We start from the raw sequence: 57,671 nt of genomic DNA, 5'->3' as shown, positions 1-57,671 counted from the left end.
AACGTGACGCAACGCGGGCAGGCCGGGGCAGGACCGCGTCAAGGCCGGACGGCTGCAGTTTCGGGATGTGGCTCAGTCGCCGAGCCGTCGGTGAGCGACACATGGGGTCCTCCTTGAGGAACCGCGAATGATTGGGTGGCGCCCCGGGTGCGGGGAGGCAGTCCGGGGCGCATCACCGAAGCCATCCCCGCTTCCGCGCGTTCCGTGTGACCTCCTGACGGCACCTTGACGGTGATCGGTCGATTTCATGCACGTCGCTGGCGGCCGGCGGGCCGTGGCATCAGGAACCCGTCAGGGTTTCCGGTTCCGGCGTCAGAAGACCGTAAGCGAAGCCCGCCGATGCCCTGCCGCGGCCGTTCAATGGATGGCGCGAGGCATGGAGCGGGAGGGCAGGACGGTGCGAGGACGAGTCGTGGCGGGTACGTGCGGATCTCTCGGGAGCCTGACGGCATTGCACCGGGCACGCGCCGAGGCCCGGGTGCGGGACGCGGAGTTGTGGGTCGTGCTGGCCTGGCAGCCGCCTCTGGGCGACCCGGGCGGCCGACGCACCGGGGGTGGAACGCCGTTGCTCGCCGAATCCCGGGCCGCGGCGGTATCGCGGCTGCGTGAGGTGCTGGGCACCGCCTTCGGCGAGGGCAGGCCGGGCGTGACGCTGGCCGGTCTGGCCGTCCGGGGCACCCCGGGCTCCGCTCTGCTGGACACGGTCCGTGACGCCGATGACCTGCTTGTGGTCGGTACCGGTTCGCGCGGGGGGCTGCTCCGCGCGCTGCGGCCTTCGGTGGCCCGGTACTGTCTGGCGCACGCCCCCTGCCCGGTCCTGGCCGTGCCGCCGAGCCCGCTCCAGGCCGACCTGGACGCCGTACGCCGGCGCATTGCGTGGCGCAGGCCGCTGGACACCGCCGACCTGGTGAGGTGATTCCCGTGCCGGACGTCCGACACGGACCGCTGTTGATCGCAACGGTGCCCGGATCCGTGGGCGATGTCAGCCGGTCTTCGCGCGGATCCGGCACGGCTCGATGAGTCGCTCCCGGGCCGGTAGGGGCTTGCCGGTCTGCGCCGCCATGAGGGTGACGGCGACGAGGGCGTCGAGGGCGAGAACCGGCTCGGCGCCCTCCGAGTCCGGTGCCCTGAGTCCGCCGAAGGCGTTGACCTCGTCTGCGAGTACCTCCAGGCGCGGATCGTCCCGGCCCCGGCCGACGGCCTGATCGGTGGTCAGGTACAGGCGCTGGAAAGCTGGATCCTCGGATGGCCACTGCCGCAGCAGTTCCTCGCGACCGTTCCGGAGTTCAGCAGGTGCTGGACCGGGCCGTGGCCGACGGGGGAGTGCCGGGCATCCTGACCGAGATCCGCGACGGCCGTGAAACGTGGTTCGGCACGGCAGGAGTGGCCGACACAGCGACCGGGTGGCAGCGCCGGCCGCAGGACCGCTTCCGCGTCGGGAGCACGACGAAGACGTTCACGGCCACCGTGGTGCTGCAACTCGCGGCCGAACACCGGCTCAGCCTCGACGACTCGGTGGAGAAGTGGCTGCCCGACGTCGTCCGCGGCCCCGGGTACGAGCCGGAGAAGATCAGCATCAGGCAGCTGCTGAACCACACCAGCGGGATCTTCGACCACGTCAACGACGAGGCCATGTCCCTGGAGCAGGCGCGGACCTTCGCGCCCGAGGCCGCGCGGGGCGGACACGCCGGCTCTGCCCCGGCCGTGCAGAACGCCCAGGTCCTGCGTACCGGCGAGGCGGACCAGTACCCGGTCGTGTGATCAGGGCGTGGCAGGCTGCGGCCGGAGCCTGCGCATCGCACCATGGAGGTGTCGGCGGGAGAAGTGCCATGGCGCGCGGGCGGCTGCAGATCTACCTCGGGGCGGCCCCGGGGGTGGGGAAGACCTACACCATGCTGGAGGAGGGCCAGCGGCTGCGGGCCGCGGGCTCCGATGTGGTCGCCGGGTTCGTCGAGGCACACGGGCGACGCCCCACCGCCGCGATGGCGGAGGGGATCGAGACGGTGGAGCGGCGGGCCCTGACCCATCGGGGCGTGTCGTTCACGGAGATGGACCTTGACGCCGTGCTGGCCCGCCGGCCCCAGGTCGCCCTGGTCGACGAGCTGGCCCACACCAACGTCCCCGGCACCCGCAACGCCAAGCGCTGGCAGGACGTCGAGGAGCTCCTGGACGCCGGCATCGATGTGGTCACCACGGTCAACGTGCAGCACCTGGAGTCGCTGAACGACGTGGTCATGCAGATCACCGGGGTCCGGCAGCGCGAGACCCTCCCCGACGAAGTGGCCCGCCGCGCCGGCCAGATCGAGCTCGTCGACCTGCCTCCCGAGGCGCTGCGCCGACGCTTGGTCCACGGCGACATCTACGCGCCCGACCGCATCGAGGCGGCCCTCACCCACTACTTCCGGGTCGGCAACCTCATCGCACTGCGCGAACTGGCGCTGCTGTGGCTCGCCGACCGGGTCGAAGAGGGCTTGCAGCGCTACCGCGCCGAGCACGGAATCGCCGCCCCGTGGGAGACACGGGAACGGATCCTCGTCGCTCTCACCGGCGGACCGGAGGGCGAGACCCTGATCCGCCGGGCGGCCCGGATCACTGCCCGGACCCCCGGCAGCGAGCTGCTGGCCCTGCACGTGGTGCCGGCCGACGGGCTCGCCACGACCGATCCCGCCGCTCTGGACCGTCAGCGCAGACTCGTGGAGTCGCTCGGAGGCGGCTACCACCAGACCACGGGTGACGACGTGGTCGCCTCCTTGATGGACTTCGCCCGGGCGGAGAACGTCACCCAGATCGTTCTCGGCGCCAGCCGCCGCGGGCGGCTCGGCATGATGCTGGCGCCCGGGGTGGGGCACCGTACGGTGCGCGCCTCCGGCCCCGTCGACGTCCATGTGGTCACCCACGAGGAGGCGGCCGGCACCGGCCGCCCGGTACGGCTTCCGCGTCCGGGCGGCAGCCGCGGGACCGGACCGCGCCGGTTCTGGGCGGCGCTGACGGGAGCCGTGTTGCTCCTGCCTGTCCTGACCGTGGCCATGGCCGCGCTGCGCGACCGCCTCGACCTGTCCACCGTCCTCGTGGTGTAACTGCTCTCGGTGGTAGTGACCGCACTGGTGGGCGGGCTGCTGCCGGCTCTCGCCGCCTCGGTGGGAGCGGCCCTGCTCGCCGACTACTACTTCGTCCTGCCTCTGCACACGCCGGACATCGAACAAGGATCCGACATCGTGGCGCTGTCGGTGTTCGTCGTCACCGCCGCTCTGGTCGGTGGGGCTGCGGGGGCGGCGGCCAGGCGCTCCCGCCAGGCCGTCCGCGCCACGGCCGAGGCCCGTGCCATGACCCGCCTGGCCACCGCCGTCGCCCACGGAGAGGACCTGCCCAGCCTCGTCGAACAGGTCCGGGAGGAGTTCGGGCTGTCCGCCGTCAGCCTGCTGGAGCGCGATTCCGGGGACACCGCCGGCCCTCGCTGGTACGTCGTCGCCAGCGCCGGCGAGAGCCCTCCGGAGCGCCCGTACGAGGCCGACGCGGAATGTCCCGTCGCCGAGGGCCTGGTGCTGGCCGCACGCGGCTCCCTGAGCGGGGACGACCAGCAGGTCCTCGGTGCGTGCGCCGCCGAGCTGGGCATGGCGTACGAGCACGGCCGCCTCGCCCTGCGCGCCGCCGCGACCGACGATCTCGCCGAGGCGGAACGGACGCGCGCGGCGCTGATCCGGGTGGCGGGCGAAGACCTGCGGGAACGCCTGCGCACTGCCGAATCGGCGCTCGACGGGCCGGACCCGGATACCGTTACGGCGCTCGCGTCAGTACGCCGGGCCGACCAGATCGTCGCCGACCTCGACGATCTGAGTCGGCTGCACGGCGGCGCATTCGACCTCTACCTGCGGCCCGTCGACGTCAACGAGGTACTGACCGCGGTCCTGGACGACATCGGCCCCGGTGGCCGCACGCTCGAAGTCCGGCTGCCGGCGTCGCTGCCGGACGTGATTGCGGACGCCGCCCTGCTGACGAGGGTGCTCACCGCTCTCATCGCAGATGGCCTGCGCTCCGGCGCGACCGAGCACGCCACGGTCCTGCTGGCCGAGGCACTGCCGGGCCACGTCCGGATCCGCGTGAGCGGCGGCCGGACCGATCCGTCGAGGGAGGACAGTCTGGCCCTGCGTCTGTCCCGAGATCTCACGGAGGCGATGGGAGGCACCTTCGACACCGAGGAGAGCGAAGCCTTCGGGGTGACTCTCACCCTGCCCGACTCGGGACACCGCTGAGGATCAGCCCTGGGGCAGCGGCGGCCGGTCATGCAGGGACCGCCGCGGGAATCCCACGGGGGACCGGCCGACCAGTGACATGGTGGACGTACTCCCGGGCCAGCCGGAAACCTGCCGTCCAGGCGAGCAGCCGACTGGGCCTGTTGTCGCGCGAGCAGCACCAGCTCGCAGTGCGGCCGCGGGCGGCGATGTCCCGGGTGAGCGCGGTGACGCAGGCGAGGGCGAGGCGTTCGCGGCGCCGGTCGGGGTGGGTGAGGACGGCGATGTCCTCGTAGGCGCTGCCCTTGAACCGGGTGCAGGCCAGAGCCAGCACCCGGCCATCGGCGAACGCGGCCCAGCCGTAGCCGGAGGAGGCGAGATTGACCGTCCGGCCCCAGGTGGCATGGATCCAGGCGCTGTCGGAGCCCAGGGAATCGAGGGCGAGTGCGTCCTCGGCGGAGAGCCGGCGTACGGTCACTCCGCGCCGCACCGGTGGTATGGCGGTCGGCGCCTGATGGACGTAGACCATGCGTTCCCACGGCGTCACCCGGTCGAAGGCGGAGTACAGCGCGGGCCCGAAGCGGGCCGGGGCCTCGACGTAGCTCAACGCGAACGGCGTGAGCGCGCCGACGGCCAGGGCCTGGGGGTCGCCGCGCAGCAGTACCTGGTCTCCGCACGCGACAGCGAGGGCGCGCGGCCGGATGGCGCGGTCGACCCACCAGCGGCCCGTGCCGGTGGACAGCGCGTGCTCGACGAGGGCGCCGGGACCGGGCGTGCCGGAGGGGAACCAGCTGGTGAGGGAGGGAAGTTGGTGTGACGGGATTTCGAACACGGTGGAATACCCCCGGGGAATGACGGAAGCGGGGCCGAAGGGTCGCAGAGCCGTACCACGTGCCGGGTGCCTTCGGCCGGACTCACGCCCTCGGCCCCGTACAGGTGAAGCAGAGCGGTGTTACAGACGCCGGAGCGGACCGAGACGGCCATGACACGCGGATCTGCGGCGAAGACCGTCAAGGCCGGCTGCGACCGGGCATGCGCCGTCGGCCGGCCGTAGCGGCGGGTGCGGCCGGGAAGGGAGCCGGGGCGAGGGAGGAACGGCCGCAGTGGACGAACAGTCGGCGGCCGCAGGCGAGCCCGCTGCGTCAGCGCACCGGACGGCGCACGGTGCGCATGGCCGGCGGCACCGTATGAGGCGGCCGGTCGTCATGGCGCAGAGCGGTGTTCACGTGCTTCATCCAACCTGGCCCCGGGCTCCGGCTCAAGGCTTCCCCGCCTTCCTTGACGCTTCCCTTCCGGTGTCCGTCAAACAGCCGTCAAGATGGAGCACTACTCCCGTCAGGGCCCGGTTGCTTCAAGTGGCCTACCGCGGGAGGCGCCTCCTTGCCGTATGTCCGCTCAGTTGGTGACCTGCGCACGGAACGCGTCCATCGTGATGGTCTTCTCGGGCACCGGCATGGCGATCGTGGTGAACTTCTCGCCGAACGAGTCGTACGCGGTGCTGCTCGTGCGCCCGTCACGCCGCGACTCCAGCAGAAGCAGGCGCTGTGCGTCGGTCCCGATGAGGTAGACGTCCTCGGCGGCTCCCGCGCTCACCTGTACGGCCGACGCCTGCGTGCCGCCTGTCTTCCGGTCCTTGTCCGCCGCCCGGTGTCCCGTCTCCGCGATGGTGAAGTAGGAGGAGCAGCCCCGGTCCGTCCTGGTGGTCACGTAGGCCGACCGGAGCGCGGCGGGGACCGTGATCTGCTGGCCGCGCCGCCGCAGCGCCGCGGCCAACAGGTCGGCGCTCGTGTACGAGGTTCCGTCCTTGCAGAACACCGTGCCGGACGCGCCGCCCGTGACCTCCATGCGGAGTCCCAGAGCGGGGTCCCACCAGGTCTCCTGCTTGCCGCCGGCGAAAGCGGTCGTGGTCCCGGCGGCGTGGAACGACTCGTTCTCCATATGGGTGTTCGCAGCCCTCACGAGCGAGATCGCGGCCCCGTCCGGCTTCCCGCCTCCGTCACCGCAGCCGGTCAGCGCCGCGGTGAGCACGGCTCCGAGGGCAAGCGAACGGGTGACGGCGATCGTGCGGCGCATGGGCTGGTCATTTCCTCGTGGACGGGTGCCGGCGGTCATGGCGTGATCCTGGCACAGGACAGCTGTGCCCAGGGAACGTCAGCCATCTGCAGGGGCGGAAGCCTCTTGACGCGCCCTTGGCGGCTTGCCTACGCAGCCGTGACGCGGTGTTGACGGTCCGTCGGTCACTTGCAGGGCCGCCCCGGAAGTTCCAGGTCAGGACCGCGTCAAGGTCCTGAGGACGGACCGTGTCAGGGGCAGATCTCACCTGATGATGACCTCGATACGGCATGCCCGGCAGACGCGGGTGTCCGGGATGCGGAGGCGGGTTCGGTGGCGGTGACGGATGTGCGGTTCGGGAGGCTGAAGGTCTTTCTCGGTGCAGCGCCCGGGGTGGGCAAGACCTGCCGGATGCTCGACGAGGGGCGGCGCAGGGCGGAGCGCGGTACGGATGTGGTGGTGGCGTTCGTCGAGTGCCACGGCCGCCGCCGCACGGAGGAGAAGCTCGACGGCCTTGAGGTCGTGCCTCGCTCCCCGCGTACGTATCGGGGCAGTCCGTTCGAGGAGATGGACCTGGATGCGGTCCTTGCGCGGCGGCCGGAGGTGGCCCTGGTCGACGAGCTCCCGCACAGCAATGTGCCCGGTGGGCGCCATGCCAAGCGGTGGCAGGACATCGAGGAGCTGCTGGCCGCGGGGATCGACGTCGTCACCACGGTGAACATCCAGCACCTGGACTCCCTCAACGACGTGGTCGAGAAGATCACCAAGGTGCCGCAGCACGAGACGGTGCCCGACGACGTGGTCCGCCGTGCCGACGAGATCGAGTTGGTGGACATGCCCGCCGAGGGGCTGCGGCGCCGCATGGCCCACGGCGACATCTACGCGCCGGAGAAGGTGGACGCGGCGCTGGCGAACTACTTCCGCGTCGGGAATCTCACCGCCCTGCGTGAGCTGGCCTTGCTGTGGGTGGCGGGGCGGGTCGACGAGGCGTTGCAGAAGTACCGTTCGGAACACGGCATCGGCGGGGTGTGGGAGACCCGGGAGCGTGTCGTCGTCGCCCTCACCGGCGGCCCGGAGGGGGCGACGCTCATCCGCAGGGCCGCCCGGATCGCCGCCCGGTCCGCCGGCGGCGACCTGCTCGCCGTGCACATCGCCCGGAGTGACGGCCTGGCCGCCGGGGCCTCGTCCGCCTCGCTAGCCCGGCAACGGGCGCTCGTCGAGAGCCTCGGCGGCAGCTACCACTCCGTGGTCGGGGACGATGTCCCCACCGCCCTGCTGGAGTTCGCCCGTGCCGAGAACGCGACCCAGCTGGTGCTCGGCACCAGCAGGCGCAGCCGCGTGGAGCGCTTCCTCACCGGACGCGGCATCGGGGAGACGGTCGTGGGGCACTCCGAGGACATCGACGTCCACATGGTCACCCATGAACGGGCGGGCGGCGGGCGCCTGCTGCAGTCGCGGCGGCGCACGCTGCCGACGTCACGGCTGATCGCGGGGCCGGTCTCGGGGCTGGTGCTTCCCATCGCCCTCACCTTCCTGCTCGACCACACACGGGGGAGCCTGAACCTCACGAGCGAGGCCCTGCTCTTCCTGCTCACCGTCGTGGGTGTGGCCTGTGTGGGCGGGGTGGTCTCCGCCGTTGTCGCGTCGGTGACCGCCTCGCTGCTGCTCAACTACTGGTTCATACCGCCTACGGGGGCTTTCACGACGACACTCGACAGCCTGCTGGCCACTGTGGTGTTCGCCGTGGTCGCCGGCACGGTGGCCGCAGTGGTGGACCGGTCGCTTCGGCTGTCGCGTCGCTCGGCGAGGGCGACGGCCGAAGCCGAGACGCTCTCCTCGCTGGCCGGATCGATCGTCCGAGGAGACCAGACGGTTCCAGCACTCCTGGAGCGGGCGAGGGAGACCTTCGCCATGGACTCCGTCGAGTTGGTGAACGAACCCGATCCCATGAGCGACGGCGCCGGGCGAGTCCCCGTCGTTCGGGTGCCGATCGGGCAGGATGCGTACCTGGTCCTGCGTGGCCGTACGCTGCCGTCCTCCGAGCGGCGGGTCCTCACCGCCTTCGCCGCGCACGTCGCCGCTGCCGTCGAGCGGGCCCGGCTCGCCGAGGCGGCTGCCGAGATCGAGCCCGTCAAGGCCGCCGACCGGATGCGTACGGCGCTGCTCGCCGCCGTCAGCCACGACCTGCGCACCCCGCTCGCCGGAGGCTGGGCGGCCATCAGCTCCCTGCGCAGCAGCGACGTGGAGTTCAGCGAGGAGGACCGGGCCGAACTCCTGGCCACCGCCGACGAGTCGATGGCGCGCCTCAGCCGGCTGATCGAGAACCTCCTCGACATGAGCCGCCTCCAGGCCGGGGCGCTGACCCTGAGCCTGCGCCCCACCGTCCTGGAAGAGGTGCTGCCGGCGGCACTGGAGTCCCTGCCGCCCGACGCGCCCGTGATCGAAGTCCGGGGGCTGGACACGGTTCCCGCCGTGCTGGCCGACCCACCCCTGCTGGAGCGGGTGGTCGCCAACCTCCTCGGCAACGCGGCCCGCCACGCCCCCCGGGGTACGCCCGTCCTGCTGACGGCGAGCGCGCTCGCCGACCGTGTCGAGTTCCGGATCGTCGACCGGGGTCCGGGGCTGCCCGCCGCTGACCGGGAGAAGGCCTTCGTGCCGTTCCAGCGCCTGGGGGACACGGACAACACCACCGGCGTCGGGCTCGGCCTCGCGCTGTCGCGAGGCCTCACCGAAGCCATGGCCGGCAAACTCACGCCCGAAGACACTCCTGGAGGCGGGCTCACCATGGTCCTCGCCCTGCCTGCTGCCCAGCCGCTCACCGCAGCCACTGCCGAAGGCCGGGGCGCCCGTACTGACCTGCCCTGATACGGGAGCGCATGGATCCCGTCAAGAACACGTCAAACCTACGGCTCCGGCATCAGGGGCCCGTTAACAACTGGCCTGAATCGAACGACTGAGCCCCATGCTTTCTGCTGCACGGGATCGCACGAGCGGTCCGTGGTGTGAGGCTGGAGGGCGAGTGACGATCACCGCCGGTACCGAGCAGCATTCGGGAGCGGGGGTTCCGGAAACCACCGGAACGCACCACGCACCCCCCGCTCTTGAGGGGGAGATCCCGCGCCCGCCGGCCCGAGGGGGGCTGCGGACAGGACGGCCGAGGCGACGGGCTCCCATCCCCGTCGCCCGGCTCGTCCGGTACCTGGTCGACCGCTACGGGGAGTCCCTTCCCGGTCGGCTGCGCCTGGGCCGTGCCTCGTGCCTGCTGCTCGCCGCCGGCCTGCTCCTCCTGCTCGGTGTGGCCTCGCTCGGGATGTCCGGCGCCTGGGACGAGACCGTCCAGCGCAGTGCACCCCGTACGGTCGCCGCCACCCAGCTCAACCTGGCGCTCAACGACATGGACGCCCAAGCCGCCAACATCCTTCTGTCCAGCGGGGAATCGGGCATGGGCAAGGGGCGGCTCGACGAGTCGTACGCCAAGGCCACCGGGTTCTACACGGCGGCTCAGGAGACCATCAGCCGCTCCCTGCGCACGCTTTCCGCGGCCGCCGAGGGCGACAAGGCCACCGAGAACACCGTCATCACCATCACCGACGACTTCGCGCACTACCAGGAGCTGATCGGGCGGGCCCTGGAGAACGACGAGCACCCCGGCGGCAAGGACGCCGCCCGCGCGGACTACCGGACGGCGACCGACCTCCTCTCGGCGCGGCTGCTACCGGAGTCGCGTGAGCTGGTCGACGCCAACAACCGGGTCTACAACCGGATGTACGACGGAACCCGCGGCGACCTCGCAGTGCAGCGGGTCGCCGAAGCCGTCCTGGGCGTACTGCTGATTGCCGCGCTCGTCCTGTTCCAGGTGCGTCTCGCCCGTCGCTTCCAACGGGTCTTCAATCCGGCCCTGGCCGCCGCCACCCTGTGCGCCGTGGTCGCTGTGCTGTCCGGCGCGCAGCTCCTCTCGCTCAACGACGACCGGATGAAGGTCGCGCGTCGGGACTCCTTCGATTCGGTGGTCGCGTTGTCGCGGGCCAAGGCGATCGGCTACGACGCCAACGCGGACGAGAGCCGCTACCTCCTCGACCCGTCCCGCAGGGCGGGCTACGAGGAGTCCTTCCACGACAAGTCGCAGCAGCTGTACGGGATCGAGGGCGCGAGCCTGCCCACGTACGACGCGAAGCTCGCCGAGACCTGGGCCGCCTACCGGTCGGACCGGCACGACAAGCGCTTCTCCGGTGAATTCCGTCGCGAGCTCGACAACATCACCTTCGCCGGTGAGCGGGACGCCGCCGAGAAGGCCGTCGAGGCGTATGCCGTCTATGAGCACGACGACCGGACCTTACGGAAGCTGGTGGGGGAGGGGAAGCAGGCGGAAGCCATCGTCTTCTGCGTCGGCTGGGCGTCGGACACCTCCAACGCGCACTTCGGAGCGTGGATGAAGGCCCTCGACCAGGTTATCGCCATCAACCGGTCGCACTTCGACCGGGCGACGGCAGAAGGCCGTGACTCCCTCGTCACCTTGGCGCCCGCGGCCGGCGTCGCGCTGCTGCTCGCAGCCGGATTGATCGTATTCGGGCTGCGGCCGCGCCTCGCCGAATTCCGCTGAAGCCTTCCGGGAACCCGTATGAAGCCTCGGAGGGCCGCCCCGCGGGGAGGAGAGTGGCTTACCGGCCGGGCCTGCGGCCGTGGTTGGCGCCCTTCTTGCGGCGGGCCCTCTTCTTGCGTGCGCGCTTGGACACGGCGTGGGATCCCTTCAGGCGGTGTGGCCGACGAGCAGGTCGGCGAGCTTGTTGAGGCGCTTGACGGTGCGGTCCTCGGTGGCAGCCGGGGCCGGGGCGACACGCTCGGAGCGGTCGTAGTAGGCGCCGTTGACGATCTCGACGGCCGGGTCGCAGAGGCGTACGACATGTGCCGCACCCTCGGCAGCCGGTGCGCCCTCGTGTCCGTAGAGGGGGAGCAAGCCGGTCTCGCAGACACCCGGGTCGACGGAGACAGCCGTGACGCGCGGATCGGCGGCGAAGACGGTCAGCGCCAGCTGGGACTGCGCGTACGCGGCGAGGCGGGCGTAACGCCGGATGCGCTGGGGGTCGTTCCACTGGATGGCGCCGGTGCGGTGCAGGGAGGAGGAGACGTTGACGACGCGGCCGCCGGGGTCGCTGGTCAGGGCCGGCTCCAGCAGGTTGGTGAGGAGGTAGTGGGCCAGGAAGTTCACCTGGAAGGCGATCTCGTTGCCGTCGGCGGTGAGCGTGTGGCGCTCGGGGGCGGCCATCGCGGCGTTGTTGACCAGCGCGTGCAGCAGAGGGTGGTTCCGGACCACCGCGTGGGCCATGTTCTCGACCTCCTCCAGGCGGGAGAAGTCGGCGGAGAGCGGGTGCAGGAGCGCGCCGTCGATGCCCGCGGCGGCGATCAGCCGGTCGGTGGCGGCCTGGGCCTCCTCGGGGGTTCGGCCGTGGAGGAGGACGGTGGCGCCGCTCTCGGCGAGCATGCGGGCGGCTTCGAAGCCGATGCCGGTGGTGGCTCCGGTGACGAGCACGGTGCGGCCGGAAAAAAGGGTTGCAGACATGTCGGTTCCTGGATGCAGGCATGACGCGTACGCCCAGCACCCCGGCGCGGAGCGGCGGGCGTGGGCTCAGGTCATGCGGGGAAAGGTGAGAAACCCCTACGTCGCTGCTGTCACCGGCTTCGGCGAGCCGGTGGCAGGTACGTGGAGCGGACGACGCGCGGCCGGTTTCAGAAGGCCGGGCGGGCAGCGGGCGCTGCCGGCGGCACCTGCGCCACCATGGCACGGCTCCGCCATGACGGTGGCCGGTCTTCGTAGCGCGGACCGCTGTTCACGGACTCATCCCAGCGCATCGGAATGCTTCCCGGCAAGATCCCGGGCCCGGCTTTGACGGGCTTCTGACGTGCGGTGACCGGGAGCCGTCAACAAGGCGTCAAGGATGGCCGGCTCCGCGGCAGGGGCGCGTCAAGAAGTGCTCCTGAAGGCCTGGCGGTCGAGCAGAATGATCTCGCGACGGAAGCCCGAGACGGGTTCGTGGGCGACTGAAGGGCAGTGGACCTGACACCGCCGGGATGACGCGTGGCCGGACCGTGGGGGGCCGGAGCGACGTGACCGTGCTCCCACTCGTGGCCGTCGCATGACACAAGGGCCGCTCGGCTCGCAGCTCCAGGGGGTTGCTGCGGCCGGGCGGCCTACGTGTTCCCACGGATCCCGCGGCTGAAACGAGTGGGGCTGCACTGCCGCATCCGCTCCCCGATCACCGGGGGCCACAGTCGACGGCGGCAATGACAGCCGGTCCGCTGTCAGCCGGCGTGGACGTGGGGGCGGCGGCCGCGGTCGGGCTCTGCCTCGCGGATGACCTCGCGCGTGACGGGAGCGACTTCACCCTGTCCGAAGAGGAAGAAGCGGAGGAAGTTGGCCATCGGGTTGCCCTCGGTCCACTCGAAGTAGATGTGCGGCCGCTGCCCCGTGGTGTCGCGGACGTGCAGGAGCAGGGCCGCCAGGGCGTTGGGGACGGCGGAGCTCTCCAGGGTCAGCACCCGGTAGCGGTCGTGCAGTACCTCGCCCCGTACGCGCAGCCCGGATTCGAACTCGGACGGGTCCAGGACGGTGACCTCGACGAACAGGACGTCGTCGCCGGCCGGGATGTCGTTGTCGTCCCGAGTCTGCCGGACCTTGTCCCGGTACTCGGCTTTGTCGCGCCGGTCGGGTTCGTTGGCGATGAAGCGGATGGTGCGGTTGGCGGTGTCGCGGATGAACCGCTCGGCCATGTCGTCCAGTTCGACGTGGGTGACGCGCAGTTCGAAGACGCGGGCGAGGCGGGAGAGGAGGGAGAGGGCCATGATGCCGGCGATGAAGCAGGCGCCGATCTTCACGCCGTCGGGGCGTTCGACGACGTTCACCGCGGTCGTGTAGACCAGGACCGCAGAGATCACGGCGAAGCCGATGGTCCAGCCGCGTTCCCCGGCCCGGCGGGCGGCGATGGTCACCGCGACGGATGCCGAGGTGAACAGGACCAGGACACCGGTGGCGTAGGCGCCGCCCTGGGCGTCGACGTCGGCGTCGAAGAGCCAGGTCACCAGGAACGCGATGAGCGTGAACACGATGACCATCGGGCGTAGGGCGCGGGCCCAGTGGGGTGCCATGCCGTAGCGGGGCAGGTAGCGCGGCATCAGGTTCAGCAGGCCGGCCATGGCCGAGGAGCCGGCGAACCAGAGGATCAGGATGGTCGAGATGTCGTAGACCGTGCCGAAGGCCGATCCGAGGTGTTCGTGGGCCAGGTAGGCCAAGGCGCGGCCGTTGGCCTCGCCGCCCGCCTTGAACTCGTCGGCCGGGATCAGCAGGGTCGTGACGAAGCTGCTGGTGATGAGGAAGACGCTCATGATCACGGCAGCCGTGGTCAGCAGCTTCTTGGTGTCCCGGATGCGGCCGGCGGGCTTCGCGTCGGTGTCGTCCGGGTCGCCCTGGACGTGCGGCATGACGGCCACGCCGGTCTCGAACCCGGACATGCCGAGCGCCAGCTTGGGGAACACCAGGAGCGCGATGGCGATCATCATGAACACGTTGCCGTGCTGAGTGGTCAGTGCGTCCGACCAGTCGGCTATGACGTGCGGCTCGGTGATCACCTGCCACAGTCCGACCGCGATGACGACGACGTTCAGCGCGAGGTAGGAGATCACCAGGACCACGGCCACGCCGATGGCTTCGCTGAACCCCTTGAGGAACACGGCCCCGAGCAGGGCGACCATGATCAGGGTGATGACCATCTGATGGCCGCCCAGCATGCTGGTGAAGTGCGGGTTCTCCACCAGGTGCGCGGTGGCGTCGGCCGCGGAGAGGGTGATGGTGATCAGGAAGTCGGTCGCCGCGAACCCGAGCAGGGTCAGGACGAACAGCTTGCCCTTCCAGAACGACAGCAGCCGCTCCAGCATCGCGATCGAGCCCTCGCCGTGCGGGCTCTCCTCAGCCACCCGCCGGTAGACCGGAAGTGCTCCGAAGAGCGTGAGTATCACCAGCACGATCGTGGCCACCGGCGACAGCAGTCCGGCGGCCAGTGCCGCGATACCGGGCTGGTAGCCCAGCGTCGAGAAGTAGTCGAGGCCCGTCAGGCACATCACCCGCCACCACGGCCGCCCGTGAACCGCGGTCCCGGACTTTGCCGTCTTGCCGGACTCACCGGGCGCGCTGGATTTCTCGGGCTGAGGGCCTGACCGGTGTTTCATCTGCTCGGTCAGGCCCTCAAGCAGCCACGCTCGCAGGCGGCTGGTGGGGACGACGGGCGCGGCCATCGCTGGTACTCCTTCGTACGGCTTGCATTCGGCCATCGATGCGACGGCTGGGCAAGCGTACGGAAGGCGGTTATCCGCGCACGGGCAGGGTCCGATCCTGACGCGTTCTTAACGCCGACGCGCACCGGGCCGTGAGCGGCACGCGTGTCGGCCGCTGGGCCTATTGCAGGCCGGAGACCTTGAAGACGAGATGCGCGGTGTCACGGTCGATCTGCCGGGACAGCTGCCGCCAATCCGTTTCTCCGAAAGTCAGGACCCCGCGTTCACGGGAGGCATGGGCGCCTCGCTCCAGCAGCTGCCAGATGCGGGGATTGGCCGTGAGCACCTTCGTGTCCAGCTCAAGACGTACGCCGTGGATGTCCCGGAGCACCAGGCGCTGCGAGTCCCCGCCCGACCAGCGCACGGACACCAGCCGGTCCGTCCGCACCCGCTTCTCCCGCAGGAGCCCACGGCAGGCCAGCCAGCACGGGCCGGCCGTGACACGGTCCGGCAGCAGAACGACGAACAGCAGCGCCGCAAGCCCGCCCCACAGCGCGGCTCGGGGTGCCGTGAGTGCTCCGCCGACCATGTCGACCAGCAGCAGGAGGGCCAGGAGGAGCGCGGCGCACACGCCCGCGGTACACAGCGCGCCGGCCCAGTCCTTGTCGTGCGCCACGGCCTCGGCCGCGGGTGACTGCATGTATCCGTCGATGCGGCGTCCCATGGGCAGAGGCTAGAAGCACAACGGGCTGATTCAGCGGATCTTGACGGGTTGCTGATGAGACGTTGCCGGCATCGAAACGGCGCCGCAGCCCCGGTCCTGCGCACATGCGTGGCAGGCCGCTCTCACGCCGATGGCGGAACGCCCATCCACTGCTGTGTCATCCCGGCACATGGGAGGCTGACCTGCGGAAACCGGGATCCGGGACCCCGCGGTGCTGCGCCGCGGAGGCCATGGGCAGTCGAGAGGACGAGCAGGTCGGCTTACGCTCACGCTGTGCTCAACGTGCCCGAGGTCCTCAAACGCCTGGTGATCGGCCGGGCCAAGCGGAGCGAGGAGCTGGGCGAGACGCTGCTGCCCAAACGGCTCGCCCTGCCGATCTTCGCTTCCGACCCGCTGTCCTCGGTCGCGTACGCCACGCAGGAGATCCTGCTGGTCCTGACCCTCGGCGGTCTGGCCTATCTGCATTTCACTCCGTGGATCGCGGCCGCGGTCATCGCACTGATGACGGTGGTCGTGCTCTCGTACCGCCAGGTGGTCAACGCCTACCCGAGCGGCGGTGGCTCGTACGAGGTGGCTTCGACGAACCTCGGGCCCTCGGCCGGCCTGGTGGTCGCCGCGTCGCTGCTGGTCGACTACGTGATGACCGTGGCGGTCTCGGTCGCCTCCGGCGTGGACAACATCATCTCGGCGCTGCCCTCGCTGGCCGAATACCGGGTGCTGATGGCCGTGGGCTTCGTGGCCCTGCTGACCGCAATGAACCTGCGCGGAGTGAGGGAGTCCGGCCAGCTGTTCGCCGCCCCCACCTACCTCTTCATCGGCGGCGTGCTGATCATGGCCGGCACCGGCCTGTTCCGCTACCTCATAGGCGACGCCCCGGTCGCCGAGAGCGCGGCCTACGGCATCGAGCCGGCAGAGGGGGACGCGAACCTGGCGGGCCTGGCGCTGCTGATGCTGGTCCTGCGTGCCTTCTCCAGCGGCTGTACGGCGCTGACCGGCGTGGAGGCGATCTCCAACGGCGTACCCGCGTTCCGCAAGCCCAAGTCGAAGAACGCGGCGGCCACGATGGCCGCGATGGGCATCATCGCCGTCACCATGTTCGCCGGGGTCACGGCCCTCGCGATCATCTCCAAGGTGCACATCACCGAAGACTCCTGCCGGCTCATCGGCCTTGCCGGCTGCGAGGGCTACACCCAGCGCACCGTCATCGCCCAGCTGGCGTCAGCCGTCTTCGGCGGCAACAACAGTTTCGGCTTCTACTACATCCAAGCCGCCACCGCCCTGATCCTGATCCTGGCCGCGAACACCGCCTTCAACGGCTTCCCGCTGCTTGCCTCGATCCTCGCCCAGCACCGCTATCTGCCGCGCCAGCTGCACAACCGGGGCGACCGGCTCGCCTTCTCCAACGGCATCCTGGCCCTGGCCCTCGTCGCCGGACTGCTCCTGTGGGGCTACAAGGCGAACGTCACCAGCCTCATCCACCTGTACATCCTCGGCGTCTTCACCTCTTTCACGCTCTCCCAGACCGGCATGGTCCGGCACTGGAACAGCGCACTGCGCACCGAGACCGACCCGGCCCTGCGCCGCCGCCACCGGCTGGCCCGCGTCATCAACGCCACGGGCGCGGTCGTCACCGGTCTGGTCCTGGTCATCGTGCTCGCGACGAAGTTCACCCAGGGCGCCTGGCTGGCGGTGCTCGCCGCCGTCCTGCTGTGGCTGATGATGCGCGGCATCCGCCGCCACTACGACCAAACGGCCGCCGAACTCGCCGTCATCGACCCCCGCACCGAACGGCAGATGCCCTCGCGCGTACTGGCCATCGTCCTGGTCTCCACCGTGCACAAACCGACCATGCGGGCCCTTGCCTACGCCCGCGCCTCCCGGCCCGCGCACCTTGAGGCCCTCACGGTCGCCGTCGACAAGGAAGGACTCGCCCACCTCCAGAAGCAGTGGGAGGACTTCGAGATCGACGTACCGCTGAAGGTCCTCGACTCTCCCTATCGCGAGATCACCAGGCCCGTCGTGGAGTACGTACGCTCCATCCGCCGTGCGGGACCGCGCGACGTCGTCGCCGTTTTCATCCCCGAGTACGTCGTCGGCCACTGGTGGGAGAACCTCCTGCACAACCAGTCCGCGCTGTGGCTCAAGAGCCGTCTGCTGTTCACCCCCGGTGTGATGGTGACGAGCGTCCCCTGGCAGCTGACCTCGGCCGCCGTCGCCGACCACCCCGCGGCCCGCGCCCCCGGCGCGGTCCGCCGCGGCGAGCCCACCACCCCCCGCGAACACGCCGCCGCCCGTGCCACTCCCGGGAACGGTGCGCGGGACTGACCGGCTTCGCGCGGCCTCGGCGGAACTCATCCGAGGCCGGGGACGGTGGACACCACGAGGTCGATGAGCTTGATGCCGACGAAGGGCAGGACCAGGCCGCCGAGTCCGTAGAGGGCGAGGTTGCGGCGGAGCAGGTCGTGGGCGGAGGCCGGGGTGTAGCGGACGCCGCGCAGGGCGAGGGGGATCAGCGCCACGATGATGAGGGCGTTGAAGATGATGGCCGAGGTGATGGCCGAGGTCGGGTTGTGCAGGCCCATGACGTTGAGCGCGCCGAGTCCCGGGTACGCAGACGTGAACATGGCGGGGATGATCGCGAAGTACTTCGCCACGTCATTGGTGATGGAGAAGGTGGTCAGTGCACCGCGAGTGATGAGGAGCTGCTTGCCGATCCGCACGATCTCGATGAGCTTGGTGGGGTTGGAGTCCAGGTCCACCATGTTCCCGGCCTCCTTGGCGGCCGAGGTGCCCGTGTTCATGGCGACGCCGACATCCGCCTGCGCGAGCGCGGGTGCGTCGTTCGTACCGTCACCGGTCATCGCGACGAGCCTGCCGCCGGCCTGCTCCCGCTTGATGAGGGCCATCTTGTCCTCGGGGGTGGCCTCGGCGAGGTACTCGTCGACCCCGGCCTCGGCGGCGATCGCCGCGGCGGTCAACGGGTTGTCGCCGGTCACCATGACCGTACGGATGCCCATGCTCCGGAGTTCCGCGAAGCGTTCCCGGATGCCCTCCTTGACGACGTCCTTGAGGTGGATGATCCCGAGGACCCGCGGACCTTCCCAGTCGTGGGCGGCGACGAGCAGGGGCGTGCCGCCCGACCGGGACACCTGAGCGGACCAATCGGCGGCCTCGGGCGGCACGCTCCCGCCCCGCATCGTGACCCAGTCGCAGACCTCCTGCACGGCGCCCTTGCGGATGGCGCAGCCGACGCCGTTGTCCCATCTCAGGTTGAGCCCGCTCATCCGGGTCTTGGCGCTGAACTCCACGAAGCGCGGGTTGCTCAGTTCGTGCTCCGCCGGGGCCGTCAGGCCGTACCGCTCGGCGAGGGCGACGACGGAACGGCCCTCGGGGGTGTAGTCCGCGAGCGACGACAGCTGGGCGGCGTCCGCCAGCTTCCCGTGGTCGACTCCGGGCAGCGGGATGAAGCGCTCGGCCTCCCGGTTGCCGGTGGTGATGGTGCCGGTCTTGTCGAGGAGCAGGGTGTTCACATCGCCCGCAGCCTCAACGGCCCGGCCGCTCATCGCCAGGACATTGCGCTGGACGAGCCGGTCCATGCCGGCGATGCCGATCGCCGAGAGCAGCGCGCCGATGGTGGTGGGGATGAGCGTCACGAGAAGGGCCACCAGTACGGCCGTGGACTGGGCGGCACGCGCATGGGCGGCCATCGGCTGAACGGTGACCACGACCAGGACGAAGATCACCGTCATGGCGGCCAGCAGGATGTTCAGCGCGATCTCGTTCGGGGTCTTCTGCCGGCTGGCGCCCTCGACCAGGGCGATCATCCGGTCGATGAAGCTGTGTCCGGGGCGCGAGCTGACCCGTATGACGATGGAGTCGGACAGGACGGTCGTACCGCCCGTGACGCCGGACCGGTCGCCGCCCGACTCGCGGAGCACGGGCGCCGATTCGCCGGTGACGGCGGACTCGTCGATCATGGCGGCGCCGTCCACGACGTCGCCGTCGGCCGGGACCATCTCGCCCGCCTCGACGAGGACGAAGTCGAAGGGCTGGAGTTCGGCCGGGGTGACGGCCTCGGTCTCGGCGCGGCGCAGGTTGGTCCCGTAGGTCCAGTGCTTCAGCCGCAGGGCCACCGTGTCCGTACGGGCCTTGCGCAGCGACTCGGCCTGGGCGCGGCCCCGCCCTTCGGCGACGGCCTCGGCGAGGTTCGCGAAGAGCAGGGTCAGCCAGAGCCAGACGCTGATCACCCAGCTGAAGACCGACGGGTGCAACAGTGCGGACAGGGTGGTCAGCACGGAGCCGACCGCAACGACGAACAGCACTGGCTTGCGAACCAGTTCACGCGGATGGAGCTTGCGCACCGCCTCACGGGCCGAGGCTGCGAGCTGCTCCGGCTCCAGCATGTTCGCGTGGCCGGGACGCTTGCGGGGCGGCCGGGTCACAGGCGACCGCGGCGGAGTCCCGAGACCCGGAGGAGTGTGCTGCGCGGCAGCGGAAGACATGAAGTGGCCTTCTGGTGGAAGATCGGCAGAGTCGCCCCAGGCCGCATGCGGGGCGGGCCCATCGGGCCCGAAGAACGGAGAGCGGCAGAGGGGCCCGCCTCCGGGGACCTGTCGGCATGGCCCCCTCAGGCCGTCGTCATGCGGATGGGTCCGGTCCCCGGTGGCGGGACGGGCAGGAATCTACCGGCGGCTCTGAGTAATTCCGCGGATACCCGGGGGAATTGGTGGATCCTTGACGTCCGTGTACGGAAGGCCGTCAAGGCCTCGTCAACGAGGTGTCAACACGTGTCGTCGCTGATGCGGAAACGCAGTCGGCAGATCACCGCGTCGGTGTCCCTGCGCACGGCGTGCGCGACGACCGACCCGCGCTGGTTCTGGAGCAGCCGCTGCCACAGGCGCGCCGGCTCGGTCTCCGGGATCAGCACGGTGACCTGCGCGCCCGGACGGGCCTCGGCGAGCTCGCGTACGTACCCGGAGACGGGGCGGCCGAGCGCGCGGGTCATCGAGGTGACCTCGACGAGTTCGACCCCCGGGTTCCAGAGCTCCCAGTCGCGGCGCAGGGCCTCGGCGGCCTGCCGGTCCTCGGGGGCGGGGTGGGTGACGGTGACCGCGAGGACCTCGTCGCCCAGCGAGCGGGCGGCGGTCAGGGCCTTGCTCGTCAGCTTCGACAGTCCGGAGACGGGTACGACGACCAGCGAGCGCGCCCGTGTCGGGGGCTGCGGGATCCGCCCGAGCTCCAGGCGCTCCCCGATCCGTGCGTACGTGCGATGGATCTTCTCGAAGCCGAGGACCAGCAGCGGCAGGGCGATGACGATCAGCCAGGCGCCCTCGGTGAACTTGGTGGCGGTGACGACGACTGCCGAGACACCGGTGAGGAGCGCGCCGAAGCCGTTGAGGGCGGCCTTGGCCTGCCAGCGCGCGGGGTGCTCGCTGAGCCAGTGGCGGACCATGCCGACCTGGCAGATGGTGAAGCCGACGAACACGCCGATCGCGAAGAGCGGGACGAGGGTGTTGGTGTCACCACCGGAGGCGATGAGCAGGACGGCGGACACGGCGGCGAGCGCGAGGACCCCGTGCCGGTGCACCTGACGGTCGGCCTTGAGCGCGAAGAGGTGCGGCAGATGGTTGTCGCGGGCGAGCAGGCTCATCAGCACGGGCAGTCCGCCGAAGGAGGTGTTCGCAGCCAGCGCCAGCAGCACCATCGTGGCGAACTGGACGACGTAGAAGGCGGTGTTGTGCCCGAACGAGGCGTCCGCGAGCTGGGCGAGGACGGTCACACCCTCGACCGGCTGGAGATGGAAACGGCCGATCAGGACCGACAGACCGATCAGCATCACGCCGAGCAGGCCGCCGAGCGCGACCTCGGTGCGCTGCGCCCGCCGTGCGGCCGGGGCCCGGAAGGACGGGACGGCGTTCGCGACGGCCTCGACACCGGTCAGCGCGGAACAGCCGGCCGCGAAGGCCTTCAGCAGGAGCAGCGCGCCGACCGTGGTCGCGCCCTCGCCGAGCGCGGAGGCGTGACCTGCCGCGGAGGCCGTGCTCACCGGCCCGTCCCGAAACAGCCCGACCGCGATCATGGCGAGGATCGATCCCACGAACAGAGCGGTCGGCAGCAGAAACAGCTTCGCCGAATCGGCCACGCCGCGCAGGTTCACGACGGTGACCAGCACCAGGATGCCCGGGCAGATCCACACCCGCTCGCCGTACAGCTGCGGAAAGGCCGAGGTCAGAGCCGCGACGCCGGCGGTGACGGAGACCGCGACGTTCAGGACGTAGTCGAGGATCAGTGAGGCCGCGGCGACCAGGCTGGTGCGCCGCCCGAGGTGACGCTTGGCGACGGCGTACGAGCCGCCGCCGTCCGGGAACGCGGCGATGACCTGCCGGTACGAGGCCACGAGCACCGCCAGCAGCGCAGCGATCGCGACGGTGACCGGAAGGGTGAACCCGAGCCCGTACACCCCCGCGCCGGCCAGCACCAGCACGATGGCCTCGGGCCCGTACGCGACCGACGCCATGGCGTCCAGCGACAGCGCGGCCAGCCCCTGGAGCGCAGTGAGTTTGTGACAGGCGTCGGCCCCGGTGTCGGGGGGCTCCTCCGCGCCGGGGCCCCGTGCCGCCACTGTGTCCGGTTTACCTGCGTGCATGGCCATGAAGCCGGTCCCTCCGATCGAGCAAAGACAGGGACAGCGTCGAGGCCGAAAAGCAGACCACCCAGCGCCCTTGGCGGGATCCATACGCCCGGGACCCCACTCCTCACGCGCTCCATACGGCCGGGCCGGGAGTCCTTACAGCCGACCTGACGCACCGTGACCAATTCACTGCGCTGCGTTGCCGTAAGGGCGGCGTCAAGATTCCGGTGCGCCCGTATGAAGTCCGTCAAAAGGTCTTAACGTCCGGCTGAGCTCGCGGTTTGCTCTTCATCGGCCGTCTGGCCGAAATCCATTTCATCACTTCATCCAGGAGCTCACGGTGGCCGATCTGGCCTTCGTCGTGACCACGATCGCGGTCTTCGCGCTGGTGGCTCTCATCGCCCGAGGGGTGGCCAAGCTGTGACAGTCGAGAACATCGTCGGCCTCGCGGTGGCCGTCTCCCTGCTGGGTTATCTCGTCCTCGCCCTTGTGTACCCGGAGAGGTTCTGAGCACTGATATGAGCCCCGAAATCGCTGGTGTGCTCCAGCTGCTCGCGCTGATCGCTGCGCTCGCACTTGCATACCGTCCGCTCGGCGACTACATGGCCCGGGTCTACTCCTCCGGGAAGCACTACAAGCCGGAGAAGTGGATCTACAAGGCCATCGGCGCCAACCCCGCGGCCGAGATGCGCTGGCCCGCCTATCTGCGCGGCGTCCTGGCCTTCTCCGCAGTGAGCGTCCTCTTCCTGTACCTGCTCCAGCGCGTGCAGGGCAGCCTGCCCGGATCGCTCGGCTTCGTGTCGATCGACCCCGACCAGGCCTTCAACACCGCCGCCTCCTTCGTGTCGAACACGAACTGGCAGTCGTACTACGGCGAGCAGGCCATGGGCCACGTCGTACAGACCGGCGGCCTGGCCGTGCAGAACTTCGTCTCCGCCGCGGTCGGCATGGCCGTGGCCGTGGCCCTGGTGCGGGGCTTCGCGCGCTCCCGTACCGGTGAACTCGGCAACTTCTGGGCCGACCTGGTGCGCGGTACCGTCCGGATCCTGCTGCCCATCGCGGTGATCGGCGCCCTGATCCTGGTCGCGTGCGGCGTCATCCAGAACTTCTCCGGCATCCACGAGGTCGGCCAGTTCTCGGGCGGCACGCAGCAGTGGAACGGCGGCGCGGTCGCCTCGCAGGAGGCCATCAAGGAGCTGGGCACGAACGGCGGCGGTTACTTCAACGCCAACTCGGCCCACCCCTTCGAGAACCCCACCCCGTTCACGAACCTCTTCGAGATCTTCCTGATCCTGGTCATCCCGTTCTCGCTGACGCGGACGTTCGGCCGGATGGTCGGCTCGATCCGCCAGGGCTACGCGATCCTCGCGACGATGGGCATCATCTGGCTCGTCTTCACCGGCCTGATGATGTGGACCGAGTTCGCGCACCACGGCCCGGCGCTCCAGGCGGCGGGCGGTGCGATGGAGGGCAAGGAGACCCGGTTCGGCATCGGTGCCTCCTCGATCTTCTCGGTCTCCACGACGCTGACGTCGACGGGCGCGGTGGACTCCTTCCACTCCTCGTTCACCGGCCTGGGCGGCGGTATCCAGCTCCTGGGCATGCAGCTCGGCGAGATCGCACCCGGCGGTACCGGTTCCGGCCTCTACGGCATGCTGATCATGGCGATCATCGCGGTGTTCATCGCCGGTCTGATGGTCGGCCGCACCCCGGAGTACCTGGGCAAGAAGATCGGCACCCGCGAGATCAAGTTCGCGGCCTGCTACATCCTCATCACCCCGGCGCTGGTGCTCTGCTTCACCGCCGCGGCGATGGCCCTTCCCACCCCGGCCCACTCGATGGCCAACGGCGGCGCGCACGGCTTCTCGGAGATCCTTTACGCCTACACGTCGGGCGCGAACAACAACGGCTCGGCCTTCGCGGGCCTGAACGCCGACACGCAGTGGTTCAACAGCACCATCGGTATCGCGATGCTGCTGGGCCGCTTCCTGCCGATCGTGTTCGTCCTGGCGCTGGCCGGCTCGCTCGCCGAGCAGACCCCGGTCCCCGAGACGGCGGGCACCCTGCGCACCGACAAGCCGCTCTACACGGGCCTGCTCGTCGGCACGATCGTCATCATCACCGGTCTGACCTACTTCCCGGCGCTGGCGCTGGGTCCGCTTGCCGAAGGGCTCGCCTCATGAGCACCATCACCCCGACCCGTGCTCCGCACGACGACCTGCCCACCGGGCACAAGCCCCCGGCGGGGCGCGTCGGTGGGGGCCTGTTCGACCCCAAGGCGCTGCTCAAGTCCTTCCCCGACGCGGTGAGGAAACTCGACCCGCGCGTCATGGTCAAGTCGCCCGTCATGTTCGTGGTCCTCGTCGGGTCGGTGGTCACCACCGTCCTGGCGATCAAGGACCCGACGGACTGGTTCGGCTGGGCGATCACCGCCTGGCTGTGGCTGACCACGATCTTCGCCAACCTGGCCGAGGCGGTGGCCGAGGGCCGCGGCAAGGCCCAGGCCGACACGCTCCGCAAGGCGAAGACGGATACGGTCGCCCGCCGCCTGACGGACTCCGGCGAGGAGCAGGTACCGGGCACGGACCTCCGCATCGGTGATCTGGTCGTGTGCGAGGCCGGCGACATCATCCCCGGCGACGGTGACGTCGTCGAAGGCGTCGCCTCGGTCGACGAGTCCGCGATCACCGGCGAATCCGCGCCCGTCATCCGGGAGTCCGGTGGCGACCGCTCGGCCGTCACCGGCGGTACGAAGGTCCTCTCGGACCGGATCGTCGTCAAGATCACGACGAAGCCGGGCGAGACCTTCATCGACCGGATGATCGGCCTCGTCGAGGGTGCGGCCCGGCAGAAGACGCCGAACGAGATCGCGCTCAACATCCTGCTCGCGTCCCTCACCATCGTCTTCCTGCTGGCCGTCGTGACTCTGCAGCCGTTCGCGATCTACGCGGACGCCAAGCAGTCGATGATCGTGCTGACCGCTCTCCTGGTCTGCCTCATCCCGACCACGATCGGCGCCCTGCTCTCGGCCATCGGCATTGCCGGCATGGACCGGCTCGTCCAGCGCAACGTCCTGGCCATGTCGGGCCGCGCGGTCGAGGCCGCCGGTGACGTGTCGACGCTGCTCCTCGACAAGACGGGCACGATCACCCTCGGCAACCGCCAGGCTTCCGAGTTCGTCCCGGTCAAGGGCGCGACGGAGGCAGAACTGGCCGACGCCGCCCAGCTGTCGTCCCTCGCGGACGAGACGCCCGAGGGCCGCTCCATCGTGGTCCTCGCGAAGGAGAAGTACGGGCTGCGCGAGCGCCACCAGGGCGAGCTGTCGCACGCCGAATGGATCGCGTTCACCGCGCAGACCCGCATGTCGGGTGTGGACGTGGACGGCAGGAAGACCCGTAAGGGCGCTGCCGGTTCGGTCATCACCTGGGTCAGGGAACAGGGCGGCCGGGTCGCGGACGATGCAGACCTGCTCGCCAACCGGATCTCCGAGGCCGGCGGCACGCCGCTCCTCGTCGCGGTCGAGGACGAGAAGGGTGCCCGGATCCTCGGTGTCATCCACCTCAAGGACGTCGTCAAGGAGGGCATGCGCGAGCGGTTCGACGAGCTGCGCCGCATGGGCATCAAGACGATCATGATCACCGGTGACAACCCGCTGACCGCCAAGGCCATCGCGGAGGAGGCGGGCGTCGACGACTTCCTCGCCGAGGCCACCCCCGAGGACAAGATGGCCCTCATCAAGCGGGAGCAGGCCGGCGGCAAGCTCGTCGCGATGACCGGTGACGGTACGAACGACGCGCCCGCGCTCGCGCAGGCGGATGTCGGCGTCGCCATGAACACGGGCACCTCGGCCGCCAAGGAGGCCGGGAACATGGTGGACCTGGACTCCAACCCCACCAAGCTCATCGAGATCGTCGAGATCGGCAAGCAACTGCTGATCACCCGTGGTGCGTTGACGACGTTCTCCATCGCCAACGACGTCGCGAAATACTTCGCGATCATCCCGGCCATGTTCGCCGTGGTGTACCCGGGGCTCGACAAGCTCAACATCATGGGCCTGCACTCGCCGAACTCGGCGATCCTCTCCGCGGTCGTCTTCAACGCGCTGATCATCATCGCGCTGGTGCCGCTCGCCCTGAAGGGCGTGCAGTACAAGCCGACCAGCGCCGACAAGATGCTCCGCCGGAACCTGGGGATCTACGGACTCGGCGGCCTGATCGCCCCGTTCATCGGCATCAAGATCATCGACATGCTCATCACCCTCATCCCGGGAATCGGCTGATTCGTCATGAACAACTCTGTCGGCAATACCGCACGGCTGATCGGCGCGGGCCTGCGGGCACTCCTGGTCCTGACGGTCCTGTGCGGAGTCGTCTATCCGCTCGCCGTGACCGGTCTCGCCCAGGTCGCGTTCAGCGACAAGGCCAACGGTTCCGAGATCAAGGACGAGAGCGGCCAGGTCGTCGGCTCCGAGCTCATCGGCCAGACCTACAACCTGGACAAGAAGGACCCGAACGATGCGGAGGAGGCGGCCAAGCCGGACCTGAAGTGGTTCCAGCCGCGCCCTTCCAACGGCCTCGGCACCAACACCGTCAACCAGCAGTACTCCCTCATCCTCTCCGGCGCCACGAACAAGGCCGCCGACAGCGGTGCGGTCGACGGCAAGTGCACCGAGGAGGAGGGCACCCTTTGCGCCCAGGTCCTCGCGGCCAAGGCCGCCGTCGTCGCGGACAACTCGACGGCCTCGTACAAGGTGAAGCCCGAAGACGTGCCGGCCGACGCCGTCACCTCCTCCGGTTCCGGACTCGACCCGAACATCTCCCCTGAGTACGCCAAGCTCCAGATCCACCGCGTCGCCGAGCAGAACAAGCTCGACGTCAAGCAGGTCGAGAAGCTGGTGGAGAAGAACACCGAAGGCCGCACGCTCGGCTTCATGGGCGAGCCGCGCGTCAACGTCCTCAAGCTCAACATCGCGATCAAGGCCCTGGCCGCGAGCTGATGATCGCCACAGCGCGGATCCGGAGCCGGCGGGGCGCGGAGTTCCCCCGGCAACCGCTGGGAGCGAGCGTCAGCGTCCCGTCGGCTCCGGCTTCTCACACCTTACGAAAGGAAGGCTCCACACGATGACACGCGTGCTCGTGGTGGAGGACGATCCGCAGCTCGTACGCGCGCTGAAGATCAATCTCCAGGCGCGGAAGTTCGAAGTGGAAGAGGCCGGCGACGGTGCCATGGCGCTCCGCCTCGCCGCCGACCGCAAACCGGACGCCATACTCCTGGACCTCGGACTGCCCGACATGGACGGCGTGGACGTGATCAGGGGCGTGCGCGGCTGGAGCCGGGTTCCGATCCTGGTCCTCTCCGCCCGGCACACCTCCGAGGAGAAGATCCGGGCCTTGGACGCCGGTGCGGACGACTACGTGACGAAACCGTTCAGCATGGACGAGCTGCTGGCCCGCCTCCGAGCCGCGACCCGGCGGCAGGAGGAGCCCGCGTCCCCCGCCGGGGTCTCGGGGATCACGACCGACGAGTTCAGCGTGGACCTGGCGGCCAGGAAGGTGGTGCGCGGCGAGCGCACGGTCCGTCTGACCCCGACCGAGTGGCATCTGCTGGAGCTGCTGATCGCCCATCCCGGTCACCTCGTGTCCCAGCGCAAGCTGCTGCTGGAGGTCTGGGGGCCGACGTACGCGGAGCACACCAACTACCTTCGGGTCTACATGGCCCAGCTGCGGCGCAAACTGGAAGCGGACCCCTCCCACCCCCGGTATCTGATCACGGAACCGGGGATGGGCTACCGCTTCGAACCCTGACAGACACGGCACATCGAACAGAACGAGAATCCGACATCACATGAGACGCGGAAAGCTCCGGATCTACCTCGGCTCGGCACCGGGCGTCGGCAAGACGTACGCCATGCTCTCCGAGGCGCACCGCAGGACCGAGCGCGGCACCGACTGCGTCGTCGGCTTCGTCGAGCACCACCACCGGCCGCGTACGGAGGTGATGCTGCACGGCCTCGAAACGATCCCGCGGCGCGAGATCGAGTACCGGGACACCATCTTCACGGAGATGGACGTGGACGCCGCACTCGCGCGCCGGCCCGCCGTCGTGCTCGTGGACGAGCTCGCACACACCAACATCCCGGGCTCGCGCAACGCCAAGCGCTGGCAGGACGTGGAAGAACTCCTCCAGGCCGGCATCGACGTCGTCACCACCGTCAACATCCAGCACCTGGAGTCGCTCGGCGACGTCGTGGAGACGATCACGGGCGTCCGCCAGCGGGAAACCGTGCCGGACGAGGTGGTGCGTCGGGCCGACCAGATCGAGCTCGTCGACATGTCCCCACAGGCCCTGCGCCGCCGGATGGCGCACGGCAACATCTACAAGCCCGACAAGGTCGACGCCGCACTCTCCAACTACTTCCGCCCCGGCAACCTCACCGCCCTGCGCGAGCTGGCCCTTCTCTGGGTCGCCGACCGGGTCGACGAGTACCTCCAGGAATACCGGGGCGAGCACAACATCCGCTCCACCTGGCAGGCCCGCGAGCGCATCGTGGTGGGCCTCACCGGCGGGCCCGAGGGCCGTACGCTCATCAGGCGCGCGGCCCGCCTCGCCGAGAAGGGCGCGGGCGGCGAGGTCCTCGCCGTCTACATCGCGGCCAGCGACGGCCTTTCCTCGGCCTCGACCAAGGAACTCGCCGTCCAGCGCGCGCTGGTCGAGGATCTCGGCGGCACGTTCCACCACGTCATAGGCGACGACGTCCCGCACGCCCTGCTGGAGTTCGCCCGGGGCGTCAACGCCACCCAGATCGTCCTCGGCGTCAGCCGCCGCAAGCCCTGGCAGTACGTCTTCGGCCGGGGTGTGAGCGCCACGGTGGCCGTCGAGTCCGGACCGGACCTCGACGTCCACATGGTCACCCACGATGCGGCCGCCAAGGGCCGCGGCCTGCCGGTCGCGCGCGGCGCCCGCCTGGGCCGCTCCCGCATCATCTGGGGCTGGCTGACCGGAATCGTCGGCCCCGCCCTCCTCACCCTGCTGCTCAGCCAGGTCCTTCCCGAGCTCGGCCTCGCGAACGACATGCTGCTCTTCCTCACCTTCACCGTGGCCGCCGCCATGCTCGGCGGCCTGCTCCCCGCCCTCGCGTCGGCCGCGGTCGGCTCTCTGCTCCTCAACTACTTCTTCACCCCACCGCTCTACCAGCTCACCATCTCCGACCCGCGCAACATCGTCGCCATCTCGATCTTCGTCGGCGTGGCCGTGTCCGTGGCCTCCGTCGTGGACCTGGCCGCCCGCCGCACCCACCAGGCGGCCCGGCTGCGCGCCGAATCCGAGATCCTCTCCTTCCTCGCCGGCAGCATCCTGCGCGGCGAGAACTCCCTCGACGCCCTGCTGGACCGGCTGCGGGAGACCTTCTCGATGCAGTCCGTGGCCTTGCTGGAGCGCACCAGCGAGGTCGAACCCTGGACCACGGCCGCCTCCGTCGGCACCCATCCCGTGGGCCGCCCCGAGGACGCCGACGTGGACATGCCGATCGGCGAGAACATGGCCCTGGCCCTCTCGGGGCGGGTCCTGCCGGCCGAGGACCGGCGCGTGCTCGGTGCCTTCGCCGCCCAGGCAGCCGTCGTACTCGACCGCCAGCGCCTGGTCGACGAAGCGGGCAAGGCCCGTGAACTCGCCGAGGGCAACCGGATCCGTACGGCTCTGCTGGCCGCCGTCAGCCACGATCTGCGCACCCCGCTCGCCGGCATCAAGGCATCCGTCTCCTCCCTCCGCTCGGACGACGTGGAGTGGTCCGAGGAGGACAAGGCCGAGCTCCTGGAAGGCATCGAGGAAGGCGCCGACCGGCTCGCCGCGCTCATCGGCAACCTCCTGGACATGTCCCGCCTGAACACGGGTGTGGTCGTTCCCCTGATCCGGGAGACGGACCTCGACGAGGTCGTCCCGATGGCCCTGGGCGGCGTACCGGACGGCAGTGTCGACCTCGACATCCCGGAAACCCTGCCGATGGTGGCCGTCGACCGTGGCCTACTGGAGCGGGTCGTGGCCAACGTGGTCGAGAACGCGGTCAAGTACAGCCCGGACGGCCAGCCCGTCAACGTGTCCGCCAGTTACCTGCTCGACCGCGTCGAACTGCGGGTCGTCGACCGCGGGCCCGGGGTCCCCGACGAGGCCAAGGACCGCATCTTCGAACCCTTCCAGCGGCACGGCGACGCCCCGCGCGGCGCGGGAGTCGGCCTCGGGCTCGCGGTCGCCCGCGGCTTCACCGAGGCCATCGGCGGCACACTCACCGCCGAGGACACCCCGGGCGGCGGGCTCACCATGGTGCTCACCCTGCCGACCGCCGGAGACACCCCGCAGATCAGCGGGGAGTTGCCGGCCTCGGCCGTCACCTGAGGGCGACCGGGAGCCGGTACACGCCGTGCGTACGCGCTCACGCGCTACAGCCACGCACAGCCCGGGAACCGGGCGCCGTACCGGCCGTGCAGTGCGGGCGATGCCGCCGGCGACGCGCACCCCGGCCGGCTACCCAGGGAGTACAGGTACGTCCGCTCGGGTCCGAAGACGGCTTCAAGGGGCAGGGCGATCGAGGGCGTCAGTGGAACACGATTGCGTGACCGGTGGCGATGCTCGTGCGGCACACCTCGTACAGCCGGCGCCAGGCGGACCTCTCCATGTGGAAGTGGTTGTCGGACGCGGTGTCCAGGTGGGCGCTCTCCTCGTCGCAGAGGTGCCGGTCCCGGTCGAGCCGGACTCCGATGGCGGGAGCGATGCCGCACAGTTCGGCGAGCAGCTGCTGACTGGAACCGACCATCCCGCCGCCCTCCACCTGCTTGTCCGTCGGCAGGAAGAGCGGATCGTCGAAGTCGACCGGCACGTAGAAGCCCGCGCTGTCGGAGTGGCACAACAGGTGCGAGCTCATCATCGTCGACTCGTCGAAGACCTTGTCCTCGTCGCGTTCGTACTGCTCGGCGCTGGTGGCCGATGCGGGCGTGACGGACTCGCCCCGGGCCGCCAGCACGAAGACGCGGCGCAGGTGGTGCAAATGGGCGGCGGGGAAACCCGTGAAACGCAGATGCGACGGCTCGCCCAACGCCGGCTCCTGCCAGACGATTCCCTCATCGGCCAAGGCCCGGCTGAGAAGGCCGAATCTCTCCTGCCAGCGCGCGAGCGCCTCGTGCTCCTCGATGCCGGCCATGTTCTGGAGCATGCCGACCGATATGTGAAGTCCCATGTCCGGAAGGCTAGACCGTGGCTCTGACAGTCACGTCGGCAACCGCCGTGCGGCGGCGTGGGCGCCGTCACTGCGCACCGGGTTGGCGACGAGCGCGGAACGGGCCGCCACGTGCGGCCGGAGGGTGTGCCCTTGCGGGCTGCGCGGCGGAACGTGGTCAGGGCGTCGGCATCGCCGCGGCCTCCTGCGACGCGGCCTGATGGCGAACACCGCCTTCGCCGACCCCGACGGCGCGGTGTTTCGGCGCGTCCTTCGCGCATCCCGGTTGCGAGCGGTGCGTCCCCGATCGATGGTGGCCTGGGAACTCGCGTCCCGGCAGCCGGTTCGGGGAAGGATCCGGGTGGCGAGAGGTTTTCGAGTGCTTCCGCGGAGGGCCGATGCGCCAGGACGGACGGGTCGCGAACGCGCTGCTCTCGTTGCTGAGCCGTGACTGGCTGGGGCTGCCGGTCGCGCTGCTGGTGGTGGGGGTCGGCGTCGGTCTCATGGCTCTGGGCGGGGCGTGGGTCGTGACGCTCGGTGGTGTGGTGGTGGCTGTCGGTGCGGCGCTCCTGGCGGGAGCGGTGCGACACCTGGTGCTGGTGGCCCGCGAGGCGGGCGCGCATGCGCCGCCCGGGCGGCTGGTCGACGTGGGCGGCCATCGGATGCACGTGCTGGCCGCAGGGGAGTCCGCGGGCGGTCCGACGGTCGTGTGGATGCCCGGGGGACACGCCCCCGGTGACGAGTTCCGGCAGTTGCACACGCTGCTGGGGGCGCGGACCCGCTCCGTCCTGGTCGACCGGCCCGGGTCGGGCTGGAGCGATGCCGGGCCGTTCCCGCGGACGACGGCGGTCGAGGCCGAGGAGCTGCTGGCCGCGCTGGAGGGCGCCGGGGAGCGCGGCCCGTTCCTGCTGGTCGGTCACTCCTTCGGCGGTCTGTTGGTCGCGAACGCGGCGCGTCGGCGGCCCGATCTGGTGGCCGGACTCGTGCTGCTGGACCCGACGCCGCTGGAGGTCATCGCCTTCGCGCCGCGCAACGCGCTGGTTGCGGGGACGCGCCGGAGGCAACTGCTGACGGCGGTGCGACACCTGTTCGGAGCACACCGCGGCAGCGGCGGCCGGACCCGCGCGGACTGCGCCGCCGCATCGATCTTCGCCGAGCTCTCCCCGGCCGGCCTGGCGCGGGTGGGGTGGGAGACCGTGGTCTACGACGGGGACCTCGGAGACCTGCCGCTGCTCCTGGTCACGCCCCGGGACCTCACGGGCGGCGAGACGGTCCTGGACGCCGCCCGGGACGCGGCCGAGGCCGAGCGGATACGACGCTTCTACCTCCGCGCCAGGACCCGTTACCTGGCAGCGTCGACGGCGGCCCGGTTGATCCACACACCGGAGGGCACCGGCCACGACTTCCCGCGGGAAGTACCGGAGTTCGTGGTCGGTGCGGTATGGGACCTGGCGCGGGAGCTCGGTGCGGTGGTGCGCCGCTGACCGGCGGCCCGCGGTCGTCAGCCCATGACCGTGCCGGAGCCCCCGCCGGCCGGGCGCAGGCGGGAGAAGGCGCCGAGGTCGACGGCGTTGCCGGTGAGTTCGCAGCGGTACCGCAGCGGTTCGCGGTCGTGGTCGTGGCCGGCCTCGACCCGGTCGACCAGAGCCGCGAGGAAGCGGCCCACCAGCGGGGCGTTCTTGAACTGGTTGCCACTCGTGCCCATGGCGACGTAGTAGCCGTCGAGCGCGGTGCGGTCGTAGATCGGGGTCCAGTCGTCGGCGACGTCGTACACGCCCGCGATGCCGGTGGGTCGGTTGGGGACGGTGAGCCCGGGGAAGCGGTGAGCCGCCCTGGTCACCTGGGTGCGGAAGCCGTGGACGGTCGCATGGGGGCTGGCCTTGTCCGGATCGTCGGTCCAGTCCGGCGGGTCGCAGGCCGGCTGGGTGCCGCCGATGAGGAGGTGGCCGCCGGGGGCCGGCCGGAGGTAGGTGCCGAGGTCGGGGTCGGCGACCACCGGCCCGGGGTCCGCGGCGGTGCCGTAACCATCGGGCGCGGCGACCTGGTGGACCTCCTGCCGGAGCGGTCGTACGCCGATGGTGAACTCGCCTCCGACGCCCGCCAGCCGGTTGAGGCCCCCTGACCAGGGGCCGGCGGCGTTGACGACGACCGGGGTGGTGAGCCTCGTGCCGTCGGCGAGCCGGATGCCCGCCACCCGGCCGACGCGCTGGCCGACGCCGACAACGGTGCTGTGGAACCGGAAGCGTGTGCCCAGCCCGGCCGCCGCGTCCGCCAGGTTCTGCGCGGCGAGCTGCGGGTCGTCGACGTACCCGGCGTCGGGGGTGAACAGCGCGCCGAGCTGGCCGGCGGGGCCGGTGAAGAACGCCTCGTCGTCCACCGGCTTCGGCGGCCCGTAGCGCCCGGGGTCGATCCCGGGGAGGTGCCTGCGGAGTGTCGCGGCGTCCCACCGCTCGTACGGGACGCCGGCGCGGTCGAAGAGGGCGGCGGCGTCCCCCGGCGAGCCGCCGGGGGCGTCGAGCAGCACGGCTCCGGTGTGCCGGAACGCCGCGAGCGGGCGGTTTCCACCGAGCCGCAGGTGGTCCGGCCAGGATGCCCACAGGTGGCGGGCCTCCCATGCGGTGGCGACGCCGTCGAAGGTGGAGTAGTTGAACCGGATGATCGCGCTGGACGCACTGGTGGAGCCGTGGCCGGCGGCGCCGGCCTTGTCCACGACGACGACCTGCCGGCCGGTGCGTGCGAGTTCGAGGGCTACGGCGGCGCCGATCACACCGGCGCCGACCACCACCGCGTCCGGTCGTCCTGCGGTCATGAGGGCCTCTCAGAGGGCTGTGCGGTACCGGGCGGCTGCGGCCGCAGAGTGGGCACGGAGGCGAGCAGCGTGCGGGTGTAGGGGTGCTGTGGGTCGCGCAGCAGGGTCTCGGTCGGGGCCGTCTCGACGATCCGGCCGTGGCGCATCACGGCCACCGTGTCGCAGACGTGGCAGACCGCGGGCAGGTTGTGTCCGATGAACAGCATGGACAGGCCCAACCGGCGCTGCAGCCGGCGGATCGTGTTGAGGACGGACGCCTGAACGGAGACGTCGAGGGCCGAGGTGATCTCGTCGGCGATCAGGAGACCGGGCTCGACGGCCAGGGCGCGCGCGATGGCCACGCGCTGGCGCTGCCCGCCCGACAGCTGCCGGGGCAGGCGGTCGGCGAGCCGCTGGTCCAGCTCGACGAGGTCGAGCAGTTCGGCGACGCGCTGCGCGCCGGTGCGCCGGTCGAGGCGCCGGAAGGCGGTGGCCGCTTCGGCGAGCGTCTGGCGGACGGTCATGCGGGGGTCGAGGGCGGTGTCCGGGTCCTGGAAGACGACCTGGACCAGGCGGCCCAGCCTGCGCCGGGCGCGTACGGTGCGGCCGTCGTACTCCTGGCCGTCGAGCAGGACACGGCCCCCGTGCAGCGGTACGAGCCCGACGATCGCGCGCGCCAGACTCGACTTCCCCGAGCCGGACTCGCCCACCAGCCCGACCGTGGTGCCGGGAAGGACCTCCAGCGAGACCTGGTCCACCGCCGTGACCGGGCCGCGCGGTCCGTCGTGGCGGACGGTGATCCCGCAGAGCCGCAGGCCGGTCATGACGGGACCGCCGGCAGCGGCAGAGGGTGCCAGCAGGCGACCCGGTGGCCGGCGTCGAGTCCGGTCAGCGGCGGGGACTCGGCGGCGCAGCGGTCCTGCCGGAGTGCGCAGCGCGGCTCGAACGGGCAGCCGGGCGCAGGCGCGAGCGGGTCGGGCGAGGCTCCCGGCACGGTCCGCAGCGGGCGGTCGCGGTCTCCGGCGAGGTCCGGCACCGACTCGACCAGCGCCCGGGTGTACGGGTGGCGGGAGGCAGTGGCCAGCCGGTCCGCGGGGAGGCTCTCGACGACCGTTCCCGCGTACATCACCAGGACGCGCTCGCACAGTCCGGACACCAGGGCGACGTCGTGGCTGATGAACAGGACCGCGGCACGGGTGTCCTGGCGGACATCGGCGAGCAGCTCGGTGATCTGCCGCTGCACCGTGACGTCGAGCGCGGTGGTGGGCTCGTCGGCGATCACGAGGGCCGGACGGACCATCAGACCGGACGCGATCATCACGCGCTGCCGCTGGCCGCCGGACAGCTGGTGGGGGCGGGACCGCAGGACCGCCGGTGGCAGGGCGACCCGGCGCAGGGTGGCCGCGGCCTGCTCGGCCGCCTCCGCGCGCCGTGTGCCCCGGTGCGCCCGGACGGCTTCGGTGAGCTGGGTGCCGACCCGGAGCGAGGGGTTGAGCGCGGACGCCGGGTTCTGGAAGACCATGGCGAGCCCGGTGGCGAGGTGGCGGCGGCGGTCTTTCGGCGTCATGGCGGCGAGGTCGGCGCCGAGCAGGTGCAGCGTTCGTCGGCTCACCCGGGCGTGCTCCGGCAGGAGGTCGGCGACGGCGAGCGCGGTGAGGGACTTGCCCGACCCGGACTCGCCGACGAGTCCGACGATCTCGCCGGCCCGGAGGGAGAGGCTGACGCCGCGGACGGGCCGGAGCACGCCGTGCGGCGTGGGGAGTTCGACGGTCAGGTCCTCGACCTGGAGTACCAGTTCGTCGTCGGCGGGCCCGCTCGGCGCCGCCGGTCGTCCGGCCGGTCGCGCCGGGAGGCCCCGCCGGGCGAGGCCTCCGGCCAGGACCTCGCCGAGGAGCTGGAAGGCCAGGGCCGCGTAGAGGATGGCCAGGCCCGGGGCGAGGGCGGGCAGCGGCTGCGCGTAGATGCGGTCCAGCCCCTGGTTGAGCAGCGTTCCCCAGTCGTAGGCGGGGGGCTGCACGCCGAGCCCGAGGAAGCTTAAGGCTGCGAGGGCGACCAGCGCGGTGCCCAACGCGGTGGTGGCGCTCAGCATCAGCGGCTCGGCGATGTTGGGCAGGACGTGCCGCCAGAGCAGGCGGTGCCTGCGTAGACCGAGGACGCGGGCCGCAGCCAGGTGGTCGGTTCCCGCGACCCCGGCGGCGAGTGTCTGGGCGAGCCGGGCGAAGCCGGGGATGCTCGCGACGGCGAGGGCGAGCAGTGCCCCGACGGCGCCCGCGCCGAACACGACCGCGAGGAAGAGCGCGACCAGCAGGGCGGGGAAGGCGAGCAGAAGGTTGATCAGCGCGGCGAGTCCGCGGCGTGTGCGGGTGCCGACGACGGCGGTGGACGCCCCGACGAGGACGCCGGCGGTCGTGCCGAGCAGCGTCGCGGCGAGCGCGAGCAGGAGGGACGGGCGGGCGCCGGCCAGGACCCGGGCGAGCAGGTCCCGTCCGAGGCCGTCGGTGCCGAACGGGTGTGCGGTGGACGGGCCCTGGAGGACCGCCGAAGGGTCGGGGCGGTCCGCGGCCGCACCCCAGACGAGCGGGCCGGCGACGGCGAGCAGGACCAGAGCGGCCAGCATCGTCGCCGCGACCCAGGCCATGGGGGAACGGAGCCGACCGGTGGGAAGGGGCATCGGTTGCTCACATCTCCCGGATCGCCGAGCGAGGATCGAGCAGCGCGAGCAGCAGGTCGACGAGGAGGCCTACGAGCAGCACCGCGCTGCCCATGACCAGCACCGTCGCCTGCACCACCGGGTAGTCCTGCGCGACCACGGACTGTGCCATCACGGACCCGATGCCGGGCCAGGCGAAAACCTTCTCGACCAGCACCGTGCCGGCGATCATGGCAGGCAGCAGGCTCCCGGCGACGGTGAGCGAGGCGGTCGCCATGTTCGGCGCCGCGTGCCGGAGGTAGAGCCGCGCGGGGGACAGCCGCTTGCCGCGGGCGGTGCGCATGTAGTCCTCGGACAGCACCTTCAGCGCCTCGACGCGGACGATGCGGAGCAGGACGGCCGTGGGGGCGAGGGCCAGCGCGACGACCGGCAGGACGAAGGACCCGGCGCCTGCCGTGCCCGCCACCGGGAGCAGCGGCAGCGCGACGGCCAGGAGCGCGGTCAGCCCCGCGGCCGCGACGAAGTCCGGCACGCCGGCCACGCCGGCGGTCAGCGCCGTGAACGCCAGCTCGGCGCGCGGACGCCGCCCGTCACGGGTGTGGACGGCGGCGAGGAGCCCACCGGGCAGGGCGACGGCAAGGGTGAGCAGGAAGGCGAGGAGCGCGATCTCCAGGGTGGCCGGGAGCTTGGTGCGGACCAGTTCGGCGACCGGTGCCCCGGTGACCAGCGAGATCCCCAGGTCGCCGTGCAGGAGGCCGTCCAGGTAGTTCCGGAACTGGGTCGGGAAAGGCTGGTCGAGGCCGAGCTGGTGCCGGCGGGCGGCCACCAGGGCGGGCGCGGCGTCGACGCCGAGTGCGGCGCGCACCGGGTCGCCCGGGACCAGTCGGATCATCGCGAAGGAGGCGGTCAGCACGACCCCGAGGGAGATGACCAGTCGGACCGCGCGGCGGCCCCAGAACGTCGCCGACGGACGGCGGCGCAGCCACTGCGGGACGGACAACTTGCTGCCCCCTTCACTGGTGCAGGCGGATGCTGGTGGGGATGATCCCGCCGCCGAAGCCGGTGGCGAAGGTGGTGCGAAAGCCGTAGACGGTGCTGTGTCCGTCCGCGATCGGCAGGGCGTCGGCTTCGCGGAACAGGGCGGCGGCGGCACGGTTCCAGGTGTCGCAGCCGGCGGTGTCGGTCTCCCGGAGCGCCTGGGCGACGAGGGCGTCGTACTCGGGGTTCGCCACGCCCGCGAAGTTCAGGCCCCCGGCGGCGGGCGGTCCGGAGAAGAACGGGATGAAACCGACCGGGAGCGCGAACCCAGGCGTGCTGCCGATCACGACGTCGAAGTCCCCCGTCTGGTACATCGCGTTCACGAGGGCGGGCAGGCTCTCGCTGACGAGCCGGACGTCCGCGCCGAGCGCAGTCCAGGTTCTTGCCATCAGCTCGGCCACGGAGGGCAGGGTCGGGCCGAGCTCAGGGCTGGTGATCAGACGCAGCCGCAGCGGCCGGCCGTCCTTGGCCAGCCGGCCGGCGGCGGTCCTCGTCCACCCGCCCGCGCGCAGCGCATCGGCGGCGTCCTGGGCGGGCAGGTTGGCGGCTGCGAGGTCGGCATGGCAGACGGCGCCCACCGCGCCGAAGTCGCCGGCCGGCCGGCCGGTGCCGCCGACGGCGACGTTGGCGAGCCCCTGGCGGTCCAGCGCTGCCACCAGGGCCCGGCGCACCGCCGGGTCGCGGAGCGGGCGGCCGGGGCGCTGGTTGAAGAAGGTGAGTCCGACCACGGTCGCCGCGTCGGAGGCGGTGAGCCCGTGGCCAGTGAGCCGGGCGCGGTCCGGTCCGTGCACCGTCGCGATGTTGACGCCCCCGGTGAGCAGCAGGTTCGCGGCGGTGGAGTCCTGCGGCACCACGGAGACGACGATCCGGGCGGGCAGGCCGGGCGTCGCGGTCGTCGCCCCGTCGGGGCCCCACGCATAGCCCTCGCGCACCGTGAACTCGTACGGTCCGCCGACGGCGTAGCCGGTCAGGACGTACGGGCCGGTTCCGGCGGTGGTCCGGTCCAGCGATCGCGGCCGGTCCAGGCCGGCCGGGCAGACGACGGGCAGCAGGCCGAGCGTGCGGGTGAGGAACGGGTAGGGGGCGGTCGTGGTCGCCGAGACCGTGCCGGCGGCGTCGTCGGCGGTCGCGGTGAACGGGACACCGGGCAGGATCGTGCGGGCCCCGGCGAGCTGGTTGGCCGGGTCGCCCGCGTAGGTCAGCGCGCGGGCCACCGCCGAGGCGGTCAGGGCCGTGCCGTCGGAACACGTCACCCCGCGGCGGAGGGTGAACGTGGCCGAGGTGGTGGTGGCCTGCCAGGACGTTGCCAGGCCGGAGACCAGTGCGCCGCCGGATCCGGCGTTGACGAGCGAGTCGTAGGCGTACCGGGCCGGTCCGGCGCCGAAGGCCGAGTACGGGTTGAAGCTCGGCGTCTCGCTGGGCACCGCGATCCTGACGGTCCCGTGCTCCACGACGGGTGCGGCCGTCGAGGAGCGGGCGGCGCCGCCGCATCCGGCCAGGGCGACGACCGCGGCGGTGAGGGCGGCCGCAGGCGGGACGCGGCGGCGGGGCATGGCCACATGCTGCCACCGCGTGCGCCGGCCGGGCGTCAACGTCCCCGGAGACGGACGGTTCCGGCCGCAGGGCAGAGAACCCCGGGGGGCCGTCGCCACCCTGGCCCTCCACCCGTCGGACCGGGGCGGAGGAAGCGGTCGCGGTTCACTCCTCCGGGGGACACCGCCGGTGGGGCCGTGCTCCGCCCGGACCTCCGGCGGCGCCGGGTGCCCACACTGGTCCGTATGAGGACAGATGGACCGGGCCAAGAGGTCGGCCGCCTGGCGGCCCGCTACTGGGAGTTCCTGCTGGAGCGGGACCCGATGCTGCGACTGCGGCAGGGGTTGCCGGTCGAGAGCCTGCCGGGAGCGTCGGAGGCCGAGGCCGAGGAGCGGGCACGGTGCGCGGCGGGTGTGCTGGAGCGTCTGCGGGCACTCGACGGCGCGGAGCCGGCCGACGCCGACACCGCGGCGTTCGTCGAGGCGCTGGCCGAGCAGGAGGTGCGGGCCCGCCGCTGCCACTGGCTGACGCCCGCCGCCACGCCGTACCGGCTGTTCCCGCTGTCGCTGTACGGCGACGCGGTCCTCGGAGCCTTTCGGTTCACCGAACGAGGCGACGGCGAGCGGTACGTGGGCCTGGTGCGCGAACTCGCCCGGGTGGTCGCCACGATCGGGGACAAGGTGGTCGGGCAGGCGGCGCGCGGCGTCCGCATCCAGGCGCCGGCCCTGGCCGGGGCGCGCACCACGATCGCCGGCCTGCGGGAGTCCCTGGCACGACGGGTGGAGGTGGACGACGCCAGGCTCGACGGGCTCGGGCCGGTGGTGCGCGGGCGGGTGAAGGAGGGCGTCGGCCGGTTGGTCGAGCGCGAGTTGGCCCCGGCCTTCGACCGCCTTCTCGCCGTGCTCGACGATCCCTCGTATGTGCGCGCCGCCCCCGAGGACGTCGGCTGGGTCCGGTACGAGGGCGGAGAGGAGGCGTACCGGGAGTTCGTCCGGATCCACACCGCGGACGACGTCGCGCCCGAGCGACTGCACGAGCTCGGCCTCGCCCACTGCCGCGAGTTGGCCGAGCGGATGCGCGACGTCCGGGCGGTCCTCGGATTCCGGGGCACCGAGCGCGAGGTCCACGACCGTCTGAGGGCCGAGCCCCGTCTGCACGCCAGGACACCCGAGGAGGTGGAGGCCCGCTACCGCCACCACCTCGACCGCCTGGACCCGCTGCTCCCGAGGTGGTTCGCGGCGCTCCCGGCCGCCCCGTTCGGCCTGGCGCGCCTGGACCCGGCGCTGGAGGCCGGGATGACCTTCGGGTACTACGAGCAGCCCACCGCGACCGACCCCGTGGGGCGCTACCGGTACAACGGCTCGGACCTCGCGCAGCGGTCGCTGCTCGGTTCCGCCTCGCTGATCTACCACGAGCTGGCGCCCGGACACCACTTCCACCTTGCCAGGCAGGCGGAGAACGAGGCGCTGCCGAAGCTGCGGCGGGAGGTCTCGCCGTTCGACGCGTTCAACGAGGGCTGGGCCGAGTACGCGGCCGGGCTCGGCTGGGAGATGGGGCTCTACGAAGACCCGTGGGACGCGTACGGCCGGCTGGCCCAGGAGCGATTCACCGCGCAGCGCCTCGTCGTCGACACGGGGCTCAACCTCGGCACGATGACACTGGTCCAGGCGCGGGCCTTCATGCGGGCCCACTCGACGGAATCGGACGGGCAGATCGACTCCGATCTGCTGCGCTACTCGACCGACCTGCCCGGGCAGGCACTGACCTACCGGGCGGGCTACCGGGAGTTCCACGAGCTGCGCGCCATGACTGCGGCGCGGCAGGGCAGCGGTTTCGACGTCCGCGCGTTCCACGACGTGGTGCTGGGCGGTGGCGGGTTGCCGTTCCCGGCCCTGCGACGGCGGGTGGCGCGTGAGCTTTTTTAGGGAATAGGAAAACAAGATGAATTCGGGAGCGCACACGGGTGAACCCGGCAGTTTAATTGGCCTCGGCAGCCATTCCTGGTTTAGCGTGATCGCGAGCGGGCGGTGGGTCTCTCGACTTCAGGGAGTTTTGGGCAGGTCGAGCCGTCCGCCGAATGGTTCAGGAGAAGAATTCCCGGTCGGAGACCTGGTCAGTTCGCTCGGGGAAGTTCCCGAGCGCCTGTCATATGTTCCTCAGAGAGGATGGAGAACCATGCCGCCCGTCGTTCCGCCCTTCCTAATCGGCCTCATCGCCGCCCCCGTGGCCAAGATCCTTCTCAAGCCGCTGGTGCGAGGCGTTGTCAAGACGTCCGTGGGGCTGGCCCTTGAGGTGAAGAAAGCGGCCCATGAGGCCGGAGAGAACATTCACGACCTCGCGGCCGAGGTTGCCGCCGAGATGGTGGCCGCTCAGATCGCCTCCGGAGACACTGCCGTCCGAACCGAGGGGACGAGGGGCGCCGCCGGCGGTCCCTCGCACAGCGCCAAGAGCGAAGCCCCCGGCCGGTCCGAGGACGAGAACCGGGCCTCCAAGATCCGCGCTACCGCAGGCGCAGGCGTCAAGGCGCACTGAGCCGGGCGGGTCCGCAGTCTGTTCCGCGCGGGCACATGGTTCCCCATGTGCCCGCGCGGCAGCGGCGCCCGGAATATCGCCACCCGACATCTTCAGGTTCAGAATTTCGGATCCGTCGCAGCATTCCGCCGCGCCCACGGGCGCGATATTGCGACCTCACGTAACAGGTGATCGTACACATGCCAGCTCTGTTGGGTGCCGAAGCCGGGTACGGTTCCATGGATATGGACGTGCGTCCACGCTCGGTCATTCCGGGCCGGCAGCGCTGGGACGTCAGACTGGTCCGCGGACGGCCGCAAGCCGCCGAAGTGCTCGCGGCGGCCCTCCGGCGGATTCCCGGCATCACGGAGGCGCAGGCGAACCCGGTCACCGGTGGGGTGCTCATCCGTCACGACGCGGGCGTCCGCGCAGGCGACATCTGCGGTCTGCTGCGCCGGGCCGTCGCCGTGCTCGCGCCCAGCGGCGCGAGCGGGGGGACCCGTGTGCTCGCCGGAACCGGTCGGCCGGCGTCGGCGACCACGTCCGAGACGACCGCGCCGCGTGCGGACCGCCTCGGCGTCGGCCCCGCGCTCGCCATCGCCGGCGGTGCGGTGGCCGGACTGGCGCTCGTCCGTCGCCCGGGGTTCAACAAGAGCCTGATGGCCCTGGGGGCCGTGGCGACGGCGACCACGGTGGTCGTCCGGCGGGCCTGGCGCAGCACGGTCGGCGAAGCCCGGGAGCCGGCCGGGCCGGAGGCCGCCCGCCACCCCCTGGTGGAGATCGTCGGCCCGCACCGCCGACGGCTCTACCGCGCATCAGCGCTGTCGGTCGTCTGCCAGGTCTCGGAGATGGCGCTCGCCACGCTCCTCGGCTGGAGCGCGCTGGTGCTCATCAAGGGCCGGGCCGCGCCGCTGGCCCGGCTCGGGCTGACCACCGCGTCCGCCCAACTCTGGGGCTTGGCAGGGCTGGTGGCCGCGGCCTGTGCCGCCACTGCCGGCCTCTCGTACACCTCGAACCTCCAGTGGCGCAGACTCGGCCAGGACATCCAGCACGACTGGCGCAATCGGACGTACGCGCACGTGCAGCACCTGGAACTGCGGTACCTGGAGGGCGAGCGCACGACCAGGGTCGCCGGCGCGCTGACGGAGGACGTCGGCCAGCTGGGCGCCTTCTTCACCACCTCCGCGAACGACCTGCTGCAACTGGGCACCAGCCTGCTCGTCCTGGTGCCGGCGTTCCTGCTGCTGGCGCCGCAGATCGCCTGGATCGCGTTCCTGCCCATCCCGGTCATCGCCTGGCTGTCGTTCCGCTACCAGGACAAGGCCTCGGCCGACTACGCCGTCTCCGGCGAGGACCGGGCCCGGCTGCACAGCCAGCTCGTCAACACCCTCCAGGCGAGCGCCACCGTCAAGAGCTTCTGCACCGAGGAGTACGAGGCGGAGCGCATCGACCGGCTCGGCGCGGCGGCGCAGGAGAGCAGCCGTCAGACCGACCTGAGCGCGATCGGGCACGCGGAGGTCGTACGGGTCTGCACGACCACCTCGATGGCGGGCACCCTGCTGCTCGGCGGACGCTCGGTGCTGACCGGCGCCCTGCCGTTCGAGGTGTTCAGCCCGCTGATCGGGCTGCCCCAGATGGTGCTGCTGCGGATGAACCGGCTCGGCGGCATCGTCGACCAGTACCAGCGGACGCTGGCCGCCTACGACCGGGTCGAGCGGCTGCGCGCCCTCCCCGTGGAGACCAACGGCACCGGCGACCCGCTCGACGTCGAGAAGGTGCGCGGGGAGATCGTGCTCGACGAGGTGACCTTCGCCTACCCCGACCGGCCGCCGGTGCTGGACAACCTTTCGCTGACGATCCCCGCCGGGCGGGTCACCGCACTCGTCGGCGCCACCGGCTCCGGCAAGACGACGATCGCAAGGCTCCTGACGCGCTTCCAGGACACGGAGTCCGGCGGCGTGCTGCTCGACGGCCGGGACGTGCGGGACTTCTCCCGCAGCGACCTCCGCCACGCGATCGGTTTCGTCTCGCAGGACCCGTTCCTCTTCGACGGCACCATCGCCGAGAACATCCGTTACGGCACCTTCGCGGCCCCGGACGACGCCGTGGCCGAGGCCGCGGCGGTGGCTGAGGCGCACACCTTCATCGCTGCGCTGCCGGACGGCTACGACACGGTGATCGGCGAACGCGGTGCCGCGCTCTCGGGAGGCCAGCGGCAGCGGATCGCCCTGGCACGGGCGATCCTCAGGAACTCACCGGTCGTGATCCTCGACGAGGCCACCTCCGCCGTGGACAACGAGACCGAAGCCGCCATCCAGCGCGCGCTGCGCGGCTTCGCCGCCGACCGGACCATGATCATCATCGCTCACCGGCTGTCCACGGTCCGCCATGCCGACCGGATCTACGTCATGGACCAGGGAGGCGTCGTGGCCGAGCAGGGCACCCACGACGACCTGCTCGCCCAGCACGGACTCTACGCATCCCTCTGGCAGCTCCAGGCAGGCGTCCCCGCCGCCTGACCGCGAACAGGAACACCACCCGCCCGCCGACCGCGTGACCACCCCGCGGTCGGCGCGCCCCCGCGCGCCCCCGCGCCCCCGCGTGCCCACACTCCCGGAGGTACCTTCATGTCCCGTCGCGACGGCGACGCCCTTCCCCTGACGGCGGCTCAGCGCGAGATCTGGCTCGCCGAACAGCACTCGCGGACGGTTCTGCCGATCTACCGCATCGGCGAGTACCTGGAGATCCACGGGCCGGTCGACCCGGAGCTGTTCGCGACCGCGCTGCGCCGGGTGGTCGACGAGACCGACGCGCTGCACGTCGGCTTCGTCGAGGACGGGGAGGGGCCGCGCCAGGCGGTCCGCACTGCGCATGGCTGGGAACCGGTCCGGCTCGACCTCAGCACGGAACCCGCACCGCGTGCAGCGGCTCTGGAGTGGATGACCAGGGACCGGGTGCGCCCGCTGGACCTCGCCCGCGACCCGCTGTTCAGCCACGCGCTGATCACGCTCTCACCGACGCACCACCTCTGGTACCAGAACTACCACCACCTGGTGATGGACGGGTTCGGCTACGCCCTCATCCGGCAGCGGGTCGCGCAGACGTACACGGCGCTCGCCGAGGGCCGCCCGGTGCCGCAGTCCGCGTTCCGTTCACTGGGCGACCTGGTCGCAAGCGACGCCGACTACCGGTCCTCGGTCCGGTTCACCGAGGACCGGTCGTACTGGACGGAGCGCTTTGCCGAGCGGCCGGCCCCGACCCGGCTCCCGGGCCGGGCGCTCGGCGACCCGGGCAGCGCCCTCCGATCGTCCGCGGAGTCGGCGGTGTTCCGCCCGGACGCGTTGCGAGCAGCGGCCGAGGGGGCCGGAGTCCGCTGGTCCCGCGTGCTGATCGCCGCGATCGCGCTCTACGCGCACCGCCTGACCGGGGACCGGGACGTCGTCATCGGTCTTCCCGTCACCGGGCGCGAACCGGCCGACCCCGCCCTGATGTCGACGCCGGGCGCGGTGTCGAACGTGGTGCTCCTGCGCCTGTCGGTGCGGCCGGACCTGCGGTGGCGCGACCTCGTCGCCCAAGTGGCCCGGGAGGTCGGCGCCGCCCTCGCGCACCAGCGCTACCGCAGCGAGGACCTGCTCCGCGACCTCGGCCTGCCCGGCATCATCGGCTCGGCGTTCCCGCTCATCGTCAACATCATGGCCTTCGCCGCCCCGCCGGCCTTCGCCGGGCAGCCCGCCACGGTGCACCACCTGGACACCGGGGCGACCACCGGGCTGGCCGTCTGGGCGCTGGGGCACCGGGGCGGCGGCGACCTGAAGATCAAGCTCCACGGCTCGCCCGAGACCTTCGGCGACGACGACCTCGCCGCCCACCACCGGCACCTGCTCGCGCTGCTGGAGGCCGTCGCGGACTGCGACCCGCAGGAGCCGGTCGGCCGGATCGGCCTGCTCACCGCGGACGAGCAGCGGGAGCTGCTGGCCGCGGGCACCGGACCGGTGGCCGACGTCCCCGCCGCTCACCTGCCCGAGCTGTTCGCGGCGCAGGCCGGTGCGACGCCGGACGCGGTCGCGCTGGTGTGCGGGGACCTCGCCCTGACGTACGCGGAGCTGGACGCGCGGGCGAACCGGCTCGCCCACACCCTGATCGACCGGGGTGCGGGCCCGGAGCGGCCGGTGGCGCTGGCCCTGCCCCGGTCGGCCGACCTGGTGGTGGCGATCCTCGCGGTGCTGAAGGCCGGGGCCGCCTGGCTCCCGGTCGACCCGGAGTACCCGGCCGCCCGGATCGCCCACCTGCTCGACGACGCCCGGCCGGCGCTGCTGGTGACCGATGCCCATACTCGTGACCGGCTGCCCGGGTCCGGCCCCGCGGACCGGCTGGTGCTCGACGACCCGGAGACGGCCGCACTGGTGGCGGATCGGCCGCCGGTGGACCCGGCGGTGGCCGTCGACCCCGGCCACCCGGCGCAGATCGTCTACACCTCCGGCTCCACCGGACGGCCCAAGGGCGTGGTGACGACCTACGGCGGCCTGCGTAACCTGTTCGCCAACCAGCGGCCGCTGCTGTTCCAGGTGCCGCCCGGGCATCGGATGCGGGTGGCACTGACCACGTCGGTGTCCTTCGACGCCGCGTGGGACCAGCTCTTCGCCCTCTTCGCGGGCCACGAGCTCCACGTCCTGGACCACGCGACCTGGACCGACCCTGACGCCTTCGTCGACTACGCCAGGCGCTGTCGGCTCGACTACGTCGGCGCCACCCCCTCATACCTCCAAGTCCTCCTCGGTTGCGGCCTGTTGAGCGACCCGCTGCAGCGCCCGACGGTGGTCGCGGCCGGTGGCGAGGCCGCCCCGGAACAGCTGTGGGACCAGCTGCGGGCGGCCGGCGGGGTGCGCGCCCTCAACCTCTACGGGCCGTCCGAATGCACCGTCAACTCGGTGATTGCGCCGCTCGGGTCGAGCCCGCGGCCGGTCATCGGCCGGCCGGTCGCGGGCGCCCGGCTGGCCGTGCTCGACGGCGCACTGCGGCCGGCGCCCGCCGGGGCGCCGGGCGAACTGTACGTCGCGGGCGCGGGGCTGGCGCGCGGCTACCTGAACCGGCCGGGTCTGACCGCCGGGCGATTCGTGGCCGACCCGTTCGGGCCGGCCGGATCACGCATGTACCGCACCGGCGACCTGGTGCGGTGGGGCTCGGACGGGAACCTGGAGTTCCTCGGACGCACCGACGACCAGGTCAAGATCCGGGGCTTCCGGGTCGAACCCGGCGAGGTCGAGGCGGTGCTCGCCGAGCACCCGGAGGTCGCGCAGGCCGCCGTGGTGGTGCGCACCGAAGCGGACGCCCGCCTGGTCGCCTACGTGGTGCCGGCGCCCGGCGCCGCACCGACCGGCTCAGCGCTCCGCGGCCATCTGCGGGAACGGCTGCCGGAGCAGATGGTGCCGGCCGCGTACGTGACCCTGGACGCGCTGCCGCTGACCCCGAACGGCAAGTTGGACCGGCGTGCCCTGCCTGTGCCCGGCCTCGCCCCGACCGGCACCGGCCGCGCCCCGCGGACACCGCAGGAACAGATCCTGTGCGAGCTGTTCGCCGAGGTACTCGGGGTGACCGGGGCCGGGCCGGACGACAGCTTCTTCGACCTCGGCGGGCACTCCCTGCTGGCCACCCGGCTGGTCGCCCGGGCCCGGTCCGTCCTCGGTGTGGAGCTGACCCTCCGCGACCTGTTCGACGCGCCGACGGTGGCGGGTCTGGCGGCGGCGGTGGACGGCGCCGGCCGGGCGCGTCCGGCGCTCGTCCGGCGCGAGCGGCCCGAGGCGGTGCCGCTGTCCTCCGCGCAGCGGCGGCTGTGGTTCCTGCACCGGATGGAGGGGCCGAGCGCCACGTACAACGTGCCGCTGGTGCTTCGGCTGTCGGGAGAGCTCGACCGGCAGGCGCTGGAGGGCGCCCTGGCGGACGTCGCCGAGCGGCACGAGAGCCTGCGTACGGTGTTCCCGGTGGTCGGCGGCGTGCCGTGCCAGCGGGTGCTGGACGCGCGGACCGCGCGGCCCGCGCTGCGGGTGACCGAGCTCACCCGGGACGAGCTGGCGGGCCGGCTGGCCGAGGCTGCCCGCTACGGCTTCGACCTCGCGGAGGAACCGCCGCTGCGCGCCGAACTGTTCGCCCTGGGAGCGGACGAGCACGCGCTGCTGCTGGTGGTGCACCACATCGCCGGTGACGGCTGGTCGACGGGCCCGCTCTCGCGCGACCTGACCACCGCGTACGCGGCCCGCTGTGCGGGGGCGGAGCCGCAGTGGGCGCCGCTGCCGCTCCAGTACGCCGACTACACACTCTGGCAGCAGGAGCTGCTCGGCGGGGCGTCGGACCCGGACAGTCTGCTGAGCAGTCAGCTCGCCTACTGGTCCGAGCAGTTGGCGGGACTGCCCGACCACATCGAGTTGCCGTGGGACCGGCCCCGCCCGGCGGTGATGTCGCACCGCGGCGCGCAGGTGCCGGTGCACGTCGACGAGGGGCTGCTCCAGGGCCTGCGGAGCCTCGCCCGCGACGGCGGCGCCAGCCTCTTCATGGTGCTCCAGGCCTCCCTGGCCGCCCTGCTGGGCAAGCTCGGCGGCGGCACCGACGTACCCGTAGGCACCCCGGTCGCCGGACGCACCGACGAGGCCGTGGACGACCTGGTCGGCTTTTTCGTCAACACCCTGGTGCTGCGGACCGACCTGTCGGGCGACCCTTCGTTCACCGAGCTGCTGGGCCGGGTCCGGGAGACGGCGCTGGCCGCGTACGCCCATCAGGACCTGCCGTTCGAGCACCTGGTGGAGGCGCTGAACCCGGCCCGATCGCTGGCGCACCACCCGCTGTTCCAGACCATGCTCACGCTGCAGAACGCGCCGGCGGGCGCGTTCGACCTGGCGGGGCTCCAGGTGGCGACCGAGCACGTCCACACCGGGACGGCCAAGTGCGACCTGACCTTCATCCTGGCCGAACAGCCCGGCACGGACGGGCTGTCGGGCGTGCTGGAGTACAGCACCGACCTGTTCGACGAGGCCTCTGCGGCGGCGATCGTCGAGCGGTGGCTCCGGCTGCTGCGGGCCGTGGTCACCGACCCCGGCCGGCGGGTCGCCGCGGTGGACGTGCTGTCCGCCGAGGAGCTCCGGGAGCTGCTGCCGACCGGCCATGACCGGTGCGCGGAGATCCCGGAGAGCAGCCTTACCGCGCTCTTCGAGCGGCAGGTGCGGGCGAACCCGGACGCGGTCGCAGTGGTGAGCGGCGAGGCCGCACTGACGTACGGCGGGCTGAACGCCCGGGCCAACCGTCTCGCGCACGCCCTGATCGCCCGGGGTGTCGGGCCGGAGCAGCTGGTGGCGCTGGCGCTGCCGCGCTCGGCCGAGCTGGTGGTGGCCGTCCTGGCGGTGCTCAAGGCAGGCGCCGCCTACGTCCCGGTGGACCCGCACTACCCGGCGGCCCGGATCGCACACCTGCTCCAGGACGCGCGGCCGGCACTCCTGTTGACCACGGGCGGGGTGGGCGAACTGCCCGGCGCCGACCCGGTGGACCGGCTGCTGCTGGACGACCCGGCGACCGCCGCGCTGGTGGCCGCCTGCCCGGACGGCGACCCGGGTGTCCCCGTCGACCCGCGGTGCCCGGCCTACGTCATCTACACCTCCGGCTCGACCGGCCGGCCCAAGGGCGTCGTGGTGCCGCACCGGAACGTGGTGCGGCTGTTCGGCGCGACCCGGGCGCTGTTCGACTTCTCCGCCGACGACGTCTGGACGCTGTTCCACTCCTACGCCTTCGACTTCTCGGTGTGGGAGCTGTGGGGCCCGCTGCTGTACGGCGGGCGGCTGGTCGTCGTGGACTACGCGACCAGCCGCTCCCCCCACCTGTTCCTGGAGCTGCTGGTCCGGGAGGGCGTGACGGTGCTGAACCAGACACCGTCCGCGTTCCACCAGCTGATGCAGGCGGACGAGGAGGCGCCGGAGACCGGGCGCTCGCTCGCCCTGCGCACCGTGGTCTTCGGCGGCGAGGCACTGGAGACCGCCCGGCTCGCCGGCTGGTACGAGCGGCACCCCGACGACGCGCCGCGCCTGGTCAACATGTACGGCATCACCGAGACCACGGTCCACGTCACCCACGCGGCTCTGGACCGGTCCGATGCCGCGGAGGGCGCGGCCGGTGCCGCCGGCGCGATCGGTGCGGCCATCGCCGGCCTGCGCGTGTACGTGCTGGACGCCGGCCTGCGGCCGGTGGCTCCGGGTGTCGCGGGCGAGCTCTACGTCGCGGGCGCCGGCCTGGCGCGCGGCTACCTCGACCGGCCGGGTCTGACCGCCGGCCGCTTCGTCGCCGACCCGTTCGGGCCGGCCGGGTCGCGGATGTACCGCAGCGGCGATGTCGTGCGCCGACACGCAGACAGCAGCCTGCGCTACGTCGGCCGCGCGGACGACCAGGTGAAGGTGCGCGGCTTCCGGATCGAACCGGGTGAGATCGAGGCGGCGCTCGCCTCGCACCCGGGCGTTGCCCAGGCCGCCGTCCTGGCCCGGCAGGACCGGGCCGACGACACCAGGCTGGTCGCGTACCTGGTGCCGTCCCCGGGGCGCGCGCCGCGCTCGGCCGACCTGCGCGCGTACCTGGCCGACCGGCTGCCCGCCCACATGGTGCCCTCGGCGTTCGTGGCGCTGGACATGCTGCCGCTGACCGTCAACGGCAAGCTGGACCGCGGGGCTCTGCCCGCACCGGACCTCGCCGTGGCGGGTACCGGCCGGGCGCCGCGCACGCCGCAGGAGCAGATCCTGTGCGAGCTGTTCGCCGAGGTCCTCGGGGTGGCCGGGGCAGGCGTCGAGGAGAACTTCTTCGACCTGGGCGGGCACTCGCTGCTGGCGACCCGGCTGGCCGCCCGGGTCCGATCGACGCTCGGGGTGGAGCTGGAGCTGCGCACTCTGTTCGAGACGCCGACGCCGGCCGGCCTGGCCGCCGCACTGGCGGGGGCCGGGCCGGCGCAGGCGGCCCTGGCGCCCTATCGGCGGCCGGAGCGGATTCCGCTGTCGTTCGCGCAGCGGAGGCTGTGGTTCCTGCACCAGCTGGAGGGTGCCAGCGGGAACTACAACATCCCGCTGGCATGGCGGCTCACCGGCCCGCTCGACCGGCAGGCGCTGCACGACGCCCTGGCGGACGTGGTGGCCCGGCACGAGAGCCTGCGCACCGTGTTCCCGGTGGTGGACGGCGTGCCGCACCAGCAGGTGCTGGACGCCGTGGCGGCCCGCCCGGCGCTGACCGTGCGCCGGACCACGGAGGCCGAGCTACCGGGCGTGCTGGCGCCGGCGCTGACCCGCCGCTTCGACCTGGCGACCGAACTGCCGCTGCATGCCGCGCTGTTCGAGCTGTCCGCGGACGAGCACGTGCTCCTGCTGGTGGTGCACCACATCGCCGGTGACGGCTGGTCCCTCGGCCCGCTGTCCGCCGACCTGGCCGCCGCGTACGCGGCCCGCTGCCGCGGTGAGGAGCCGCGGCGGCAGGCACTGGCGGTCCAGTACGCCGACTACACCCTGTGGCAGCACGAGCTGCTCGGTGAGGCCACCGACGGGGAGAGCCCGTTCGCCCGTCAGGCGGCCTACTGGACCCGCCGGCTGGCCGACCTGCCGGAGCAGCTCCGGCTGCCCGCCGACCGGCCCCGCCCTGCGGTCGCCTCGCACCGGGGCGGATTCGTGCGGGCCGGGCTGGACGCGGAGCTGCACCGCGGCCTGCGTGACCTCGCCCGAACCGGCGGGGCCAGCCTTTTCATGGTGCTCCAGGCCGGGCTGGCGGCGCTCCTGAGCAAGCTCGGCGCGGGCGACGACGTCCCCGTCGGCAGCCTGACCGCCGGCCGGAGCGACCAGGCGCTGGACGAGCTGGTCGGGTACTTCGTCAACACCCTCGTGTTCCGCACGGACGCCTCGGGCGACCCGTCGTTCGCCGAGTTGCTGGGCCGGGTCCGGGAGACGGCGCTGGGCGCGTACGCGCACCAGGACCTGCCCTTCGAGTACCTGGTCGAGACCCTCAACCCGGTGCGTTCGCTCTCCCGCCACCCGCTGTTCCAGGTCATGCTGGTGCTGCAGAACAACTCCCGGGCCGAATTCGCCCCGCCCGGCCTGCGGGTCGGCGAGGTGGAGCTGGCCACGACCACGTCCAAGCTCGACCTGGTCTTCTCGCTGTCCGAGCGGCACGCGGAGGACGGCTCCCCCCAGGGGATCGACGTGTGCGTCCAGTACGCGAGCGACCTGTACGACCCGGCGACCGTCGAGACGATGATCGCGCGCTGGGTGCGGCTGCTGACCGCGGCCGCCGCCGACCCGCTGCGGTCGCTCAGCCGCATCGACCTGCTCTCCGCCGAGGAACGGCGGGAACTGCTGCCCGCCGCCGACGGTGCGGCACGCCCGGCGCCGGGCGCGATCCTGCCCGCCCTGCTGCGGGCCGTGGCCGAGGAGCGGCCGGAGGCTGTCGCGCTGGTCTGCGGCGACAGGGAGTTGACGTACGGCCGGCTGGATGCGTGGGCGAATCGGCTGGCGCATGCGCTGATCGCGCAGGGGGTGGGGCCGGAGCGGGTCGTGGGGGTGGCTCTGCCGCGGTCGGTGGAGTCGGTGGTGGCGGTGCTGGCGGTGTTGAAGGCGGGGGCGGCGTATCTGCCGGTTGATCCGGGGTATCCGGCGGCGCGGATCGCGTTCATGCTGGAGGACGCCCGTCCTACGGTGGTGATCGACGATCCGTCGATGGTGGCGGAGGTGGGCGACCGGCCGGACACCGATCCGGCGGTTGTGGTGGATGTCCGGCATCCGGCGTACGTGATCTACACCTCGGGTTCGACCGGCCGCCCCAAAGGCGTCGTGGTGAGCCACGCGGGCGTACCGGCTCTGGTGACCGCGCAGAGGGAGCGGCTCGGCATCGCGGCCGGCAGCAGGGTGCTCCAGCTCGGCTCGCTCAGCTTCGACATCTCGGTGTCGGAGATCTTCCCGACCCTGCTGGCCGGGGCGACGCTGGTGCTGGCACCCGCGACCGAGCCGGTCGCCGCGCTGGCCGACCCGGGCCTCGCGCTCACCCACGCGCTGGTGCCGCCGTCCGTGCTGGCGGCGCTGGCGCCGCAGGACGTGACGGTTCCCACCCTCATGGTGGGGGGCGAGGCGTGTACGCCGGAGCTGGTGGCGCGGTGGGCGCCGGGGCGGCGCATGTTCAACGGCTACGGTCCGACCGAGACCACGGTGTGCGCCACCATGAGCGAGCCGCTGTCGCCGGGCTCGGGTGTGCCGCCGATCGGCCGCGCGATCGCCGGGTTCCGCGTCTACGTGCTGGACCGGCGGCTCCAGCCGGTTCCGCCGGGCGTGGTCGGGGAGCTGTACCTCGCGGGTAGTACCGGCCTGGCGCGGGGCTACCTCGGCCGGCCGGGTCTCACCGCCGGGCGGTTCACGGCCTGCCCGTACGGCCCGGCAGGGGAACGGATGTACCGCACGGGCGACCTGGTGCGCCGCCGCGCCGACGGCGAGCTGGAGTTCGCCGGCCGCGCTGACGAGCAGGTGAAGGTGCGCGGCTTCCGGATCGAGCTCGGCGAGGTCGAGGCGGCCCTGGCCGAGCACCCGCACGTCCGCCAGGTCGCCGTGATTGCCCGGCAGGACCGGGCGGACGACACGCGCCTGGTCGCCTACCTGGTGCCCGCCGCCGGCGCGGAGCCCCAGCCGGACGAGCTGCGCGCCCACCTGCGCGAACAGCTGCCCGACTACATGCTGCCGGCCGCGTTCGTCCTCCTGGACGTCCTGCCGCTGACCGTCCACGGCAAGTTGGACCGGCGCGCTCTGCCAGAGCCGGAGTTCACCGGATCACGGACCGGCCGGGCGCCGCGCACCCCCCAGGAGCAGGTCCTCGCCGAGCTGTTCGCCGAGGTTCTGGCCCTCCCGCAGGTCGGCGCGGACGACGACTTCTTCGACCTGGGCGGGCACTCGCTGCTCGCCACCCGGCTGGCGGCCCGGGTCCGTGCGACCCTGGGCGTGGAGCTGGAGCTGCGCACCCTGTTCGCGACGCCGACGGTGGGCGGGCTGGCCGCCGCGCTGGGAGGGGCCGGCCGGGCCCGCCCAGCGCTGAGCCGCGCCGAGCGCCCCGACCGCGTGCCGCTGTCGTTCGCCCAGCGGCGGCTGTGGTTCCTGCACCAGCTGGAGGGCGCCGCACCGATCTACAACATCCCGCTGGCCTGGCGGCTGTCGGGGCCACTCGACCGGGAGGCCCTGGAAGCAGCGCTCGGGGACGTCGTCGACCGGCACGAGAGCCTGCGCACGGTCTTCCCCGCGGTGGACGGCGTGCCGTACCAGCAGGTACTGGACGCCGGCACGGCCCGGCCGGAGCTGCCGTCCACCCGGACCGACGAGGCACACCTGCGGGAGCTGCTGGTGGCGTCCGCCGCCCGCGGATTCGACCTCGCGTCCGAACCGCCGCTGCGCGGCGAGGTGTTCGAACTGTCGGCGGACGAGTACGTGCTGCTGCTGGTGCTGCACCACATCGCCGGTGACGGCTGGTCGCTCGGCCCGCTGTCCGCGGACCTGGCCGCCGCCTACGCGGCGCGTTGCCGCGGCGAGGAGCCGCAGCGGGCGCCGCTGCCCGCGCAGTACGCCGACTACACCCTGTGGCACGACCGGCTGCTCGGGGACCGCAGCGACCCCGACAGCCTGTTCACCCGTCAGGTGGCCTACTGGACCGACCAGCTGGCCGACCTGCCCGAACAGATCCGGCTGCCCGCCGACCGGCCCCGCCCGGCGACCGCGTCCTACGCGGGCGGGCACCTGGCGGTCGAGCTGGACGCGGAGCTGCACGACGCACTGCTCCGACTGGGCCGGGAGCACGGCGCCAGCATGTACATGGTGCTCCAGGCCGCGCTGGCGTCGCTGCTGGACAAGCTGGGCGCGGGAACGGACATCCCGGTCGGCAGCCTGATCGCCGGCCGGACCGACCAGGCCCTGGACGAGCTCGTCGGCTTCTTCGTCAACACCCTGGTGCTGCGGACCGACACGTCGGGCGACCCGTCGTTCGCCGAGCTGCTGGCCCGGGTCCGGGAGACGGCGCTCGCCGCGTACGCCCACCAGGAACTGCCTTTCGAGCACGTGGTCGAGGCTCTCAACCCGGCTCGGTCGCTCGCTCGCCAGCCTCTTTTCCAGGTCCTGCTCGGGCTGCAGAACGTACCCCGGTCCGCGTTCGAACTGCCGGGCCTCGATGCCGGGATCGTGCTGGTGAACACGCCCACGGCGATGTTCGACCTCGCGTTCCACCTGCTGGAGCGCGGCGGCACCGGCGGGCCGGCCGAGGGCATCGTCGGACGGGTCGAGTACGCCACCGACCTGTTCGACCGCGCCACGGTGGAGTCGCTCGTCGCCCGCTGGCTGCGGCTGCTCGCGGCGGTGGCCGCCGAGCCGGACCGGCCGCTGAGCCGGATCGACATCCTCACCACCGAGGAGCGGCACGAGCTGCTGATCACGCGCAACGACACCGCGCGCCCGGCCCCCGAGCCCGGCCTGTCGGCCCTGTTCGAGGCCCAGGTCCGGGCCACCCCGGAGGCCTCGGCGGTGGTGTTCGAGGACAGTGTGCTGACGTACCGCGAGCTCAACGCCCGCGCCAACCGGCTCGCCCACGCGCTGATCGCGCAAGGGGCGGGCCCCGAGCAGATCGTCGCCGTGCGCCTGCCACGCTCCCCGGAACTGGCGGTCGCCATCGTGGCGGTGCTCAAGACCGGTGCCGGATACCTGCCGATCGACCCGGACTACCCGGCTGCCCGCGTGGCGTACATGCTCGACGACGCGAGGCCGACCGTGGTCCTCGACGACCCGGCCGCCGTCGACGTGACGGGAGAGCACCCGGCGAGCGACCCGGTGAGCGCGCACGACCCGCGGCACCCCGCCTACGTCATCTACACCTCCGGCTCCACCGGCCGGCCCAAGGCCGTGGTGATGCCCGCCGCCGGGCTGCTGAACCTGCTGCGGTGGCACCACGAGGCCGTCGGCGGCGAGAGCGGCACGCGCACCGCGCAGTTCACCGCGATCAGTTTCGACGTCTCCGTGCAGGAGATCCTGTCCGCCCTCCTGTTCGGCAAGACCCTGGTGGTCCCCACCGAGGAGCAGCGCCGCAGTGCCGAGCTGTTCGCGCACTGGCTGGACCGGCACCGGGTCGAGGAGCTGTTCGCGCCCAACCTGGTGATCGAGGCGGTGGCCGAGGCCGCCGAAGAGGCCGGACGGGACCTGCCGAGCCTGCGGCTGGTCGCGCAGGCCGGCGAGGCGATGCGCCTCGGCGGTGCCGTACGCCGCCTCCAGAGCCGTCGGCCGGGCCGGGTGCTGCACAACCACTACGGTCCCGCCGAGACCCATGTCGTCACCGCCTACCAGCTGCCCGCCGACCCCGCCGACTGCCCGCTGCCGGTGCCGATCGGCCGCCCGATCGCCAACAGCAGGGCGTACGTGCTGAATTCGGGCCTGCGTCCGGTCGCCCCCGGTGTGACGGGCGAGCTGTATCTGGCCGGGGTGACGCTGGCCCGCGGCTACCTGAACCGGCCCGGGCTCACCGCCGGACGGTTCGTCGCCGACCCGTACGGCCCGCCGGGCTCGCGGATGTACCGCACCGGCGACCTGGCCCGCTGGCGCGCCTGGGGGTCCCCCCGGCCGGAGGCTGGGGGAGAGCTGGAGTTCGCGGGCCGGGTGGACCACCAGGTGAAGATCCGCGGTTTCAGGATCGAGCCGGGCGAGATCGAGGCGGAGCTGGCCGCGCACCCGGGCGTCGCCCAGGTCGCCGTGCTCGCCCGGGAGGACCGGCCGGGCGACACCCGGATCGTCGCGTACGTGGTGCCCCCGGCCCAGGACCCCGCCACCGCGGCGGAGTTGGCGGCGTACCTGGGCGAACGGGTGCCCGACTACCTGGTCCCGGCCGCCTTCGTGCTGCTGGAGGCGTTGCCGCTGACGCCGAACGGGAAGCTGGACCGTGCGGCGCTGCCCGTACCCGGGTACGCGGGCACGGGGGCGGGGCGGGCACCGCGGACGCCTCAGGAGCAGATCCTGTGCGAGCTGTTCGCGGAGGTGCTGGGCGTGCCGCAGGTCGGGGTCGAGGACGACTTCTTCGACCTGGGCGGGCACTCGCTGCTCGCCACACGGCTGGTGTCCCGGGTCCGCGCGACCCTCGGTGCCGAGCTGGAGCTGCGCAGCCTGTTCCGGACGCCGACGCCGGGCGGGCTCGCGGCCGGGCTGCACGACGCCGCGACAGCCCGCAAGGCCCTGGTCCCCGGGCCGCGCCGTGAGCCGATGCCGCTGTCCTTCGCGCAGCGCCGGCTCTGGTTCCTCCACCAGTTCGGGGCACCGAGCGCCACCTACCACATGCCGCTGGCGCTGCGGCTGTCCGGCGACCTCGACGAAACCGCGCTGCGCACCGCCCTGGCGGACGTGGTGGCCCGGCACGAGACCCTGCGCACGGTGTTCCCGCACAGCGCCGGCATCCCGTGCCAGCGGGTGCTGGACGCCGCCGAGGTCGCCGTGCCGCTCGCGGTCCGCACGGCCAGTGAGGCGGAGGTGCCGGGGCTGCTGCGCGAGGCGGCCCGGCGGCCCTTCGACCTGATGTCGGAGGTGCCGCTGCGGGCGGAGCTGTTCGCGCTGGCGCCGGAGGAGCACGTGCTGCTGGTGGTGATGCACCACATCGCCGGTGACGGCTGGTCGATGGGCCCGCTGGCCCGCGACCTCGCCACCGCGTACGCCACCCGCAGGGGCGGCGGGGCGCCCGACTGGCCGCCGCTGCCGGTGACGTACCGGGACTACACGCTGTGGCAGCACGAGATCCTGGGCGACGAGCACGACGAGGACAGCGCGTTCGCCCGCCAGGTCGGCTACTGGACCGAGGCGCTGGCCGGGCTCCCCGACCAGTTGCAGCTGCCGGTCGACCGGCCCCGTCCGGCTGCCATGTCGTACGAGGGCGACCTGCTGGACGTCGGGATCGACGCCGGACTCCATGCGGGGCTGGTGGAGTTGGCGCGGCGGTCGGGGGCCAGTCTGTTCATGGTGCTGCAGGCGGCGTTGGCCGCGTTGTACACGCG

Annotated in this window: 32 protein-coding genes; 18 read left to right on the top strand and 14 right to left on the bottom strand. The window is 72.0% G+C overall.

From position 1 onward, the window contains the following. Nucleotides 1-397 precede the first annotated feature (397 nt). The 4 genes from ABTY04_RS27455 to ABTY04_RS27440 all read left to right on the top strand — a co-directional run bounded on the left by ABTY04_RS27455 (nucleotide 398) and on the right by ABTY04_RS27440 (nucleotide 4,250). The gene (locus ABTY04_RS27455) at nucleotides 398-916 is read left to right on the top strand and encodes a universal stress protein (protein ID WP_502996731.1); all 519 of its coding nucleotides are present in this window, start codon (nucleotides 398-400) and stop codon (nucleotides 914-916) included. A 329-nt stretch (nucleotides 917-1,245) separates the two neighbouring features. Continuing rightward, nucleotides 1,246-1,761 carry a serine hydrolase domain-containing protein gene (locus tag ABTY04_RS27450; RefSeq protein WP_352216068.1) on the top strand — a complete coding sequence of 172 codons (516 nt, stop codon included), beginning with the start codon at nucleotides 1,246-1,248 and terminating at the stop codon, nucleotides 1,759-1,761. A 68-nt stretch (nucleotides 1,762-1,829) separates the two neighbouring features. After that, entirely contained in the window at nucleotides 1,830-3,077 is a 1,248-nt protein-coding gene (locus tag ABTY04_RS27445) for a universal stress protein (RefSeq protein ID WP_352216067.1), read from the top strand. A 9-nt stretch (nucleotides 3,078-3,086) separates the two neighbouring features. Further along, entirely contained in the window at nucleotides 3,087-4,250 is a 1,164-nt protein-coding gene (locus ABTY04_RS27440; protein ID WP_352216066.1) for a sensor histidine kinase, read from the top strand. 28 nt (nucleotides 4,251-4,278) lie between these two features. On the opposite strand, the gene ABTY04_RS27435 is transcribed toward ABTY04_RS27440, so the two are convergent. After that, nucleotides 4,279-5,061 (bottom strand): GNAT family N-acetyltransferase, encoded by a 783-nt coding sequence (locus ABTY04_RS27435; protein WP_352216065.1) that lies wholly within the window; start codon nucleotides 5,059-5,061, stop codon nucleotides 4,279-4,281. A 563-nt stretch (nucleotides 5,062-5,624) separates the two neighbouring features. Then, complete coding sequence (locus ABTY04_RS27425) at nucleotides 5,625-6,302, bottom strand: hypothetical protein (protein ID WP_352216064.1); 678 nt, start codon at nucleotides 6,300-6,302, stop codon at nucleotides 5,625-5,627. A gap of 318 nt (nucleotides 6,303-6,620) precedes the next feature. Between ABTY04_RS27425 and ABTY04_RS27420 the strand changes: the two genes are divergently transcribed. Together ABTY04_RS27420 and ABTY04_RS27415 are read left to right on the top strand one after the other, a co-directional pair. Then, nucleotides 6,621-9,146, top strand: coding sequence for a sensor histidine kinase (locus tag ABTY04_RS27420; protein ID WP_352216109.1), 2,526 nt, complete (start codon nucleotides 6,621-6,623; stop codon nucleotides 9,144-9,146). Nucleotides 9,147-9,300: 154 nt separating this feature from the next. Beyond that, nucleotides 9,301-10,881: a GlnX family signal transduction membrane protein gene (locus tag ABTY04_RS27415; protein ID WP_352216063.1), complete on the top strand. Its 1,581-nt coding sequence runs from the start codon at nucleotides 9,301-9,303 to the stop codon at nucleotides 10,879-10,881. 58 nt (nucleotides 10,882-10,939) lie between these two features. On the opposite strand, the gene ABTY04_RS41215 is transcribed toward ABTY04_RS27415, so the two are convergent. The 4 genes from ABTY04_RS41215 to ABTY04_RS27400 form a co-directional block, all read right to left on the bottom strand. Beyond that, nucleotides 10,940-11,014 carry a 50S ribosomal protein bL37 gene (locus ABTY04_RS41215; RefSeq protein ID WP_502996732.1) on the bottom strand — a complete coding sequence of 25 codons (75 nt, stop codon included), beginning with the start codon at nucleotides 11,012-11,014 and terminating at the stop codon, nucleotides 10,940-10,942. 14 nt (nucleotides 11,015-11,028) lie between these two features. Next, nucleotides 11,029-11,838 (bottom strand): SDR family NAD(P)-dependent oxidoreductase, encoded by an 810-nt coding sequence (locus tag ABTY04_RS27410; protein WP_352216062.1) that lies wholly within the window; start codon nucleotides 11,836-11,838, stop codon nucleotides 11,029-11,031. Nucleotides 11,839-12,578: 740 nt separating this feature from the next. Then, nucleotides 12,579-14,564 carry an APC family permease gene (locus ABTY04_RS27405; RefSeq protein WP_352216061.1) on the bottom strand — a complete coding sequence of 662 codons (1,986 nt, stop codon included), beginning with the start codon at nucleotides 14,562-14,564 and terminating at the stop codon, nucleotides 12,579-12,581. 160 nt (nucleotides 14,565-14,724) lie between these two features. After that, on the bottom strand, nucleotides 14,725-15,267 hold the full coding sequence (locus ABTY04_RS27400) for a hypothetical protein (protein WP_352216060.1): 543 nt from the start codon (nucleotides 15,265-15,267) through the stop codon (nucleotides 14,725-14,727). A 273-nt stretch (nucleotides 15,268-15,540) separates the two neighbouring features. On the opposite strand from ABTY04_RS27400, the gene ABTY04_RS27395 reads away from it, so the two are divergent. Next, on the top strand, nucleotides 15,541-17,592 hold the full coding sequence (locus tag ABTY04_RS27395) for an APC family permease (protein ID WP_352216059.1): 2,052 nt from the start codon (nucleotides 15,541-15,543) through the stop codon (nucleotides 17,590-17,592). A gap of 26 nt (nucleotides 17,593-17,618) precedes the next feature. Here ABTY04_RS27395 and kdpB (ABTY04_RS27390) read toward each other — a convergent pair whose 3' ends face one another. Together kdpB (ABTY04_RS27390) and ABTY04_RS27385 are read right to left on the bottom strand one after the other, a co-directional pair. Next, complete coding sequence (kdpB, locus tag ABTY04_RS27390) at nucleotides 17,619-19,769, bottom strand: potassium-transporting ATPase subunit KdpB (protein WP_502996730.1); 2,151 nt, start codon at nucleotides 19,767-19,769, stop codon at nucleotides 17,619-17,621. A 278-nt stretch (nucleotides 19,770-20,047) separates the two neighbouring features. Further along, on the bottom strand, nucleotides 20,048-21,919 hold the full coding sequence (locus tag ABTY04_RS27385; RefSeq protein ID WP_352216058.1) for an APC family permease: 1,872 nt from the start codon (nucleotides 21,917-21,919) through the stop codon (nucleotides 20,048-20,050). Between the two features lie 399 nt (nucleotides 21,920-22,318). Here ABTY04_RS27385 and kdpF point away from each other — a divergent pair, with 399 nt between their 5' ends. From kdpF to ABTY04_RS27355, 6 genes are all read left to right on the top strand, one after another. Then, the gene (gene kdpF / locus ABTY04_RS27380; protein ID WP_037807443.1) at nucleotides 22,319-22,408 is read left to right on the top strand and encodes a K(+)-transporting ATPase subunit F; all 90 of its coding nucleotides are present in this window, start codon (nucleotides 22,319-22,321) and stop codon (nucleotides 22,406-22,408) included. An 8-nt stretch (nucleotides 22,409-22,416) separates the two neighbouring features. After that, the gene (kdpA, locus tag ABTY04_RS27375) at nucleotides 22,417-24,081 is read left to right on the top strand and encodes a potassium-transporting ATPase subunit KdpA (protein ID WP_352216057.1); all 1,665 of its coding nucleotides are present in this window, start codon (nucleotides 22,417-22,419) and stop codon (nucleotides 24,079-24,081) included. Next, complete coding sequence (kdpB, locus tag ABTY04_RS27370; RefSeq protein ID WP_352216056.1) at nucleotides 24,078-26,177, top strand: potassium-transporting ATPase subunit KdpB; 2,100 nt, start codon at nucleotides 24,078-24,080, stop codon at nucleotides 26,175-26,177. The genes kdpA and kdpB (ABTY04_RS27370) overlap by 4 nt, the downstream gene beginning before the upstream one ends. 6 nt (nucleotides 26,178-26,183) lie before the next feature. Then, the gene (locus ABTY04_RS27365; protein WP_352216055.1) at nucleotides 26,184-26,894 is read left to right on the top strand and encodes a potassium-transporting ATPase subunit C; all 711 of its coding nucleotides are present in this window, start codon (nucleotides 26,184-26,186) and stop codon (nucleotides 26,892-26,894) included. 124 nt (nucleotides 26,895-27,018) lie between these two features. Next, nucleotides 27,019-27,702 carry a response regulator gene (locus ABTY04_RS27360; protein ID WP_352216054.1) on the top strand — a complete coding sequence of 228 codons (684 nt, stop codon included), beginning with the start codon at nucleotides 27,019-27,021 and terminating at the stop codon, nucleotides 27,700-27,702. A 40-nt stretch (nucleotides 27,703-27,742) separates the two neighbouring features. After that, complete coding sequence (locus ABTY04_RS27355; protein WP_352216053.1) at nucleotides 27,743-30,286, top strand: DUF4118 domain-containing protein; 2,544 nt, start codon at nucleotides 27,743-27,745, stop codon at nucleotides 30,284-30,286. Nucleotides 30,287-30,485: 199 nt separating this feature from the next. On the opposite strand, the gene ABTY04_RS27350 is transcribed toward ABTY04_RS27355, so the two are convergent. Further along, the gene (locus tag ABTY04_RS27350) at nucleotides 30,486-31,124 is read right to left on the bottom strand and encodes a putative DNA-mimic protein (RefSeq protein WP_352216052.1); all 639 of its coding nucleotides are present in this window, start codon (nucleotides 31,122-31,124) and stop codon (nucleotides 30,486-30,488) included. Nucleotides 31,125-31,501: 377 nt separating this feature from the next. Here ABTY04_RS27350 and ABTY04_RS27345 point away from each other — a divergent pair, with 377 nt between their 5' ends. After that, a complete protein-coding gene (locus ABTY04_RS27345; protein WP_352216051.1) occupies nucleotides 31,502-32,587 on the top strand; it encodes an alpha/beta fold hydrolase in 1,086 nt (361 codons plus the stop codon). A gap of 17 nt (nucleotides 32,588-32,604) precedes the next feature. On the opposite strand, the gene ABTY04_RS27340 is transcribed toward ABTY04_RS27345, so the two are convergent. From ABTY04_RS27340 to ABTY04_RS27320, 5 genes are read right to left on the bottom strand one after another with little or no spacing between them, the layout of a single operon-like run. Continuing rightward, on the bottom strand, nucleotides 32,605-33,912 hold the full coding sequence (locus tag ABTY04_RS27340; protein ID WP_352216050.1) for an NAD(P)/FAD-dependent oxidoreductase: 1,308 nt from the start codon (nucleotides 33,910-33,912) through the stop codon (nucleotides 32,605-32,607). Further along, nucleotides 33,909-34,715, bottom strand: coding sequence for an ABC transporter ATP-binding protein (locus tag ABTY04_RS27335; protein WP_352216049.1), 807 nt, complete (start codon nucleotides 34,713-34,715; stop codon nucleotides 33,909-33,911). Before ABTY04_RS27335 ends, ABTY04_RS27340 begins: the two co-directional genes overlap by 4 nt. After that, the gene (locus ABTY04_RS27330; RefSeq protein ID WP_352216048.1) at nucleotides 34,712-36,529 is read right to left on the bottom strand and encodes a dipeptide/oligopeptide/nickel ABC transporter permease/ATP-binding protein; all 1,818 of its coding nucleotides are present in this window, start codon (nucleotides 36,527-36,529) and stop codon (nucleotides 34,712-34,714) included. The genes ABTY04_RS27335 and ABTY04_RS27330 overlap by 4 nt, the downstream gene beginning before the upstream one ends. 40 nt (nucleotides 36,530-36,569) lie before the next feature. Beyond that, the gene (locus ABTY04_RS27325; RefSeq protein ID WP_352216047.1) at nucleotides 36,570-37,541 is read right to left on the bottom strand and encodes an ABC transporter permease; all 972 of its coding nucleotides are present in this window, start codon (nucleotides 37,539-37,541) and stop codon (nucleotides 36,570-36,572) included. A 13-nt stretch (nucleotides 37,542-37,554) separates the two neighbouring features. Next, nucleotides 37,555-39,132 (bottom strand): ABC transporter substrate-binding protein, encoded by a 1,578-nt coding sequence (locus ABTY04_RS27320; protein WP_352216046.1) that lies wholly within the window; start codon nucleotides 39,130-39,132, stop codon nucleotides 37,555-37,557. 225 nt (nucleotides 39,133-39,357) lie between these two features. Here ABTY04_RS27320 and ABTY04_RS27315 point away from each other — a divergent pair, with 225 nt between their 5' ends. From ABTY04_RS27315 to ABTY04_RS27300, 4 genes are all read left to right on the top strand, one after another. Continuing rightward, nucleotides 39,358-41,037 (top strand): DUF885 domain-containing protein, encoded by a 1,680-nt coding sequence (locus ABTY04_RS27315; RefSeq protein WP_352216045.1) that lies wholly within the window; start codon nucleotides 39,358-39,360, stop codon nucleotides 41,035-41,037. 250 nt (nucleotides 41,038-41,287) lie between these two features. Next, nucleotides 41,288-41,644 carry a DUF5132 domain-containing protein gene (locus ABTY04_RS27310; RefSeq protein ID WP_352216044.1) on the top strand — a complete coding sequence of 119 codons (357 nt, stop codon included), beginning with the start codon at nucleotides 41,288-41,290 and terminating at the stop codon, nucleotides 41,642-41,644. Nucleotides 41,645-41,868: 224 nt separating this feature from the next. Continuing rightward, nucleotides 41,869-44,142 carry an ATP-binding cassette domain-containing protein gene (locus tag ABTY04_RS27305; protein ID WP_502996729.1) on the top strand — a complete coding sequence of 758 codons (2,274 nt, stop codon included), beginning with the start codon at nucleotides 41,869-41,871 and terminating at the stop codon, nucleotides 44,140-44,142. Nucleotides 44,143-44,250: 108 nt separating this feature from the next. Beyond that, nucleotides 44,251-57,671 (top strand): non-ribosomal peptide synthetase (locus ABTY04_RS27300; protein ID WP_352216042.1); only part of this gene is annotated, 13,421 nt, incomplete at its 3' end.

The organism is Streptomyces sp. NPDC097981 (genome assembly GCF_040302565.1).
Taxonomy (GTDB): domain Bacteria; phylum Actinomycetota; class Actinomycetes; order Streptomycetales; family Streptomycetaceae; genus Streptomyces.
The sequence above is the reverse complement of the archived record's forward strand: the minus strand, read 5'-3'. Positions and strand labels throughout refer to the sequence as shown.

Excerpts from the sequence above, each read along its gene's own strand:
- ABTY04_RS27400 (WP_352216060.1), bottom strand. The coding sequence starts at position 15,267 with ATGGGACGCCGCATCGACGGATACATGCAGTCACCCGCGGCCGAGGCC.
- ABTY04_RS27345 (WP_352216051.1), top strand. The coding sequence starts at position 31,502 with ATGCGCCAGGACGGACGGGTCGCGAACGCGCTGCTCTCGTTGCTGAGC.
- ABTY04_RS27450 (WP_352216068.1), top strand. The coding sequence starts at position 1,246 with ATGGCCACTGCCGCAGCAGTTCCTCGCGACCGTTCCGGAGTTCAGCAG.
- kdpA (WP_352216057.1), top strand. The coding sequence starts at position 22,417 with ATGAGCCCCGAAATCGCTGGTGTGCTCCAGCTGCTCGCGCTGATCGCT.
- ABTY04_RS27330 (WP_352216048.1), bottom strand. The coding sequence starts at position 36,529 with ATGGCCTGGGTCGCGGCGACGATGCTGGCCGCTCTGGTCCTGCTCGCC.
- ABTY04_RS27310 (WP_352216044.1), top strand. The coding sequence starts at position 41,288 with ATGCCGCCCGTCGTTCCGCCCTTCCTAATCGGCCTCATCGCCGCCCCC.
- kdpB (WP_352216056.1), top strand. The coding sequence starts at position 24,078 with ATGAGCACCATCACCCCGACCCGTGCTCCGCACGACGACCTGCCCACC.
- ABTY04_RS27445 (WP_352216067.1), top strand. The coding sequence starts at position 1,830 with ATGGCGCGCGGGCGGCTGCAGATCTACCTCGGGGCGGCCCCGGGGGTG.
- ABTY04_RS27320 (WP_352216046.1), bottom strand. The coding sequence starts at position 39,132 with ATGCCCCGCCGCCGCGTCCCGCCTGCGGCCGCCCTCACCGCCGCGGTC.
- ABTY04_RS27315 (WP_352216045.1), top strand. The coding sequence starts at position 39,358 with ATGAGGACAGATGGACCGGGCCAAGAGGTCGGCCGCCTGGCGGCCCGC.
- ABTY04_RS27410 (WP_352216062.1), bottom strand. The coding sequence starts at position 11,838 with ATGTCTGCAACCCTTTTTTCCGGCCGCACCGTGCTCGTCACCGGAGCC.
- kdpB (WP_502996730.1), bottom strand. The coding sequence starts at position 19,769 with ATGTCTTCCGCTGCCGCGCAGCACACTCCTCCGGGTCTCGGGACTCCG.
- ABTY04_RS27305 (WP_502996729.1), top strand. The coding sequence starts at position 41,869 with ATGGACGTGCGTCCACGCTCGGTCATTCCGGGCCGGCAGCGCTGGGAC.
- ABTY04_RS27340 (WP_352216050.1), bottom strand. The coding sequence starts at position 33,912 with ATGACCGCAGGACGACCGGACGCGGTGGTGGTCGGCGCCGGTGTGATC.
- ABTY04_RS27365 (WP_352216055.1), top strand. The coding sequence starts at position 26,184 with ATGAACAACTCTGTCGGCAATACCGCACGGCTGATCGGCGCGGGCCTG.
- ABTY04_RS27385 (WP_352216058.1), bottom strand. The coding sequence starts at position 21,919 with ATGGCCATGCACGCAGGTAAACCGGACACAGTGGCGGCACGGGGCCCC.
- ABTY04_RS27405 (WP_352216061.1), bottom strand. The coding sequence starts at position 14,564 with ATGGCCGCGCCCGTCGTCCCCACCAGCCGCCTGCGAGCGTGGCTGCTT.
- ABTY04_RS27355 (WP_352216053.1), top strand. The coding sequence starts at position 27,743 with ATGAGACGCGGAAAGCTCCGGATCTACCTCGGCTCGGCACCGGGCGTC.
- ABTY04_RS27335 (WP_352216049.1), bottom strand. The coding sequence starts at position 34,715 with ATGACCGGCCTGCGGCTCTGCGGGATCACCGTCCGCCACGACGGACCG.
- ABTY04_RS27350 (WP_352216052.1), bottom strand. The coding sequence starts at position 31,124 with ATGGGACTTCACATATCGGTCGGCATGCTCCAGAACATGGCCGGCATC.
- ABTY04_RS27425 (WP_352216064.1), bottom strand. The coding sequence starts at position 6,302 with ATGCGCCGCACGATCGCCGTCACCCGTTCGCTTGCCCTCGGAGCCGTG.
- ABTY04_RS27360 (WP_352216054.1), top strand. The coding sequence starts at position 27,019 with ATGACACGCGTGCTCGTGGTGGAGGACGATCCGCAGCTCGTACGCGCG.